The organism is Crocinitomix catalasitica ATCC 23190 (assembly GCF_000621625.1).
GTDB classification, from domain to species: domain Bacteria; phylum Bacteroidota; class Bacteroidia; order Flavobacteriales_D; family Crocinitomicaceae; genus Crocinitomix; species Crocinitomix catalasitica.
On record NZ_JHXV01000022.1, the window covers coordinates 1 to 57,671 of the forward strand.

Below are 57,671 nucleotides of genomic sequence, written 5' to 3' on the forward strand. Positions count from 1 at the left end.
TTGGAATTTGTAGAATTAGGATATGAACCTGCATATTGCCGATTATATGATTATCAAAAAGGTAATGGTGTTGTAAAGGCAGCAATGATCGGTGGAGTTGCTGATTATGGTTATTTATGGACGAACTTACAAACGGGCGAAACAAGTACTAATTCTACATGGGGTGGTTTAAATCCAGGAGAATATCAAATGGTTGCTACAGATGCTAATGGTTGTACTTTGACAGAAACGATCACAGTAGATTCTTTAAATCCAAGAGCTAATTTCGAAATCACATCTGATCAATTTACATCCAACTATAAAGGAACGGCTGAGATTGATGCCCATTTTGTGAACTTGTCAGAGAACTTTGCTAATCCATTTAATCCTTTAGCGGATACAACTTTCTTTTGGAATTTTGACAGCCCTCAAGGTGGTTGGGTTTTAAGTGAAGCCTTAGAAGAAAATTTTGATACAGTTTACCAAGCAAGAGGAGAATCTTATGATATCGATGTTTGTTTAGTAGCCATCAATAAAAATGGTTGTACAGATACTTTATGTAAAAATATCGTGATCTATGAGCCAATTGAATTTAAACATGTGAATATATTTAGTCCAAATGGTGATGGAATGAATGATATTTTTACTTTCCAGTTTCAATCAAAATCAATTAGCGAATTCCATTGTGTTATAGTTGACCGTTGGGGTATTACTAAAACCGAATTGGATCAAATTACAGAAGGTTGGGATGGAACAGACAAAAGCGGTTCTAAATGTACTGATGGTGTTTATTTCTATACTTACGAAGCAATTACTGACGATGGTACAGAATTAGTCGGTCAAGGTACTGTTCAAATTGTTGGTAGTAAATAGTCCAACTAAGTTAAAAGGGACTTCAACTCTCATTTTAGTGGCGCTCAACACTGCACTCAGTTTATAGTTTAGGCATATTGGTTGCTAAATTATTCATTGGGTTCAATGTGCTGAGCGCTGCTGGAATAAGTTGAAAACAATAGTTAGATTCCTTTACGTCCTTTAGGAGTCATATAATCTTCGATTCTCGTTCGTCTTATGAGGTTAAATCGACTAGGATTTGATATCTTACTGCCAAGTTTTTCCTTTACTTGCTGCAATATTTTCTCGCGCATGCGTCTTCTTGTAAAGGAGGATAGTTATTTAATATAGTTGCATTTGGGCTGTTTTTACGAGAATCGAATTCAATTTGCTAAACCAAAGGAAAATTGAAAATGACTGACCTATTTTATTTCTAAATCGATTTATACTGTGCTATTTTCACTTTATAGATCGTTAATTTCGTATTTGTAGTGAAATTAGCATTTCAATTTAACTCCCAAAAAGGCAACCCTTTAACTTCTTGAATCGTTTCTTTTTTACCCACTCATGTTTTTAAGTGATGGCAATTTTAATGAAATTAAAACATTTGAATATGAAACGCATTTTGATCCTAACATTACTTTGTGTAAGTATTAATTTTAGTGGTTTCGGTCAAGAAAAAGCCGAACCTCAACCATTTCCATTAATGGATTATAAAATCTCTTTTTATGAAGTTCAAATGAATGCTGGAACAGCGGAGATAACCGAACTAGACGGGAGTAAAATTAGCGGCGTTCAGCCAAAAATTATACTTGACGAATCAACTGATTCTTTTACAATAGATTTTACAGATTGTAGTGAAGGTAAGTACTTAATCACTGGAAAAAGAGATGCTTTAGAGCTCGAATATATTGTGGAGAGATAATTAAAAATTATTGGTATGAAAACTTTTTTAAACATTCTATTTACACTGTTATTAATAATTCCATTTAACCTTTTTGGTCAAACAGTAAACACAACTCCCGTTAACTTGGTAGGTTCATCTGATCCTATTCCAGGTCCAGGTGGATTTATTCTTCATCCTTATACACCATCACCCTTAACAGGTACTTATCATGGTGGTGTTTTTTATGGTGGAACAAAAGAAACTTGGGGATATGAAATTTCTGATTTGACAATTGGTGATGAGTATGTTTTGACTGTATATTATATGTATGATGTCGTTCAGTTAACCCCAATGTATGATCGTGTTGGAAATTTATCATTGCAAAGTGGTGCCCCACTAGATGTTACTTTAATTCCATATGTGCCAGAGCCTGATTGGAGAACTTGGTATACGATGACTGTTAGATTTACTGCAGTAGCGACAACGGATAGAATAGATATAGAAACTGATGGAACAACAGATAATTCGTTATGGTTGTTCACGGATATGGCAATTGATGGTAGTGGTGAATGTGACGATTTAGTAACAACAGTTTCTTCAGATGAAATTTGTATTGGTGAAGAAATTACCTTAACCGCAACTTCAGTAAATGGCGGAACAGTAACTTGGGATGGAGGGTTAGTTGATGGGGTTCCTTTTGAACCGCTTGCGCCCGGTACTTTTACATTTAGTACAACAAGTGATAATGCTGATGATTGTGATTTTAGTGTAGATATTACAGTGCACGACTTGCCAGCTGTTACGGCAAATGCTGATAATACTACCATTTGTATTGGTGATAATGTCACATTAACTGGTGGCGGAGCTGATGCGTATGTTTGGGATTTAGGTGTGGTTGATGGGGTCGCTTTTGCACCTGCTTCAACTGAAACCTACTCTGTGACAGGTACCGATATTAATGGTTGTGTAAATACAGATGACATTCTTGTTGATGTCGTAGATTTGCCAATAATTGATGCAGGTGTTGATGTTGCTGTATGTGACGGAGAACCTGTTACACTTGTCGGTGATGGAGCTGGTATTGGTGGTACGTATGTTTGGGATGGTGGAATTTTAGATGATGATGAATTTGTGCCGGCTACTACAACTGTTTATACGGTAATAGGAACAGATGCGAATGGATGTGAAAACACAGATGATGTAACGGTAACAGTTAATCCTTTACCTATTATTGATGCTGGACCAAATGCAGCGATTTGTATAGGAGAATCTTATACCTTGGCTGGTACAGGTTTTGATATAAGTGATGTGATTGTTTGGGATAGAGGGGTGATTAATGGTATTCCTTTTGATCCAACTACAACTGAGACCTATACTTTTACAGTTACAACAGCTGAAGGATGTACAAGTTCGGACAACGTGACCATTACAGTAAACCCATTGCCAGTTGTAGATTTTTCTGCAGATGAAACAGTAGGATGTGATCCGTTCACTGTTCAATTTACATCTGCAACATCTGATGAGTCTTTGTATTCTTGGAGCTTTGGAGATGGTGATGCTGCAGTTGGTGCTTCAGTTTTACATACTTATAATGGTGTAGGACTGTACGATGTTAAACTAACTGTTACCTCTACTGATGGTTGCGTAGATTCGGATATTTACAATGACTATATCAATGTAATTCCTCAACCAGTTGCGCATTTTACTTTTGTGCCAGAGGATGAGAGCGAATTTAATTATTCATATATTTTTCATAATGAATCAACAGATGCAACTAATTATTCATGGAGCTTTGGTGACGGAGCAACATTAGACGGCGAAGAGCATCCAACACATACTTATCCGCAAGCTGCAAATGGGAATTACCATATTACACTTACTGCAACGAATGACATTGGTTGTGTAAGTACTTTTGAAGATAGAATTTCTATCAAAAAAGAACTGATATTTTTCATTCCAAATGCATTTACGCCTGACGGAGATACATACAATGAAACCTTCAAACCAATATTTACTTTAGGTCTTGATATTTACGATTATCACATGACGATTTTTAACCGTTGGGGAGAAATAGTATTCGAATCATTCGATGCCAATAAAGGTTGGGACGGATCTTACGGAAGTCAAGGTTTAGTGCATGACGGTTCTTATGTATGGATTATCGAATTTGGTGAAGTGATGAGTGATAAAAAACATATCGAACGTGGAACAGTAACAATTCTGCAATAGTCAGTTTTTATGATTCATTTCTGAAGAAAAGTATGGGTATGCAACTAATAGCCAATTCAATTCGTTATTTTCTTGCTGATAATTTTGTCTTTATAATAAGACGGCAGATTTTTTTTAAAAAAAAGTATTAAATATGAAACGCATTTTGGTCTTCTTATTACTTTGTATAAGTTTTAGTGGTTTCGGCCAAGAAAAAGCCGAACCACAACCTTTTCCTTTAATAGATTATAAAATCTCTTTCTACGAGGTGCAAATGAATGCTGAAACCGTTGCAGTTACAGCACTAGACGGGGCCAAAATCGCAGGTGTTCAACCGAAAATTATACTTGACGAAGCAAATAATTCTTTCACAATTGATTTCACGGAATGCAAGGAAGGTAAATATTTAATTACCGGCAAAAGGGATGCATTAAAACTCGAATATACTGTGGATCGATAACCTTAAATAATTGCAATGAAAACGCTCTTACATTCCCTTTATACTTTATTATTATTAATTCCCTTTGGCCTTTTAGGTCAAACAGTGAATACCACTCCGGTTAATTTAGTGGGCTCTTCAGATCCAATACCTGGTCCAGGTGGATTTATTGATCATCCGTTTACTCCTTCACCTTTGACAGGAACATATCACGGTGGTGTCGTATATGGCGGTGGAGTTGGAGTACAAGAGACTTGGGGTTATGAAATTTCAGATTTAACCATAGGGGAAGAATATGTTTTAACCGTTTATTATATGTTCGATCGCGTGTTCGGAACACCCTTATATGATCGTTTTGCCAATTTGTCTATGTTAAGTGGAGCTGCACTTGATTTTACTTTAATCCCATATGTACCAGAGCCTGATTGGAGAAATTGGTATACCATGACTGTGAGATTTACAGCTTTAGATGTTACGGATAGAATAGATATTCAAACAGCTGGTGTGAGTGATAATTCATTATGGCTCTTTACTGATATGGCCATCGATGGTGCTGGAGATTGTGACAATTTACTTGTTGATGTATCTGCTCGAGAAATTTGTATTGGTGAGGAAATTACGCTTACAGCGACTTCTGTCAATGACGGTATTATTACTTGGGATGGGGGATTGATTAACGGAGAAGCTTTTGAACCGCTGGCAGCTGGTACTTTTACATTTAATACTACAAGTGATCATGCAGATGACTGTGATTATAGTATAGAAATTATTGTTCACGACCTGCCTGATGTTTCTGCAAGTGCCGATAATACAACAATTTGTATTGGTGATGATGTCACATTAAATGGAGGTGGAGCAGATACATATGTATGGGATTTTGGTGTTCTTGATGGGGTTGCTTTTGCACCTGTTACAACTGAAACCTATACGGTTATTGGTACGGATATAAATGGTTGTGTCAATACAAACAATATTCTTGTCGATGTTGTTGCTTTACCAATTATTGATGCAGGTATAGCATTAGCTGTTTGTGAAGGAGAACCGGTTACACTGAACGGAACTGGAGCAGGCGTCGGAGGAACTTACGATTGGGATGGTGGAATTGCTGATGGTATTGCATTTACACCACTAGCAACAACTGTTTATACAGTGACGGGTACAGACGAAAATGGATGTGAAAATTCTGACAATGTAACAGTTACAGTAAATCCATTACCTGTTATTGATGCCGGACCAAATGATGCCATTTGTATTGGTGAGTCTTATACTTTAGTCGGAACTGGTTTCGGAATTAGTGATGTGATTGCTTGGGACAGCGGTGTCATTAATGGCGTGTCATTCGAACCAACCACAACAGAGACTTATTATTTCACTGCTACTTCGGCTGAAGGTTGTACGAGCGTAGATGAGGTTACAATCACAGTTAACCCTTTGCCAATTATTGATTTTTATGCTGATGATACAGTTGGATGTGAGCCGTTCACCGTTCGTTTTACTAACGCTATTACAGACGAAACTTTATATGCATGGGATTTTGGTGATGGTGAGGTTGGTGTTGGTGCTTCGGTTGAACATACATACAGCGAAGTTGGTCTGTTTGATGTTAGATTGACAGTTACTTCTACTGAAGGTTGTGTCAATTCTGATACCTATGCCAATTATATTGAAGTTGTGCCTGTTCCTGTTGCTCATTTTACTTTTATTCCTGTTGATGAAACTGAATTTAATTATTCATATAATTTTCACAATAGCTCTACTGATGCAACGAATTATTCTTGGGCATTTGGAGATGGATCAATTTTAGAAGGCGAAGAACATCCAACACATACTTATCCGCAAGTTGCAAATGGCAATTATCATATCGTCTTAACAGCAATTAATGATTTTGGATGTATAAGTACTTACAGAGAGAACCTTTCTATTACAAAAGAATTGATTTATTATATTCCCAATGCGTTCACACCTGATGGAGATACGTTTAATGAAACATTCAAACCGATCTTCACCCGTGGTCTTGATATATACGATTATCACATGACTGTTTTTAACCGTTGGGGCGAAATGGTTTTCGAATCTTACGACGCTGCTAAAGGGTGGGACGGTTCTTATGGAAATCAAGGTTTGGTTGATGATGGTACTTATGTTTGGATGATCAAATTTGGCGAAGGAATGAGTGATAAAAAACATATCGAAGAAGGTACCGTAACGATTCTAAAATAAAGTAGTCCACTCAATTCTATTTCATGTGTATGTTGACTGGTATCTTAAGTTGACCAGTGTAAGTTCATTTTAAGTTGTTTACAAAATAAATCAATTTTGAAAATCGATGTCTTGTGCGCTCTATTATCAGTTTTTACAATAAAATTTCACATTCTTTTAACATAAAATAAGCAACACCCCAGCTTATTGCGGCGTCTCATCGCTAAACACGTATTTAATTTTTTAATACAATGGGGAATAAGATTATTATCTGGCTGATCTTTTTGTTTGGATTCATTTCTAATACATCTGCACAAGAAGCAATCAATCTTAAAAATACAAAAACTGCAATTGAATATAACTTGGATCAAAATCAAATAAAAGTTTTGGCGAGTGAAGTTGATTTAATGACTTTAAAATTAGTAGCTAACGAAGATACGCCTAAAACCCAACCCGATGTTTTAATGCCAACATCTCATGCTTTAGTATATGCAATTGTTGATTTTTCAAATTGTTTAAAAGGTAAATATTCCTTCCAAGTATATAAAGGAGAAGAGAAAATAAACTTTACAATCATATTACAAAAACAAGACTGATGAATACTTTGAAATCAAATAGAATTATTCATTGCTTTATCCTTGCAGTACTTTTATTTTCTAATAAAAATATTGCTTTTGGACAAACGCATATTGTTCCAATTTCTGCTACAACTACTGCAGGAGAATTTGGTGGTAGTACAGGAATTACAAATATATTTAACGAAGCGACTGCTTTTTCTGATCCGTTAACTGATGTCTTAGCTAATATTTGTAGTGTTGGTATACCTATTCCTTATATTTCTGGTAGTGGTATAACTACTGGAACATTAACAGTAGGTATTCCTACTTCCTCTATTGATGCATTGCATATATGGAATGGTTGGTCAACAGCTTGTGAATTAAATCATTCTTTAAACAATATTACATTAGAGTTTTTCTCGGGTGGTTTGTCTGTCGGCTCAGAAGTGTTAACAGTGCCTATGCCGGATGGTTCAGGTTTTGGGTTTGTAGTTCCTTTTGCAAGTACTTATTCGGGTATTGATGAAGTTACAATTGTAGTGAATTCTTTACATGGTGGAAATGAAATCGGAATAATAGAATTAGGATTTAGAGCAGGAATTAGTTGTGACGATTTAACAACAACAGTTTCTTCAGATGAAATTTGTTTAGGTGAAGAAATTACTTTGAGAGCAACCTCAATAAATGGTGGAACAATAACATGGGATGGTGGAATCGTTGACGGAGTTCCTTTCGAACCATTGACTGCCGGAATTCATACTTTTAATGCAACAAGTGACAACGTTGATGACTGTTCATTTAGTGTAGATATTACTGTACACGACTTGCCAATTGTTACCGCAAGCGCTGATAATACTGCAATTTGTATAGGTGATGATGTAACATTAACCGGTGGCGGAGCTGATGCGTATGTTTGGGACATGGGTGTTGTGGACGGGGTTGCTTTTGCACCTGCTGCTACCGCAACTTATACTGTTACAGGTACCGATATTAATGGTTGTGTAAATACAGATGACGTGCTTGTAGATGTAATTGCTTTACCAATAATTGATGCTGGTTTAGATATTGCTGTTTGTGATGGTGAACCCGTTATTTTAAATGGTGCTGGAGCAGGTGTAGGTGGAACGTATGCTTGGGATGGAGGAATTACAGATGGAACGGCTTTCACACCAGTAGCGACAAATCTCTATACAGTTACTGGAACAGATGCGAATGGATGTGAGAATACAGATGATGTAACCGTTACTGTTAATCCTTTACCTGTTATTGATGCTGGACCAAATGAAGCGATTTGTATAGGAGAATCTTATACTTTGGCTGGAACAGGTTTTGATATTAGTGATGTGATTGTTTGGGATAGAGGGGTGATTAATGGTATTCCTTTTGATCCAACTACAACTGAGACTTATACTTTTACTGTCACTACTGCTGAAGGATGTATGAGTACAGACAATGTTACTATCACAGTTAATCCATTGCCAGTTGTAGATTTTTCTGCAGATGATACAGTAGGATGTGATCCGTTCACTGTTCAATTTACATCTGCAACATCTGGCGAATCCTTATATTCTTGGAGCTTTGGTGATGGCGATGCTGCAGTTGGTGCTTCAGTTTTACACACTTATAACGGTGTTGGACTGTACGATGTAAAATTGACTGTTACCTCTACTGACGGTTGTGTAGATTCGGATAATTACAATGATTATATCAATGTAATTCCTCAACCAGTTGCGCACTTTACTTTTATGCCAGAGGATGAAAGCGAATTTAATTATTCATATATTTTTCATAATGAATCAACAGATGCAACAAATTATTCATGGAGTTTTGGTGATGGTGCAACATTAGACGGCGAAGAACATCCAACACATACTTATCCGCAGACTGCGAACGGAAATTACCATATCACACTTATAGCAACAAATGATATCGGTTGTGAAAGTATATTTGAGGATAATATTTCCATCAAAAAAGAACTGATATTTTTCATTCCAAACGCATTTACGCCTGACGGAGACACCTTCAATGAAACCTTCAAACCAATATTCACATTAGGGCTTGATGTTTATGATTATCACATGACGATTTTTAACCGTTGGGGAGAAAAAGTATTCGAATCATTCAATGCCAGCAAAGGTTGGGACGGATCATATGGTAATCAAGGTATCGTTGATGATGGATCTTATGTTTGGGTTATCGAATTTGGAGAAGTGATGAGTGATAAAAAACACATCGAACGTGGAACAGTAACCATTCTGCAATAGTCAATTTTTATTAGTACCGAATCCAGCACTAAACTCATTTAAAATAATTGATTCAGGAACGGATATAGACGGCACTATTAAATTGAAATTATTCAGTTCTGATGGTAAATTAGTATATTCGGATAATAACTATATAAATAGTAGTGCCATTCAAATAAGTTTTTTAGAAAGAGGTATTTATTTGGTGCACATAGAAAGCGAAGAGAAAAGACAAATAAACAAACTAATAAAGCAGTAATTTATAACCTCATTAAAGTTGAAATTTAATGAGAAATAGACTTTTAATATTACAATTTATATTATGTTCATTTGCTTTCTCCCAAGAAATCTGCAACAACGGCATTGATGATGATGGTGATTTATTAATTGACTTAAATGATGAGGATTGCGATTGTTTGGAATTGGATGGTTATGCAAGTTTAATTCCGAACCCTTCTTTTGAAGACACGTTATGTTGTGAAGATTTTCCAACTTTTCGTTGTGCGGAATCTTGGACAGAGGCCAATTGGGGTACTTCTGATTTTTATCATTTTTGCGATTTAAGATTGGGAGGAGGAATTCCACCAATATTTCCAATACCTGGAGGTGGAAGTGGGTATGTCGGTTTTGTCTCTCGACCAAGCTTCTGTGAAACGATTGGCACTTGTTTATATAGTCCCATGATAGCTGGCAGATCCTTTACTTTAAATTTTTACACCGCTTGGAATGAAGGTGAGGATTTTTTAGAATTGCATTTGTACGGCACACCTGAATGTGATGATTTACCATGGGATGGTGGGGATTGTCCTGTAGGTTTTGGTGATTGGCAAGATATAGCTGATGTTGAAATTAATTATATAATGTACGGTTCTTGGCAAGAGGTAAGCCTTACTTTTACGCCCGAAGTTGACATATATGCGATTGCTCTGGCAAAAAGATGCGGTTCAGAAGTAATTGATGGAGTCACTTACCCAGACGGCTATTATTTTTTTGACGGTCTCACCCTCATCGACACCGATCACTTCACAGACATTTCCCAAACAGGTGATTGGTGTGACGGCAACCTACTACTCACCGCAATCATTGACACCCTTGGCGGCGAATGGCAATGGTATAAAGATGGCATTGCATTGGTGGGCGAAACCAGCGAAACTGTAAGCGCCAGTGATTATGGTTTGGGCATTTATACCGCACAATATACCATAGGTGAACGCTGTTTAAGATTGGTAGAAACCATCCATTTCCCTGATGTGCTAGATGCTGATTTTAGTTTTGAAAATATTTGTTTGGGTGAAGCAATTGATTTTGAAAATAATTCTACTTGGTCTGAAGATGATGATCCCACTTGGGAATGGGATTTTGGAGATGGTGAATCTTCTGAAGATGAAAATCCCAGTCATGTTTATGATGAAGCAAGAACATACAACGTTACCCTAATTGGGCACAGTGAAATTTCTTGTAATGATACCACAACTCACGAAGTGATTGTTTATGACATTCCAAATGCCAATATTGAATTTATTGCTGGTGGTGCATCCTCTGAAGAAGGAAGTACGGGCGGTTGTATTATCAATCCTGTTCAGTTTAATGATATTTCAACGGTCATTCCTCCTAGTGAAATTATTAGTTGGAATTGGAATTTTGGAGATGGCGGAACGTCAACAGACGAAAATCCAACACATACTTATGGTGCTATTGGAACTTATACAATAACGTTAACTGTAACAGGAACAGGAGGTTGTTCGGCAACCACCACCAAAACCATCACCATGACCAATGGCATTCCTTTGGATATTATTTATAACGAACCTACTTGTTTTGGTTTTGCAGATGGGTCGATTATTATTAATGTTGAAGGTGGTGGTGAAGGTTTAATCTTTGAAATTACAGATGCTGACGGTATTGTGAAGAATGTTGACAATAGCAATGCAGCCAATAGCCTTGGCGCAGGAACCTATACCTACACAGTTACAGACGATAGCGAATGTTCGGGTAGTGGCACCATCACCTTAAACGAACCTGGTGAAATAGACATTGATTTAGCGTTAGTCGATCCGCTTTGTTATGGAGACAAAACAGGTTATGCAATAGTTGATGAAGTCTTTAATGCAACTGGTGATTTAGGTCTAATCAACTTCAATTGGAGTCCCGCTGGTTTAAGTGGCATCGCTGAAGATTCTGCTGGTGGGCTAGGTGCTGGAGAACATATTGTGAATGTAATTGACGCGAATGGTTGTTCAAATTCATTTAGTTTTATTATCGATCAACCCGATTCTTTACGTTTTGTAGAATTCGAATTTGAACCTGCTTATTGTCGTTTATACAATTACCAAAAAGGAAATGGCGTAGTGAAAGCAGCGATGGCGGGCGGCATTCCAGATTATGATTATTTATGGACCAATTTATCCACAGGCGAGACAAGTACGAACTCTACTTGGGGCGGTCTGAATCCCGGTCAATATGAAATGGTAGCCACGGATGAAAACGGCTGTACTTTAACCCAAATTCTAACGGTTGATTCATTGAATCCAAAAGCTGATTTCGAAATCACCTCACCACAATTCACGAGCAACTACAAAGGCACAGCGAACGTGGAAACCCACTATACCAATACCTCACAGCACTTTGCAAATCCCAACAACCCTTTATCCGACACTACTTTTTTCTGGAATTTTGACGACCCATTTGGTGATTGGATCCTCAGTGAGTCCCTTGAAGAAACCTTCGATACCACCTATAAAATTCGTGGTGAATCATACGAAATCACAACCTGTTTAGTCGCACTCAATAAAAATGGTTGCACCGATACGTTATGCAAAACGTTAATCATTTACGAACCTATCGTCTTCGATCATGTCAATATTTTCAGTCCCAACAACGATGGCATCAACGACCAATTCACCTTCGAGTTCAAAACAAAATCAATCTCTGAATTCCACTGTATAATTATTGACCGCTGGGGCCAAGTCAAAACCGAACTCAATCACATCACCGACGCTTGGGACGGCACCAACATGAACGGAACTCCATGCCCCGACGGAGTATACTTTTATACCTACGAAGCTATAAGTGATGATGGCACAGAGCTAGTTGGTCAAGGAACAGTTCAAATAGTTAAATAGTCAATAGCCAATAGTCTTGAGTCTTTAGAGTTTAAAAATTGTCTTCCTTTTTCTTTGTGCCCTTTGTTAAAATCTTGGCGCACTTAGTGGTTAAATAAAATAATCCCCAAGTAAAAAACGAATAGCGATTTGACGAAGTTAACCGCAAAGTACACGGAGACCAACTTCGCAGAAGCTACACTGGTTAAAAAAGACACAGAGTTCACAAAGCGTTTATTGCTATCAAACGCTTCCCACAGTTCTACGTAGATTTGTTTAGTTTTAAGAAAAATCAAGTCCCGAAGGGACGACATACAATAGCGGAGGAAGATATTCCTTCGATATTCACAATAAGTAAGTTTTAAAACCCTGAAAGGGTGACATAATTTATTTGAAAGGTACAAGAGGGATCATGTATAATCAAAACATAATCGGTTGAGGGTAGCTATCAGTTCGAAGTCACAAGTAACCATCCAAAAAACCTTTTTTCTTTCCATCCCAACAAGTCCTGAAGGGACGATATACAATAGCGGAGGAAGCATTCCTTCGATAATTAGGTTGCCATAGGAAAGTTTAAAACCCCGCAGGGGTGAAATAATTTATTTGAAAAGTACAAGAATGGGATCATGTAAAATTTAAACATAACCGGTTGCGGACAGCTATCAGTTCGAAGTCACAAGTAACCTTCCAAAAAACCTTTTTTCTTTCCATCCAAACAAGTCCTGAAGGGACGAAATAAAATAGCGGAGGAAGCATTCCTTCGATAATTAGGTTGCCATAGGAAAGTTCAAAACCCCGAAGGGGTGACATAATTTATTTGAAAAGTACAAGAATGGGATCATGTAAAATTTAAACATAATCGGTTGAGGGTAGCTATCAGTTCGAAGTCACAAATAACCATCCAAAAAACCTTTTTTCTTTCCATCCAACCAAGTCCTGAAGGGACGATATAAAATAGCGAAGGAAGCATTCCTTCGATAATAAGATTACATTAAGTAAGTTTAAAACCCCGCAGGGGTGAAATAATTTTTGAGTGTAAATTTGAATTTTAGATAATAATTTAGAGGTGTTAAAAATGTAGCTCTTTCTTTGTTTCTTATGAATAGAAAATGCAGGTTTACCAAAAAAGTACCGTAATATTAATACTTAACTTGAATTCTCTGTGCCCTTTGCGCCTTTTTTAACCAACGAAACTTTTGCATAGTTGGACTTTGTGCCCTAAAAGTAAGTAACAAAATATTTATTTTAATCTCTTAAATGTACTTGTTTATTTAAATTATGCATTAGAAATGCAAGCTAAGAACACACTCCTTACGCCAAAGCTAAATGAGTGTGAGAGCTTGTATTCCAATAAATTAATCCCACAATAGATTATTTTAATAATTTTTGCGTTTATCATAATACATGAAGTGTTGTGGTAAATATTTCTTTCTTGTTTGCATACTTAGTTTAGGTTCATTCAAAACTACAAGTCAAGTGGTTTATGTTGAACTTGAGCCTTATGTTGGTCTACATTTAGATAAAGAAATTAGAAATCCTGAATTTAGCAGTCTCGCTAAAGGTTTGTCATATATATATGGTGTCAATTCGTATTTAAATATCACAGATTATTTTGGGTTAAAAGGTGGTTTAGCGATAAGAAAAGAGCCACTTTACTCAAATATGGTTGGTCAATTAGCTGCCAATATCACATTTGCTCAATTTCAAGAAAGGACGATCTTATTATCTATTGAATTTGGAATGGAATTTAATGAATACAAAGATTTTCGAACGCCACTCTATTTGGGAATCGACCAATACATTGCAAGAGGAGTTTCGTGTGCTTATCGGATTAGATTACCTAGTTTCTACGACACCCATAAAATAAAGCGTTCGAATTATAATGTTTATGGTGTAGAAATTGGTTTAAAAATTGCATTTCCGCAAGTGATTAAAACAAAAACGGTAAAAGGGCATAGCCATCCATTTATTTTGAGATGATAAAATAGTATATTAGACAACCTTATAGAAATACAGGTGTATGTAGTATAAACTATTTTAAATGAAGCAATTATTCCTAATTTTTACATTGTTAACAACACTTGTTTATGCACAGCCGCCCATACAATGGGAAAACGCATTGGGTGGTACGCGTGCAGAAGGTGGTTTTGCAATAAGTCAATCTGACGATGGTGGTTATTTCACTGTTGGTTATACTTCTTCAACTGATGGAGATGTAATTTCAGGCGGAGGACCAATGGTTTTTTGGATTGTAAAAGTTGATGCGGACGGTTTTTTAGTTTGGGAAACCTCTGTTGGTGGTGCAGGTACTGATGTGGCATTAGATGTTGATGCTACTACAGATGGTGGGTGCATTGTTGTTGGGCATACAAATTCTACAGGCGGAGATGTTTCAATGGCTTTCGGATCAGCTGACGTGTGGGTTATAAAATTGAGTAGCACAGGAATTGTTGAATGGGAAAAATCATTTGGCGGGGTTGATTCTGATACTGGTCGAAGTGTTCAGCAAACTGCAGACGGGGGCTATATTTTAGGTGGTTTTACAAGTTCATCAAATATTGATGGACATCGCGGAGCTTCTGATTGTTGGGTCATAAAACTAGCACCTGATGGAACTATGGAATGGGATGGCGTTTATGGAGGTACAGGTGGTGAAGAAATTTTTGCAATTCAGCAAACAAGTGATAATGGTTATGTATTTGCCGGAATATCGGGAATGCCCAATGGGGATGTGACAAGAACATTAGGGCCTTCGGATTGTTGGGTTGTGAGACTAGATGAATTTGGTGCAATTATATGGGAAAAGGCATATGGTGGAAATATGGGTGAGTTTGCATATGATATTAAACAAACTGCGGATAATGGTTTCATTGTGGCGGGTTCAACTGCATCATCAAACGGTGATGTTACAGATTATAAAGGAGGTTATTTAGATGCTTGGGTCTTTAAAATTAATGCCTCTGGTACTATAACATGGCAAAAAACACTTGGAGGTAGTAATGTTGAATTATTATATGGTGTAGCGTTAACAGAAGATGGTGGATATATTGTGACAGGTTATACTGAGTCGGATGACGGTGATGTTAGTTTTAATCATGGAATAAATGATGTATGGGTTGTGAAGTTGACGGCGGAAGGTGATATTGATTGGGAAAAAACGTTAGGAGGTTCTATTTACGATGTAGGTTACGATGTAATTCAAGCTGATGATGGAGGATATGTTATCACGGGTTATTCTCAATCTTTAGATGGTGATGTAAGTGGAGGTTTTGGAGGACAAGATCTTTGGGTTGTAAAATTACACCCTGAAGAAAAAGAAGATCCGGTTGTTGTCGTAGAACCTGAAGATCCTGTAGTAACTGTAATTCCTATTCCGAATGCTTATTTGATTCCGAATGTTTTTACGCCGAATGGTGACGGTGTTAATGATGTCTACCAGTTGAATGTTCAAAATTCTAAACAAATAGACCTTGTGATAATCAATAGATGGGGGAATACCGTATTTAAGGAAAAAGGCTTAAATCCAATATGGGATGGTAGCATTCGTGGTGAAAATTGTACTGATGGCACCTATTTTTTAAAGTACCAAATCATTTTTGAAAATGACGAAAAAGTAGCAGGTCAATCAATTGTTCAAGTACAGCGATAAGAATAAAAACTACAAGTAGTATAACATGAAATTTTTGCTAAAACAGCAACTGTTTTTGATCTTTTGCATTCGTTATTATCTCAGCAGTGAACCCGAATGTTTTTTCAGTATTCTGTCTGTTCAGAACATCATCAGTTTTTCCAAATGCCAGTGATTTTCCTTCTTTAATTAGTAGTATTTGATGTGCTTATTTTAAGACTAGATTTAAATCATGTAGAACTCCTATTACAATTAAGTTTTTATGCAATAAAATCTCTTTTAAGCGATTCATTAATAATAATTGATATTGGATCAAGAAAGTTTAATGGCTCGTCTAAGAGAATAATTTTAAGCTGGTCGTCTTGAGGTATAATTTGAGCTACGATGTGCGCAAAATGAACCTGTTGTTTTTCACCACCACTTAAAGATAAAAAATTACGGTCCTTGAATTTTGAAATAGCAAACAGTAGAACCATTCCTGATTGCTTTCGGGATGTTTTAGAGTGATATGTGTGTTCTATGTTTGTGTTTTAATGCTAAAAATCTAAAAACGTGTTCAACTCATTTGATGGCCGACCCTGTAGGGGTCGTACATTGCTAAACTATGAATATGTCAACATGTTTTGACCCTGTAGGGGTCACATATAGTCGAGTGTTCAAATCGCAGAAATATAATCGGTTAGGGATAGCAGTGGATATCCTTTTTTTGTCCGTCTTAAGCGGGCAAAAAAAGATAAGAACGAATAGCCCGCCCGAAGGGAACCGCCAAAAAACAAAGAACTCTTTTTTGGGCATCAGTTTTCGTACATGCTTTAAAAACAAAAAAAGGCCACCACAATTGTGATGACCTTTTTAGAATATTTGAGTTAAAATATTATTTAATAATAGTCACAAATCCTGTATGTTTTTGACGTCTGTCAGAGTTCTGTTCTTTAAAGTCTATTGCCCAAGTATAAACACCGTCGGATGCGATACCTTGTTCGGCATAAGTTCCATTCCAACCAACATTAGAATCGTATGATTCAAATACCACTTCACCGTATCTATTAAAGATCATCATGTGGTAATCGTAAGGATCAAAACCTGAATAGAAAACTGGTTTAAATATATCGTTAAAGTTGTTTCCATCTGGAGTAAATGAATTCGGAATATAGAACAATACGATGTCTTTTACTTCCATAATTTTTCTCAAACTATCTTTACATCCTAATTCGTTATAAGCCATTAAGGTTACATCAAATCTTCCTGGTTCCGATGGGAATTCATGAATTGGATTCTCTTCAGTAGAAATATCTGCACCATCACCAAAATTCCATTCATACCTTACACTGTTTAAAGATGAATTATAGAATGTAACCATTGGATCGTCAGTATAGACTTCACTTGTTGGAGACATAACGAATTCAGCAACCGGTAAATTTGGTATCGTCACAACAAAGATTGATGCATCTGATGCACAAGGCGCTATACCATCAACTGTATATGAGAATCTATAATCTCCTGCAGACAATTCGTTGGCATTAAATTCACCAGTACCTGGGTTGAATTGATCACTTGCTGTTAATTCAGTCCAGAATCCACCGGCATCATGTCCGCTCAATAATTCGTTTAAGTCAACTATTGATAACGGATCGTTACAAGTCTCAATACTTCCGTCAATACCAGCATCTGGTAATTCGTTCATGGTAACAGTAATCACTGCTGTATCTGCTGGACAAGGATCTCCTCCAACTTTGTAATAGAAAACATATTCTCCACCTAAAACACCAGCTGGAATAAACTCTCCAGATACACGATTAAAAGATCCAGAATAGGTTATTTCTTCCCATCTACCATCAGGATCGGCATCAACTAATAAATCATTTAAATTAGTCGTTGGACTGCCAACATCACAAAGTGTAATTGAATTGTCAAGACCTGCATCAGTAACGATTGTTTCTATTGTTAATAATGTTGTATCAAAACAATTAGAGCGAGGGTCTACTACAAGGAGATAAACACTATCCCCTTCGCTAATTTCCATACTACCATATGGATCTACATCATCAAAAGTAAGTGGTGATGTATTGTGATAAGTCCATGTTGTTCCCCATACTTCTGCCGTATCATTTACAACTAAATCGCTTAATAGAACAGGGTCGGTACAATGAATACCTTCTAGATATTCTAATTCAGGAGATTGTTGGGTAATAATGACATAGTCATTTTTAATACCAGTACCTCCGCCAAAACATTCACCTAATGTTAAATAAACAGAGATATTTCTTACACCAGCTTCTGTTCCTGGCAGCACGGTAAAATAAGCTTCTTCACTTAATAATTCACCTTCTTCAAGCCAAGCTAAATTGTATTCTGAAATTACTTCTCCAGGGGCTTCAACCCATAACATTGAAGGTTCGTAAGTACATCTGTAAATTGTATCAGCCACGTCATCATCTTCATAGATTACGCCATCATATTCGTCAAAAACAACTGTGTCCGTGCATGATTCTGCAATTTCTGGTCCGCCTTCGTATGTGAAGTGAATTAAATTCATTAATGCTTCATTTACTTGAGATCCATTCAGTACAACAACTATTTCAAAAGTAGTCGTTGCACCTGCGGGAATAACGTCGTCTTTATGGCAAATACCTATTGCGTCATCTGAAAGTCCGTTGTTAGAATATAAAGTAGTGTCATAAACATCTCTTCCATTCCATAAATCTGAACCAGAATCAACATAAAAACCGCCATGAGCAACACGGAATTCACTTCCCAATCCGCCTAATCCTAAATAAGATTCCCAATCATGTGTATCCGTTGCAGAAACAAGTGCTTTAGGACAAGATGGTCTTGGTTGATACTCAATTGTATTGAGTGTTGCAAATCCCCAAGAAATATCTTGGTTATTATCTGGATCAAGAGATTTGAAAAAGTATACATCATTTTTATCAGCCGCAGTTGTATTTGTCAACGCTACTTGTACTGTATAATAATGATCGGTAGTATCTAATTTATAAGTCATGTGAATATCAATGCCAGCAACCGATCCATCCCAATCCATAAATTTACATTTACCGATTGTTTGGTAGTTTGATAAACCATCACTAGAAATAAAAGATCCCATAGCGGCACTGTTTGTGTATGTAACACCGTCTACTTCAATACCAAATCTATTTTCTGGAGAACCAGGCATAAAAAAGTCACCATCATAATTCGTCCAACCATCGTCTTGTGGATTTGCTAGAAATCCCATTCTAAAACCACCTCGTACGTGGTTGGCAAAACTTGGTAAGGTAGTTGATCCTTCAAAGCCATTACTATTGATTCCAATCTCTACACCTGGAGACATTAAAAATCCGTTTGCGCCTTCTATTTGTGCATAAGAATTGCTAAAAGAGAAGCAATAAGCAAGCACAACAAAGGTTAATTTTGTCCATTTCATAATCGTAATTTAGGGTAAATATTTATTCCTATTGTCTATAGATACTAGACTTTAGGTAATGAGTTTGTAAGATAATTCTGTATGCGTTCAATAGAAGGAGAATCCCCTAAGCTGGCATGGTGAATTTGAATAATGATAAAGTTTTCATCTAAATGTACCTCATTTGTTATAAGGTTTCCAGTTAAGTGTTTTTTGAATTTAAGTAAAGCTTCCGCTTCATTTTCAAAACTTAAATGTGAGATGTCGACTTTATAGTAATCTGATAAGGGTTCGTCTGGATTTAATGTACAAATTAAATTTTCCGAAATTGTCGCTGTTGGAATTCCTTCAGTTGGCATTGTTTGCCCAAAACTGATGTAAGAAAAGCAACAAAAAAACAATAAGATCTTTACATGTGTTTTCATAATGAGTAAGTTAGTTTATTTGGTATTTCATGAACACATATTCCAATTATAGACCTCTTAATAAATTGTTATACAGGTGTATAAGTCGAATACTTCTTGTGTTGCTTAAAAGACGAGCTTACTTTAAATGAGTTGCTTTTTTTGTGAACTTATTTGTAGAATACGCAAGAAGGTGAGTTGTAATAAGTTGATATATAGCAATGTATTGTTTTTAGTATAAGGTGGATATGTGCGTGTTCTGCCTTATTTTAACAAAGTTACAGTGCCTTCAGTATAAATTTTTTCATCACTAATAGAAGAGCCGAATTCAATTTTCCATATGTAGATACCACTCTCAACGATACCTAAATTGCCATATGTACCGTTCCATCCGTATGCACTATTGAAGCTTTCAAAAATCATTTCGCCCCAACGGTTGTAGATTGTCATATGGAAATCGTAAGGATCATAACCTGATGTGAATACAGGTGTAAAATATTCATTATATGTATCTCCATCAGGTGTAAACGCGTTGGGAATAAAATAAATGAGTGCCTCGTCTATTATTACTTCTTTCAAAATTGAATCTTTACAACCCAAATAATTTTCTGCAATTAGTTGTACTTGATAATTCAGTCGACCGTTTGATGTATTGTAAATATTTTCTGGATGTTCAAGATTAGAAATACCACCATCATCAAAAGTCCAATTATAAGACTCACTGAATGAAGATGAATTGAAGAAATGTACATTTGTAAATCCACCACTATTTTCTCCAACTTCATAAGAGAAATCAGCAATTGGTTTATCAATAACATTGATATAATCGTTGTAGCTGGTTGTATTTTCACAGCCTGCTGCAGAAGTAATGGTAAGCGTTATATCAAATGTGCCGGTTCGATCATATATATGCGTTGGATTTTCGACAATACTTGTAGCGCCATCACCGAAATTCCACAAGTACGAATCTGAGGAAATATCATTTTCAAAATTAACGGTAAAAGGTGCGCAGCCAATAAACTCATCTGCCGCGAAAGATACTTCTGGCAACGGATGAACGAGAATATTCATTTCATCTGTATTGACACAGCCATTTTCATCTGTGCCAGTTACGGTATAATTTTTTGTAATTGTTGGTGAAAACATAACACCATCAATAACGCCATCCGACCAAGTGTAAGTGGTGCCAATTCCGCCACCAGAACCGTTTATAACAATACCTTCTTCAATACAAATCTCTTGGTCTGGTCCCGCATCAATGCTAGGCAGTTCATTTATCGTTACTATCACATCGTCAGTTGCGATACAGCCGTTGGCATCAGTTCCAGTAACGGTATAAGTATTGGTGACAGTAGGGTCGAATGGAATGCCATCTTCAACATCATCTGACCAATTATATATGCCACCTATTCCTGCGCCATCACCTGATAGTGTTACAGAAAAACCAATGCATATTGTTTGATCGTCACCAGCATTTATTAAAGGTAGATCGTTCACGGTGACTAGTATATCGTCTGTACCTTCACAACCATTAATATCTGTTCCAATTACCGTATATGTAGTTGTAGTCACTGGGATAAATTCTTCTTCATTAATTACGCCATCCGACCATTCGTAAACGCCGTCAATTCCAGCACCATCGCCAGATAGTATAATTTCATCTCCAATACATATGGCAAAATCTTCACCAGCATCTACAGGAACAGTTTCGATAATTGTAACAAGGACATCATCCGTATTTACACAACCAAATTCGCTCGTTCCTGTTACAGTATATGTAGCTGTTGCGGCAGGTATGAAAGGAATACCATCAGTAATTCCGTCGGACCATTCGTAGGTTTCAGCCCCAGTCCCCGTTAAGGTAATCTCATCTCCAGCACAGATTGTAATGTCTTCACCAGCATTAACTTCAGGTAAGTCATGCACTATAATTTCTGTTGAATATGGACAATCATCTTCAAAATCGCTTGTTGCATTATATGTAAAAGTGCCGGCTGCTTCTGGTGTAAAAGCTACTCCATTTTCAATGTCATCCTCCCAAGTAATAGAACCGCCATTAATAGAAGATACCGAAAGAGTAATTTCTTCCCCAATACAAATTTCAGTGACTGGAATATCTGCGACAAGTTCGTCAACACAACCAGCAGCTTGCAAAGCAGGAATAGAAATATGTGCAGCATGTCTACTGCCATCGTCACCAATTCCAGGATCGAATAAAATGGTATTTACACCGATAACTAAATCGTAAGTAATAGGATGCCATTCTCCATCCCAAGGAATCGGAACATCGACGGAAGCGCCGTTTACTAAAACGTTAATAGTTGGTCCAGGTTCGGCTCCTACTGGTCCCATTCCAGAAATGTTTTGGCCAAAACCAGCAAAATAAATAGTGAGGACTCTTGGTTCAAGCACAGTAAAAGAAGTCTCTATGGCTTCAGAACTCATGGCAGACATGAAAGTTGTTACACCAGGTGTAGGTTCTGGAACCGGACTTGCTGAGCCAAATTCGTCATAATGTGTATAACTAATCCAATCGTCTAAATCAGAAATATCGGTAGAGCCAGATAAGGTTGTCCATCCAATAGGAGCGCATCCAAAACAAGGGACGCCAGTTGTTGGATAAGGGAAAACCCAATCTTGTGAAAAGGCATTTTGATTGATTGCTGTTAACGTAATAAAAAGTACAAGAAAAATTCCTTTTTGTGCATTCCTCATCTTATGGATATAGATTATAATCTGTAAATACAGACAATAAGTTTGTCCAAAAGTAGTATTTTCACTGCGTTATTCTAAGGAATGATGATTATGATATCCTATGTTAATTGTTAATAATCCAACAATTTAGACCGGAAAATCGTTAGAAAATTAACAATTTATTTGTTTTAGGATTCACTAAGCTGTTGTTCCTTGGCAGCTAGATCCAGCACCAGCAGTACAACCAAAACAATGCTGATTGACGCTAATTTCACGCTTGCTTAATTTATCAATATCAAAAGTTGAAATATGTGATCCATTTGCTGCAGGAATTTTAATATCAAGCATTTGATTAAAATCACAATCAAACATATGTCCATCCCAATCAATACTTATTGTATTTCTGCACATCAAACCATCAATAGCTGAAGGGTTAAAAGCATTGACAAGCTTCACCATATAATCAACAAAATTCTCTGACTTTACTAAATAATCTAAGAATCTACTGATAGGTAAATTTGTAATTGCCAGGAGGCTATTAAATTCAATGTCCCAAGACTTACTCAATTCTTTTTTGAAATCACTTTCCAATTCCATTTGATTGCCTGGTAAAAATGCCCCTGCAGGATTGTATACAAGATCTAAAATTAATCCTGTTCCCGGTTTACCGTAACCGACAGCATTAAGCATTTTTAAAGCTTTAATAGATTTGTCAAAAACACCGTTTCCACGTTGCTTATCTGTTTTCTCAGATTTATAATAGGGAAGAGAACTCACAACACGAACATCATGTTCTTTAAAAAATTCGGGAAGATCGTTATACTTTTTATTCGCAACGATAATAGTTAGATTACACCGTACAATTATTTCTTGGGCACCTGCTTTTTTAAGCTCAGTAACAAACCATCTAAAATCTGGATTCATTTCTGGTGCACCACCGGTCAGATCGATTGTTTTAAAATTATGTTTACGCACCAAGTCAACACAAATTTGCATATTGTCTCTGGTCATAATCTCTTTTCTGTCCGGACCTGCATCAACATGACAATGGGCACATGTTTGATTACACATATAACCCAAATTAATTTGGAATATCTCAAGATTTGTTGGTTTTAAGGGAAATTGATTGTTTTCCTTTAAATGCGCAGTAAAGCTTGAATTTCCCGAATCATAAAATAATGGCCCATTAAGAAGATCTAATTGAGCGTCAGTTTCTGATAAGGTATGTGCTTGTGCTTTAAGTGATTTAATCATATTACATTGAAAGTTTTTTGGCTTTATTCATCATTTGTACTCCATGTACGAGAGAAGCGCCACCTCGGATTGCACTGGCAACATGAACAGCTTCCATCATTTCAGCTTCGGAGCATCCTTTTCCTAATGTTTCTTGCGTATATGCGTCAATACAATATGGACATTGAACAGTATGCGAAACCGCTAATGCGATTAGCGCTTTCTCCCTTTCGGTTAAAGCACCTGCCTTAAAAACTTCTCCATAATAATCAAAGAATTTCTTAGCTAAATTCGGTTCGAAATCAGCGATGTTTCCAAACTTTCCTAAATCTGCGGGATCGTAATATGTCTTTTCCATAATTAACTTTTTGTTTTGATCGATTAAATTATATTTTCCTTACAAAAATCTTTTATACAATAAAAAAGTAGGTAAACTTTACCTACTTTTTATGTATTCAAAAATATAAATTTATTGTTGATTTTTAGTCTTCTATTCTTGGCTTATAATGGTAACCGTGCTTTGACCGCTAAATTTTTCACCATTGTCTGCTTCTCCTTCGTATTTATAAAAATAAACACCATCAGTACAAGGTTTTCCTTTTTTAGTTTTTCCGTCCCAAGTATCAGTAATATCATCGAATTCTGCAATTGTGATTCCCCATCTATCAATTACAACACAATAAAAGTTTTTAACTGCATCAGACCTGTAAACAAATGTAAATTCGTCATTACTGCCATCACCATTTGGGGTAAATACATTGACATTTTCAAAAACCATTGGATCGTAGACAACAATGTTTTTACATAAGGTGTCTTGACAACCGTTCTTGTTCATAGCAATCAAACAAACTTCATAAATTCCACCGTCTGCATATGTTGTATCATAAGTTTGACCTAAACTATGAGAGATAATCCAAGGATTAAAATCGTGATTAAAATTCCATAAAAAAGTAGTGTCAGCCAATGGGTTATTCGGATTGGCAAAATTACTAGACTCGTTAGTGAAATGGACAGTTACAGGAGCTGTACCTTCATAATCAGTTGTGAATTCGAGTGATGTAGGTGTAAAGGCTGCTCGTGGATTTAAAGAATCTAAAACGATACTTCTTATCAATTGACAACCGTTGGCATCCGTAACAGTTAATTGGTAAGTCCCTGGATTTCTTCCGCCCCAAGTTGAATTATTAGTTGTTTCTAAATTGCCTAAATTCTCCCATTCGTAAGTAAAATCGGGTGTACCACCAGCTGCAGCACCTTTAACGACACCGTTTCCTCTTTGGTAGTTATACAATCTACAATATGCAGGTTCTGTTGTAAATTCAACCATTCGAATTGAATCGGGTTGTGTAATTCTAAAATCGATGTCTCTTGAACATCCATTTTCATCTGTAATTTGTACGATATAAACACCAGCACCCATATTGAATGAGCTATCTGCAAATAATCCTCCAATACCAGCCGGATTTGGATTCCATGTATAACTAATGCGGTCATAATCTCCTTGCGCATTTAATACAGGATCAACCACGACAGTACCCGTTTCATCACCATAACATTTAGGATGTGTAAGCGTAAGTTGAGCATTAATTTGAGGCGGATCGAGTAATTCTACAAATCCACTACTTTCACAACCGTCACCTAAACTCACAGTATAATAATAGATTCCAGAGGTCAGAGAATTTGCAGTATTTGTACCTTCTAGACTTTTACGGATGCCTTCTTCGTCTGTTATAATAATGGTTGCATCTTCACCTCCTCCAATAATATCTATTGTAACGGAACCATCAGAGAAACCAAAACATGTTGGTCGATTAAAAATAACATCAATTGGCGCTTCACCAATAACAATATCTTCGGTTGTAGTGGCGATAGAACCACAAAGGTCGTCACCTGCATTTAGTGTTATAGTATAAACGCCTGCACCGGTATATACATGACTAAAAGTTGAATCCGTATAAGTGTTTCCATCACCCATATCCCAGAAATAAGGAACGCCACCTGTTCCTGTGCTTGATACGGTAACTGTTTGCGTAGCACAATCTATTTCATAAATGAAATTTGCAGTTGGATCGATTGCCGCACCAACTACTATTGTAATGTAAGTTGTGTCTGAAGTTAAACAACCTTCAGGATCGTATGAAATTAATTGCACTTCATAAGTACCTGGATCAACAAATGTGTGCGTAGGTTCAAAAGTATCTTCTGTTGGTGAACCATCATCAAAATTCCATTGATAACTAACACCAGCACTTTCATTCATAAAATCTACTGTGAAAGGCGCACATCCATTGGTTGATGGACTCGCTTCAGCATCTGCTTTAACATGTGCTATTCCGAAGTCAATTTTAAAGATACCAACATCCCAGCCTGGAGCTGTAGTTGCGTGAGCACCAGGTGTTGTTGTGAAAAGACCAATAACACAAACCGCTTGATAAACGATTCCAGTTGACGGGTCAAAACGACTGGTACCACCATCGACATGATCGGCAGTATAAAGTGTTGAAAAAGTCAAGTCTGTTGCATCGGGTTCAAGAACACCCAAATAAAAACCGCCAGTATCATATAAATGATCGTCTGTTAAAGGCAGTGCGCCTCGCGCAGAATGACCTGAGAAATAAATGTATCCACAATCATCAACCATAAAGGCTATAGGAATGAAATTCGCGCCACCAGCACCAATTACTGTTGCCAATTCTAGACTTGCTAAAGTCGGATCTAATCGGGCAATGAATTGGTGACTATCATCGTTCGAATAAACACCGTCAGTTACTGGTGAGGTGCCTCCTTTACTTAAGCCATAAATATAAATGGAACCGTTGACATCAATATCTACAAAATAAGCAAAATCAATATTGTCTGTACCCCAATACGAACTGTATTCAACAGCTGTCCCATCAGCGATTAGTTTTAAAACAAAAGCATCACTCCCGCCTCCTTGGTATGTCGATTGATAACCAGTTGCTGCAATAAATTCGTTTTGTGTTCCGCCTGAAACATATACATCTCCATCGTTGTCTAATCTTAATCCTAAACCAACATCCTGCATTGTACCGCCTAAATATGTTGACCATAATAAATTGCTTAAATCAGGATTTAGAGAAAAGACAACGGCATCAACACTGCCGCCAAATGTAGATTGATAAGCGCCTCCAGTTACTGGAAAATCAGCTGAATTTGAACATGATGTAACATAACAATTGCCAAGGTCATCAATAATTATCTCTCCTCGGTAATCATCTCCGTAGTGCCCCGTTAAAGGGTTTCTACCGTCAATATTTGCGCCGCCAATATAAGTTGAACCAATAATGTCTGATCCGTCATTATTTAAATGTGTTACAATAATATCAACATCTGCTCCAGTGGGTCCATCCGAACCATATGCATCGTCGCTAACAGGAAAATCGATTGAATTACTTGAACCAAATACATATAATTCATTGTTATCATTGACCACCATACTATGTGGATATTCAGAACCTGCTCCACCTAAATGTGTTGCATAAATTAAAGTAGTACCATCACCAGATATTTTACTAATTGCAATGTCAGTGCTGCCACCGCCATTACTTGTTTGAAAAGCCCCAACAGTAGCAGGGTATCCTGAACCAAAATTAATGGCACCGGTATACATGTCTTCGTTTTTATCGAATGTGGCACAATGCCCATAATTTGTTCCTGTCGATCCTGATAAGGTTGCACCGACTAATTCTGGATCAATGACCAATTCTTTTGTTTTGTCATAACCTGCTGGTAAAATAAAGCTGATAACAGATTCATTCAATTGAAAATGACATTCAACTTGTATTTCTTTGCCGTCAATTATTTGATAAGCATAAGGTGCAAATTCGGTAAATTCACCAATACTTGTTCGAATTTTAATGTTTCCATCTTCTAATCGTATACCATCATCTCCGTTGTACAACATTTTTATACTGGAAGGATCAATATTTGGTTGAACAATAAAATCATATTTTAAATTGCTGCCATTACTGTATACCATTAAATCAATTCCATTATACAGCCCTAAATAATTCACTTGATCGAATAGAGGTACGTGACTTGCCCATTTAGATTTATCTTGGCCTATAAAATAATTATGGTATCCAGGTAATTTATTTACGCCTTCTGTAATTGTGATAGGTGTATTTCCAATGAATTTCATGTTCCATGCATGACCTCTGAAGTTAAATGATTCAACATCAGCATTGCCGTCATGTTTAGAATGATGAAATGCTTCGAGATCGTCATTGTGCATTTGCGTAAATGTGATTCCATCTTTTTCAAGGAATAAAGCGCCATTGCCAAAACCCGTTTTAAAGAGCACTTTATTGTTCCATTGACCTTGGTTGGAAATATAAGCTAAACCTTTCGGATTTTTTATGGGGCTTTGTGCCCAACTTACTTGTGTTGAAATAAAAAGGATGCAAAATATCTGGATTAAAAACTTCATAAGATTGAGTTAAGTTAGGTATAGACGTTAAATAACAGCATATTGTTGCACAATAGGTTGAGACTAAACTATTCGAATTTAATAAAAAATATCCTTAGCGACTTCAAATGTATTGGCATGTGCATCAATGATATCCTTAATATTTGTGGAATAACCGCCACCCATGCTTACTGCCACTGGAATATTTTTTGATTTACACCAATTAAATATTTTTTCATCCCGTCTTTTAGATCCGTTTTTCGTAAGCCCTAATCTTCCAAGTTTATCTGTTGCTAGAATGTCAACACCACTCAAATAAAGAACGATATCGGGTCGTATATTGTCAATTAATGTTGGAATAATCTCCATGGCATGTAAATATGCATCGTCTTCAATTCCGTCTTCTACAGGCAGGTCGTAATCAGACTTTTCTTTTTTTAATGGATAATTGTGTTCGCCATGCATACTAAAAGTAAAGACAGCATTATTATTAGCAAAAATATTAGCTGTCCCATTTCCTTGATGTACGTCAAGATCAATGATCATTACTTGATTGACTAATTTCTCAAATAGCAATTCGTTTGCGGTTATTGCAAAATCGTTGAACATACAAAAACCTTCTCCTCTTTCAGCAAAAGCATGATGCGTTCCTCCAGCGATATTTAACGAAACACCTTCGTTAAGAGCGAATTTTGCACAGGCTAATGTACCGCTTGCAATATGTCGTCCACGTTCAACTAAACTTTCATGGAAAGGGAAGCCTAAAGCGCGAATTTCATGTCTACTTAATGTGCCATTTTTGAGTTTGTTCCAATATTCTGGAGTATGTGTCCGTATGATTTGTGTTTCTGTCAATGCAATAGGATGAAAGAAGTCATCCTCAGTTACAATTCCATTGTGTAATAATTGAGCTGGAAGTAAGTCGTATTTATCCATTGGGAAACGGTGACCTTCAGGAAGTTTATTATAGGTGTAAACAGGACTGTATGCTATTTTCATATTACTCAATCCTAATTAGCAATTTGATTTTCAATCGCTTCATTTCTTCTTAGTTTCTTCCTACCCATAAATGCAATGATAAATGCTGTTAATGGCAATAAACTAATTAAATAATAAACTTCATATCCCATAAAAGTATATAATAAGGCACCAATTACAGGGAAAACTGCCATTGCAAACGAGTTGATAGATTCACTTATGCCCATTACTTCACCTTGTTTATTCGGATTAGCATGAATGGCAATAAGGCCGTTAAATGTTGGGAAACACAATGACAATCCTAAGTTCATTATATAATAAAACGAAATGTACAAGTATAAATTATCGGTAAGGGTGATACAAAAGAGCCCAATTACTGCGAAAAGCAATCCAATTAGTAAGGTGTTGAATTCGCCAAACTTTTTAATGAACCTTCTTGAAACAACAGCTTGATTAAAGGCGAGAAAAATTCCAACAACCAACATAAAGATGCCCAATTCCTTTTCGTTGAACTTAAATAAATCAATAATGAACAAGGCAATGGTTGAAATGTAGAAAGCCATCATGACTGAGAAAAAGAATTTTATCAAAAACAATAATTTGATAATTGGTTTGGGTTGAACGGATCTAATTCGACGTGTGATTAATATGCTCGCAAATATATTTTGTTTTTTCTTCTTGGCTCTTTTCTCTTTTGGAATAGATTCTTTTAACCATTTAAAAAGCGAGAACATCGTGATGGAAGAAATAATAATGGCTGCAATTATCGTTCCCGCAAAACCTATTGGTGTTGACGCTGTTAGTCCTCCAATTCCAGGACCAATTATCAAACCTAAACCTGCAATTCCACCTAAATAACCGAAAATATATGATTTTTCATCTCTGGTAGTTATATCAGCTACATAAGCATTGGTTACAGATACATTTCCTCCAGTTAATCCATCCAAGGCTCGTGACAATCCAATGATAATTAAAGCAAATGAAACACCGTAAACAGTAAAGTCTGGAATAGATAAGGCTATCAAAAAGATCACCCAACTCAATAATGTACCAGCTTGGCTGATTAAAAGAATGGGTTTTCTCCCTAAAATATCAGATTTAGCACCTAAATATGGTGCGCCTAAAAATTGAAATGCTGAATATAAAGTAAGTAATAAGCCATATACCCACTCAGGTGCGCCGTATTTTTCAACCACAAACGGAAGAATTGGCATTAAAATACTAACGCCTAAAACATTTACAAATGTTAAGAGGTAGGCAGGAATTAACTTTTTGTTCATTCTGGTACAAAGATAAACAATGCGACCTTAATTAATTCAACTATACCTTTTATATCTCGGTCAAAAAGTGTGTAAGAGCTGGTATCGTTGAAATTGGTGACGAACAAAAACTTGAGGTGCAAATGAAGAGTGTTCCTTTGTCTGCGGTTCCATAATAAAGTTCATTGTCTGCAGTCATTTTTCCCTTGATTAAGTTTTCAACTGTGATATATGAGAGCGTAGACAATAAGAATTGCTTGGTATAAGTATTACTCATCTTTTTTAATTCAATTGATTCGTCTATTATATGCAAAGCATGATACGGATCTTGGAAAATTAAAGTATGCGCCATTAATGCAGCAGATAATGTCGGTGCAGAATTTTCAATTCCTTTGTTTTCTATTTTTTCGAATAAAGACTTGGCGATCCTATTCCAATTTTTATCGGCTAAAACAGTTGCCAATTGCTCAATTGAACTGATATATTTAAGATTGTCTAAGCCAATAATAGGTGCTGGTAATGCAAGATTTCCTATCGCTGATACTCTTCCATTTTCTGTCTTAAAATTCGATTCAATTTTTTGTGCTAATGCTGCGCTCTTATCTAGATAAATAGATTTCTCAGTAATCCGAAAAGCCATTAATAATGCGTCCAGGAAATGACTGTTATCGGCAAAGGAAAATATCTTGTTATTATTTATTTCTCTTTTAAATAATCCGTCTTTTGATCTAAAATTATTTAAAATATAGGCAATCATTTCCTCTGATTTATTCAAATATTGATCGTCATTTGTTGCAATGTGTAGGTATAGCAAAGCCTTAATCATTGCTGAGTTTTCTTTTAAAAAGATTGACTTATCTACGGACGGAATTCCTTTCGCTAATCTGTCTGTTTCATTTAATTGATAATAATCCGCCGCATGTTCACCAGGGTTTAAGTCTGCATTCTGACTATTAAAGTACAACGCATTTTCACTGGCGAGAAAACGTTCACAATATGCTTGAACTCGAATAGCTGCGTTTAACGCGGTTGTATCTCCGGTTATGCCATAATAATGCGCGTACAATTCGATATAAAAAGCTTGAACACGCAATAATTTTTCGAAATGTGGATTCGTCCATTCATTTTTGGTTGAATATTGATAAACGCCACTCCATGTTTGATCTATGAGGTGGTATGAGTTTTTAACCGTGATGTCTAACCATTTTTTTATCAAACTATCTTGATGGTACTTGGCAAATCCATAATTGATTCCATCATAATCTAATAATTTATGGTTCCAGTTATAACCTCCTTTTTCATAATCTAAATTCGATTTAAAATTCTCGCTTAATTTTTCAACTGTAGGATCGCTTAAATTAGTTTTTGCTGGCTCATTTTTTAAAACAACAGGATTGGCAACTACCGACTTTAAAGCCTTAACGAATTTTGATTTTTCTTGGTATCCTTTCAGTTTTAATATTTCTTCACCTTTTTCATTAAAAACAATTAATGCTGGCCATCCCCATTTTTTATATTTAGCGTATAAGTCTGGTCTTTCATCTTGATCGGCTTTTGCAAGCACAAAATTATTGCCAATATAGTTTTTTACATTTTGATCGGCAAAAGTACTATCGTCCATAACATGGCACCAATGACACCAGTTGGCGCCAATATCTAAAAGCACAAATTTCTTATTCGCTGTGGTTTTGGTGAAAATATCTTGATCGAAAGCTTGCCAGTTAAGTGACTCAATTTCGGGAATGTTAGTCTTGCTAGTTTCGTTTGTGCAGCCAAATAAAATGATTCCAATGATTAAACAGCAGTAAAAAATATTATTTTTAGTCATTTATCTCTTTTTAAATAGATACGTTAAATAATGGTATTCAGATTTAAAGGAAGGACATATTTCTTTGACAATGTACTTGAATTAACCGAATAAATTGATTGACTTATATTTGGAGTTGTATATAATTCGAATATTTCTAAAAAAGAAGATTTAATTAAACCTTAAATTTTTTTAAATTGCACTTATGAGAAAGATTTATTTGGCGTTGCTTTTGTTTGTTGTCAATGGATTGATGGCGCAACCGTATGGAGGAAGACCAGCTGTGCATATTGAGGATAGAGCTGCAGGGTGTTCTCCTGCCTCGGCTGCCACTTATTTAGAGTTTAACAATGTAAAGGCATTGATTCTGTCCGGGGGGAATTTATGGCAAATTCCAGGTCAAAATAATTCTCAATACGAAGTGCCGAAGGGGTCTGGAATTATGGCCTTGTTTACTTCAGCCTTATGGTTAGGTGGAATTGATGTTAACGGTCAATTAAAAATAGCAGCTGTTAGATATAGAGACGGACAAGATTATTGGACCGGTCCTCTAACAGAAGATGGTGATGCCGAAATAGTGCCTGCAACTTGTAAAGAATACGATAGACATTATGTGGTTACACAAGATGAGGTGCGTCTCTTTGATGCTTGGTTTAGCGCTGGTTTGAAGGATGCAGAAGAAGGTACCAATACACAATCAGAAAATTTTCCAGAATATTCTATTCCAGAATCTATATTATCGTGGCCTGCTCATGGAGATACTGGATTAGGTCAAAATTATTATTTAGCTCCTTTTTACGATAGAAATGGGGATGGTACTTATGAACCAGAAGATGGAGATTATCCTTGGTATGATATAAATAAGGAATTGGACTGCCGTGTTGATAGAACAGTAACATTATATGGTGATCAAACCGTTTGGTGGGTGATGAACGATAAAGGAAACATTCATACAGAAACAGGTGCCGAACCTCTTGGAATGGAGATTCGTTGTCAGGCTTTTGCATTTGCAACTAATGATGAGGTGAACAATATGACATTTTACAATTACGAATTGGTGAATCGTTCGACACAAACTTTGTATGATACTTATTTTGGAGTTTTTGTTGATGGTGCATTAGGAGGACCTTTTGATGATTTTGTTGGTTGTGATGTCAGTAGGGGTTTGGGATATACGTATAATGGACGCGCAACCGATCCGGATGAAGGGGGATATTTAGGTTATGGTGAAAATCCTCCGGCAGCGGGGATAGATTTTTTTGAAGGACCTTATCAAGATAATGATTTTATAGATAATCCTCTAGTCGAAAATTTCTTCGAAGCGTCTACAAATAAAGGTGTGCCTTATGAAGGATTAGGAATTGGTTATGGTGATGGAATAGTTGATAATGAACGTTTAGGAATGAGCCGTTTTTTATACTATAATAATCTAGGAGGCGGTGGATTGACTGCCACGACAGATCCTCAAACAGGTCAAGATTACTATAATTATTTGAGTGGATATTGGAAAGACGGTACTAGATTCGTTTATGGTGGAAATGGTCATCCATCTGATCCAGATGCGAATGGAACAGTTATATCAAATTATATGTTCCCTGCAGATACCGATCCTATAGGTTGGGGTACCGGTGGTATTCCACAGCCATTATGGACGGAACAAAGTGCTGGAAATGTTCCTTATGATCGTAGGTTTGCACAGTCTTCCGGGCCATTCATTTTGCAACCTGGGGCAGTCAATAATATTACAACAGGTATTGTTTGGGCAAGAGCTGTTTCGGGTGATCCGTTTCAATCAGTTGTAGCCCTTCAAAAAGCAGATGATAAAGCACAGGCTTTGTTTGATAATTGTTTTAAAGTACTTGATGGTCCTCATGCTCCTAATTTATCTATTCAAGAATTGGAGAATGAGTTGATCTTTTCAATCTATAATCCTATTGGGTCAAATAATTTTGATGAAGATTATAAAGAATTGGATCCATTTATTGTGAATGTAGATGATGTAGAAGATTTTGATAGTTATTATTCATTTCAAGGATATCAAGTGTTTCAATTGGTCGATGAAAATATTTCCGCCTCAGAATTGGATGATATTAGTAAAGCAAGGTTGGTGTTTCAAACTGATATAAAAGATGATATTTCTAGGCTGGATAATTACGAATATAATGATGCACTTGGCCTATCTGTTGGCAATATTATGGTTGAAGGCGAGAATGAAGGAATTCGCCACTCATTTAATATAACCGAAGATTTGTTTGCAACAAGTAACCGAGATTTGGTCAATTTTAAACGTTATTATTATATGGTTATTGCTTATGCTTCAAATGAGTATAAAAAGTATAATCCTGATGATCCTTCAAAATTGGACGGACAGAAAAAGCCATATTTTGCGAGTCGAAAAGCTGCCATTGGTGAAGTGATTACTTACGAAGCAATTCCTCATTCACCGAATCCTGAGAATGGAGGAACCATTTCTGCTGTTGATTATGGTTATGAATTGCCAATTACACGAATAGATGGGTGGGGGAATGCAGGAAATTGGCTTGATATTTCTGAGAAATCAGAACAAGAAATACTGGCTCAAGGTAATACAGATGAACTTTCTTATAAATCGGGAGCTGGACCAATTGTTATAAAAGTTATTGACCCGTTAAATGTACCTTCAGGTAATTTTGAGTTGTATTTTACGGAGGATGTTGAAGGTAATCTTGAAGAATCAAATTGGTTTATTGTAAATAACGGAAGTACTGATACTATCTTTTCTAATAATACAATTGCTGCAGGGAATGAACAATTGATTCCTGAATGGGGATTGTCGGTGTGGATTGAACAAAGTACTTATACCAATACTATTTTAGGTTATTATAAATATAGAACTGTTCCAATTGGTGCAGAAATGGTTTTTGCCGATTCGTCTAAAAATTGGTTAACGGGTTATGAAGATACAGATGGATATGATCCGAGTAATTGGATTCGTTCAGGAGATTTTTCTCCAACAGAGGAACAATGCAATGGAACGAATTACTATAATCCCTGTTATTATAATGACAAAGACTTTGATTTAGAACAAGATTTTGAGGATTTATTAAGTGGCATTGTAGCACCATTTAATCTAGTCGGAAATAACTTTATTGGTATGCCGATTGGATATCCAGACGTTACTTATGATCCGGTTACCTTTAGTCCTTCTTCGTGGTTTAGTCCATCAGTCGTTCAAGCAAAGGTTAGTTTAGCAGATATTCATAGTGTAGATATTGTGTACACAAATGATAAATCAAAATGGACACAGTGTCCAGTCATAGAAACTGGCCATATTGCTGCGCAAGCGATTGGTGGTTCATCAATTATGAAATTAAGAACGTCAAATTCGTTAGATATTAATGGAAATCCTCTTGAAACAACCGGTATGAGTTGGTTTCCTGGATATGCAATTGATGTTGAAACAGGAGAGCGTTTAAATATGGCATTTGGAGAGAATTCATGGTACAATGGTGAAAACGGCGCTGATATGAAATGGAATCCTACTTCTCGAATTATGGAGGAGTTAAGTGGTGAGCCTATTATTGGTGGAGGGCATTTAATTTATGTTTTTGGTATTGGGGTTGATGATAGTGATATGCCTGGTTATGATAATGGAAAATGGCTTCATGAGCAATTACAGGTTGAGAATTTTTCTAGATATAGAGACGCATGGAAAAATTGTTTATGGGTCGTGCAACCACTCTTGCGTGAGGGTGAGACTTTATTGTCCTCTGACGTTAGAATGAAATTACGTGTTTCGCATCCATACCAAAAAAGAGAATTTACAGGAATTAATGACGGCATTCCAGCGTATAGATTTTCTACAGATGCTATAAAAACAATCACGAATAATGCTGAGACTGCGATCTCTGCATTAGATCAAATTAAAGTCGTTCCTAATCCTTATTATGCTTATTCTGATTATGAAAATAATCGAATAGATAACCGTGTTAAGATTACGAATTTACCAGAGAAGTGTACGATTAATATATTTAATTTACGAGGCGGATTGATTACAACAATAGAAAAAGATAATAGTTTAACTTTCGCTGATTGGACACTAAAAAATAGAGTAGGTATTCCTATTGCAAGTGGCATATATTTAATTCATGTGAATGTGCCAGGTGTTGGAGAGAAGATTGTTAAATGGTATGGTGTAATGCGTACAATAGATACCTTAAATTTTTAAGGAATGAAGAAACTTGTTTTAACCTTGACCATTCTTTTATTCGCTTTAAATAGTTCTTCTCAATCATACAAAATAGGACTGGATATAGGTGGGAATGTTATGCCTATAGGCGAACGGATTCTTCTGCAAAATTATAATTTGGGATTGAATGGTGGGATTTATGTTGATTATGCTTTGACGGATGAGATTGCCTTGAGTTTAGGTGTTTATTACAGCCAAAAAAAACATTATTTGGAAACTTATGATTCCACTAAATTGTCACTTTTTGGTTTTGAAGATGCGTTGCCAGGGGACGATTTGAATCTTTATCAATATACACGAACGAAAACTGCAACCACGCAGAATTATATTGAGATGCCACTTCTTATTAAATATGAATATAAGATGTTGGAATTCTTTGGAGGTCCTTATTTTGGGTTTATGATCGGCGCCAAAACGGTCGAATCTGTTGAAAGTAATGTGCCTTTATTGCAGACGATTGACATTAATTCGTTCGATGAATCGGGGTTGCTTACAGCTTTTCTACCGCCTAAATATGCTTATGAGATCAATGAATCAAGTAGTGTGAAAAATTTAAAATCGTTTGATTTTGGATTGCGTGTTGGAATGGCAATAAAAAGTGAAATTGGTTTGGGCTTTAGAGGATCATATTCGTTTGGTATGATTGATTACCGAACGAACGATAATCAATCAACCAAACAAAAATATGGGTATACACAATTCAGTATTTTCTACGAATTGCCTTTAAAATAATTTATTAAAAATCGAATTTAATTCCTTGCGCTAATGGCAATTCAGTTGAGTAGTTAATTGTGTTGGTTTGTCTACGCATATAAACTTTCCAAGCATCTGATCCAGACTCACGTCCACCACCAGTTTCTTTTTCTCCACCGAATGCTCCGCCTATTTCAGCACCAGAAGTACCAATGTTAACGTTTGCAATTCCACAATCAGATCCTGAAGCAGATAAGAATTGCTCAGACTCACGAATGTTGTTTGTGAATATTGATGATGATAAACCTTGTTTAACGCCATTTTGAATTTCAATTGCATTATTTACATCACCGCTATACTTAATAAGGTATAACAAAGGTGCAAATGTTTCGTGTTGAACAATCTCATAACTGTTTTCAACTTCTGCAATAGAAGGAGAAACGTAACAACCAGACTCGTAACCTTCGCCTGTTAATTTTTTTCCTTCAACCAATACTTTTCCACCTTCAGCTTTTACTTTTTCAATAGCAGCTAAATATGTATTTACAGAATCAGCATCGATAAGCGGCCCAACATGGTTAGACTCATCTAAAGGATTACCAATTTTTAATTGATTATATGCTTTTACTAAAACATCTTTTACTTGATCATAAATAGATTCGTGAACAATCACTCTTCTAGTTGATGTACATCTTTGACCCGTTGTTCCAACAGCTCCAAAAACAACACCTGGAAGCACTATTTTTAAATCAGCAGATGGGGTAAGAATTACTGCGTTGTTTCCGCCTAATTCTAATAATGATTTACCTAATCTTTTTCCTACTGCTTCACCAACAGATTTACCCATTCTAGTAGATCCTGTTGCAGATACTAAAGGAACTCTTTTGTCATTTGCCATTGCAATACCTAAGTCAGCACCGCCAATTAAAACATTTGATACACCTTCTGGCACATCATTTTCTTTAAAAACTTCGTTTGTAATGTTCTGACAAGCAATTGCTGTTAAAGGTGTTTTTTCAGATGGCTTCCAAACACAAACATCACCACAAATCCAAGCTAAAGCTGTATTCCAAGCCCAAACTGCAACGGGGAAGTTAAATGCAGAAATAATTCCAACTGTTCCTAATGGATGATATTGATCATACATTCTGTGAACTGGACGTTCAGAATGTAAAGTAGATCCATTTAATTGTCTAGATAGACCAACTGCGAAATCGCAAATGTCAATCATCTCTTGAACCTCACCTAAACCTTCTTGATAAGATTTACCCATCTCATAAGAAACTAGTTTTCCTAGTGGCTCTTTATATTCTCTCAATTTTATACCTAACTGTCTTACAATTTCACCTCTTTTTGGTGATGGTACTGTACGCCATGTCTTATATGCTTTTTGACTCGTTGCGATGATTGTTTCGTAATCTTCAAGCGTTGCGCTTTTAACTGATCCAATCAACTCTCCATCAACAGGCGAATAAGAATCGATTTGTTCACCTTTTGTATTAATCCATTGTGCACCAGTAGATGCCCCTTCGTTCATTTTTTTTATTCCTAATTGATCAAGGACTTCTTGAATATTAGTTGCTATAGCTGTGGTTGACATAATTGATTTGTTTTTTTAACAAAAATACGAATATTCGTTTAATCTAGGTCAATTGATTGTTCTCTCTTTTGATTTGAAAAAGAAAAGAATAAGATTATCTTTACGGTAATTCACATAAAGTTTTGCCGCTTTTTGGTTACTTTTTTAATTGTAATTACACCAAGTGGCATATAAAAATATACATTATGAAGAATAGAATTTTTGTTATTGCAGTCAGTCTTATTGTTGGGTTAGGAGTTTTTAGTTTTACTTTTAAAGCTGAAAATGAGCCTTGTAAGTCTTATATTCCTTATAAAGAAGGGGTTAAAATGGTGTATACCAATTACAACCCTAAAGATAAAGTTGAAAGTTCTAGTGAGGTTACAATCAAATCAATTAATGAGGTGGCAGGTAAAGTCACTTTCGAATTACATTCCATTATTAAGGATAAAAAAGGCGAGGTAATCATGGAAAATGACATGGAATCTTATTGTGAAAATGGTGTGTTTCATTTTTCTTTAGATGATATGATGCAACAATTAACTTCTGCTTATAAGGATATGGATGTTAAAATGACGCAGAAGGAAATTCAATTACCTGGAACATTAAGTGAAGGAATGAAATTGGCTGATGGTGAAATGAATATGGTAATTTCGGCAAGTGGCATGAAAGTGATGGATATTTCAGTCACTGTTATGGATAGAACAGTGGAAGGTTTTGAAACAATAGAAACTACTGCAGGTACTTTTAAATGCGCTAAGATTACTTCTAAAAAACAGGTTGATATGGGTTTTATGAAAAGAGATAGTTACAGTACTGATTGGTACGCTTTGGATTTTGGAATGATTAGAAGTGAGTCGTATGATGACAAAAAGAAATTGGAATCTTATACCTTACTAACAGAAATGGACAATTAATTGAATGATAAAAAGGTTTGACTTTACGTCTTATAAGAACATTTTATTTGCGGCTTTAATTCTTAGAATTATCGCCGCATTTTTTTCACAGGGTTATGGAATGCACGATGATCATTTTTTGATTATCGAGGCTGCTGGTTCGTGGGTCGATGGATTTGACTATAATCACTGGTTGCCATGGTCTGAAGGTAATAGAGGTGCTCCGGAAGGGCATAGCTTTACTTATGTAGGTCTTAATTTTATCTTGATATCTATCTTAAAAACAATTGGCATTGCAGATCCTAAAATTCTAATGCTAATGAACCGTTTAGTTCATGCGCTATTCTCTCTATTAATTGTTCATTTCAGTTATAAAATAGCGAACCGTTTAGGCGGTAAAAAAATTGCAGTTCAAGTTGGTTGGGTAATGGCATTATTATGGGTTTTACCTTTTTTATCTGTTCGTAATTTGGTTGAAATTACATGCATACCTTTTATTCTTTGGGGTGTTTGGGTTTTATTAAAGGATGAGAAATGGCAGAATGCCTTATATGCTGGTTTACTGTTAGGACTTGCGGTTTCCTTTAGATATCAAGTTGGCGTCTTTGCGCTAGGAATAGCGATAGTGCTCTTCTTTCAAAAAAAGTATAAACCTTTTATCTGGTATTCAATTGGAGTGTTAATTGTTTTCGGACTTACACAAGGATTGGTAGATTATATTATTTGGGGTACGCCTTTTGCCGAATTTTTGGGCTATACTTTGTATAATATGAATGAAGGCACAGCGTACATTCCGAATAATAATTACGCGATGTACTTTTTAGTGCTAATGGGTCTTTTTCTTATTCCGCTCGGCCTTTTAATAGGTATAGGTTATTTTAATTCGGCGAAGAAGTATGCAATTATTTTTGTGCCAGTTCTTCTTTTTATTCTTTTCCATACATTCTATCCAAGTAAACAAGAGCGTTTTGTTTTACCAGTTTTCCCGCTGTTTTTTATTCTAGGTATACTAGGTATCCAGCCATTATTAGAGAAAGCTAATTGGCAAAAATTCTGGCGTTTTTCTTGGCGTACTTTCTGGGTCCTAAATATTCCAATTTTATTATTTGCTACGTTTACTTATTCAAAAAAGTCACGGGTAGAGTCTATGTATTATTTCTACGATGTTGATTTGGAAGGGAAAAGTATATTGCAGGAAGCTACTGGTGAAACAGGTGTGTCTATGTTGCCAAGATTTTATAGTGGAAATTGGTATTTAAATGCTGTCGCAAGAGGTGATGAATCTCAATCTTTGAAGGTCTATGAAAATAAGGAATACGCCTATATACTTTTTTGTGGTGAACAAGATTTAAGTGCAAGAATTGATGCCTATAAAACCCTTTATCCAGCACTACATTTGGTTAAGGTTTGTGAGCCAAGTGCTATAGATCGTTTATTAAGATGGTTAAATCCGAGGAATACTAACGAGTATATTGAGATTTGGAAGATTTCGTAGGTCTTGAAAATCAATACGTTATTTCAAATTGTTTAAAACTTGTGAGAAACTAAGTGTATTTTAGACGACACGAATCTGTAACTCGAACGTTATTGTAATAGAACTAAAAGTTTTATTGCTATGAGAACGAAGTTAGTTGTTTTATTGTTATTGGTATTTTTTGTTGTTTCAGGCTTTTTAGCTTAACAATAGATATGTTTTTGAGTGATACCCTATATACTCAAGATGTATTAAAGAACCATTTTTCAACAGTGTAGATATTATCTACCTCTGAACGATGTTCTTTTGATTTCTTTCACCAGTTTTGTTTCGGCATCGGTGAACGATCGAATTTCAACAAAATCTCCACCACCTTCTACCGTAATTGATCGCATATGGTCAGTTAGGTATTCTGATGTACTTATCCCTACAACTGAAAAGATAATTCCTTTGTCTTTATAGTTTTGACCAATGATATCCATATAGTCATTACTGCCTCTGTTAAATGCACCGTCCGTTACCATAATCACAATATTATTGCGCTCCGGACTATAAACACGTTTGTTGAGGTTATATCCAACACGTATGGCATCACCTCCAGCAGTCGAGCTATTCGTGCGCAGTTTATTCACTTTGTCAATGATAAACTCCTTGTCTTCTCCCGTTTTTTCAGCCACAATTACAGAAACTGTTGATGAGTATGTAATGACAGATATAAAATCATTCGGACGCAAAATATCAACCAATTCAATCATTGATTGTTTTAATAAGTCAAGTTTACCTGCTGAATTCATCGAGCTTGAAACGTCTAAAATGAAAGTGATATTATTGTATTTAAAATGTCTTTCATCAAAAACTGAATCTGGCAATTCATCTAAAGGAGTAAGCACTACAGGAATAACCGGAGCCTCTTCTTCTTCAATTACTTCCTCAACAACCTCCTCAATCACTTCAGGTTCTTCCCGAACTTCTGTGTCAATAATAATTGATTCTTCTTCCTCTTCCTCAACTTCTTCAATTATTTCTTCTTCAAAAACTTCTTCCTCCTCAATGGGCTCTTCATAAACAATCAATTCCTCTTCAAATTCTTCAACCTCATCTTTACTTAATAATATTTCTACATAATTGCGTTGAAAATTTAAGTAACCTTCTTTGGCGTTATTTCTATACGGATTTCTTTCTGCAACCATATAATAATATCCCATCGGAATTTTTTCATGAACAATGCCGTCACCATTCGTTTTAAATGAATCGTATGAACTGCCGTTTTGCACAAAATATACACGCGCATTTTTAATGGGTTCTCTAGTTAATGAATCAAGCACTTTAACTGTGACAGCAAATTCGTAAGAAACCGGTCCAGTAGGAGTTGAATTAAAATCGGGGCAATCTGTAAAAGGGTTGCTCGAAACTTCTTTGATATTGCCTGTCAATTTAAGAACGGTAGGATCGTTCGAATCACTAAAATATGCGTTTACTTTATAGTTGAATTTACCCTTAATCTTATCGTTAATTTTTAAACGAATAATAATAGAGCTATCAGGCATTAATACTTTGCCAGAGAATTTATAATAGACTTCCCTTGGCTTTTGAACATTCAATAAATATTGTTTTTTGCCTGAATTATTCGTGAAAGTAAAATCAATATACGTTTCAGCGTTGGCGTATAAATCACCAAAATCATAACTTTTTCTGTCCGCAGTAATTTGTGCAACAGCAGTAAAATTAAAAAGTAGGATAAGTAGACAAAGTATAATTCGCATGCAATGGTATAGTTGATTATAAATGATTAGTTACATAAAATATGCCAACTATCAAACATACAAATCTATATAAAGGTTAGCATATATGATTTAAGATAGGTGTTTTTATTGTGGCGTTCTCCGTCCCCTTCATTTCGTCCCGATAGAAATCGGACCGCTCAATGATCGGCGACGGAGTCGGTCTTTACGCTCTAATCTTTTCCCCATTAGAAGTAGGGAAAAGGATATCCGCTGCAATACCTAACGCGGAAAAGAGTTGTAGCGTCTTGAGTCCGTTGTCGTTAGTGCAATTTTTGTTAATCTGAGTTATCTGTGGTAAAAAATATCACGAACCCTCTTCAAATCGCATATCCTCAATACTTCAACAGGAAACAACATCACTCCACCCTCAAGTCTAAAATCTAAGTAATCTACGGTAGACAAAATAAGAAGCTTGAACTACAAATGACGTTTTGAAATGGAATAAGATTTGCTCAGTCTACAATAATTATTATTTTAACTTCTAACCTCAGTCAAACCGCTGATGGTGTTCACTAAATTGCAGAACTAGGCGCACAAAATGTTCCTTCTATTCTTTTAATAGCCAAATAGATAAGTAGTTTCTGGTCGGAATCACAACAATGTTAAAATAGCTTCTTTTGAGCCTGTTTTACTTTTTTTCTTGTCGTCTGAAGCTAAGGCATCTCTTAAATAAAAACAAAATATTTCTCAAAATTTATGCAATTTGTAAAAAAAAGCGTCAGTTTCCGACCAGACACTAAGTAAAAGGAATAAATACTGAATAAGCGTAAAATGGAGTAAAAAGTAAATAACTACTAAATTGCAGAATACGGGTGCGAAAAAGATTTTTTTTAACTCAGTTAAATCTTGTAATTTAGTCAGTTGGGATATTTCAAGTATTTCCAACGGAATATACATGGTAAGCGTGTATACAATAAGTACGCAAGAAGTATTGGGTACCCAAAAAGTAATTGTACAACATTAATAGAAAGCAGAGTTATTCTAAAATCATATTTCAGATTACTTTCACTTTCATAACGGCATAAATGCACACTATTTAAAACATGTTAAAAATCATCTTAAATATTAAATTCTTTGTTTTATTTATGACCTTTCGTGTTTGTATTGCACAGCCTGTGATTAACGAACGGTACACTCTTAATGATGAGTCAAATGCAATTTTCTCTACAGTTCTTGTAATTAATGATAAATACTTTGTAAGCGGTTTTCAGTCCTCACTTGCAGGTTTTAAAGACAACGAAAGCTCTTTATCGTTTATTAATTTTGGCAGTGTTTTAGATTCAATAAAAATTTATAGAAATGATTCTTTAGGTTTAAGTTTTATGAGCCAAACTAAGATGATCATTACTTTAGATAGCAATCTCGCTCATGTCGCTCTTGCTGCTTCTGTAGATTATCCATATTCCTATTTTTTTATAAAAATGAATAAACAAGGTGAGGTTTTAAATATAAATTATTTCCCTGAGTTTTATACAGAAGATTCAAATGAAGGAAAAAACCCTTCTACTCTAATACAAAGTGCAGACAGCACTTATTATGGCATTGTACATGTACAACATTCAGAGAATTACTTGGTGGGCTTCACTTTTTTCAGATTAGATAAATACGGTAATTTAATGGTTAAAAAAAGTTATTATGGTGATGATATTGAAGAGTATAATGCCTTGGCATCAGCTAGTATGGTTCAGCTCAACGCCAATGAATTAATGATTGGTTGCGCCTACCGAAAAGATGCTTTTGAAACAGAGGACCGCAGGCATCATACGCGATTAATGAAAATCGACACCCTTGGTGAATTGATTGAAGAAGTGACGTATTGGGAAGATAGATTAAGTTTTGATTGTAATAGTTTGACAAAGACAACAGAAGGAGGTTTTTTGTATTGTGGTAGAATTGGCGAGTATTTACCAGAAACTGATTCAAGGCAGTATAATGTAAGAATTGTAAAAATAAATGCAGATTATTCGATAGATTGGGAATTCCGATATGGCCTCCCTGTTAGCCTTCCGTACTCTAACCTCACTAAAATATTACCCTTAAATGACAGTGAATTTGTGGCGGTAGGTTTTACACCAGGTGAGGGAGGTATATTAGGTTGTCTACTTAAATTTAATATTGCTGGTGAATTATTATGGCACCGCAAATATATGAAAGTACCACCACTGGGTGATGGAGGAGAACATCAATTGTATGACGTTGAATTAACGCCTGATGGTGGTTTTGTAATGGTTGGGCAAGCCAATGATAGGTTAGGATATACTGATTTACCTGGTCAAAAAGCATGGCTTGTAAAAACAGACGAATATGGTTGTTTAGTACCGGGTTGTGAGGATGATGATTTGGGGATAGATAATCCAGTTAAAACTATACAAAGTAAAATTTATCCTAACCCAGCGCAAAACACCTTATTTTATTACCATCATCAAGATAATTTTGAGCCTGCAACAATAACAATCCATTCAATTAATGGTAAAAAAGTACACGAATGGCAGCTAAACACCAACGACATTACTTGTGAGGTTGATATTTCACATTTTCAGAGTGGGGTCTATGTGTTGAATGCTGTGAATGCAAAAGGCGAGGTTTTGTCAAGTGAGAAGTTTATTGTTGAATAGTTTTGAGTCTCAAGTCCTAAGTCGCTATTACAAATGATGGTTTGAAATGGAATAAGATTTGCCCAGGCAACAATAAATATTAATCTGTTAAAAACACAATCAATAATCAACATTCCTTCATTTGCACTAATTCGAGCATTTTTCATTTAAACTTTTACACCTTACTAAAATAAATACTAACTTAGATTTCCAATTTAAATGACAACATGGGATCGAAATTAGAACTACTAAATCGTAAAAAAGAAGAAGCCTTAAAAGGAGGTGGAGAAGCAAGAATTGAGTCGCAACATAAAAAGCGAAAATTAACTGCGAGAGAAAGATTAAACTTATTGTTAGATAAAGGTTCATTCGAGGAAATAGGCATGTTAACTTCTCATAGGTCAACAAACTTTGGTTTAGATAAGCAACAGTTTTTAGGTGATGGAGTAGTAACTGGTTACGGAACAATACACGGTAGACCGATGTATGTTTTTTCTCAAGATTTTACGGTGTTCGGTGGTTCATTAGCTGAGGTACACGCAAAGAAAATTGTTCGAATTATGGATTTATCATTACAAAATGGAATTCCAATGATTGGTTTAAATGATTCTGGAGGAGCAAGAATTCAAGAAGGGGTTGTTTCACTTGGAGGTTATGCAGATATTTTTTATCGCAATACAATGGCTTCGGGTGTTGTACCACAAATCTCTGCTATAATGGGGCCTTGTGCTGGCGGAGCTGTTTATTCCCCAGCTTTGACAGATTTCATTTATATGGTGCAAGATTCATCTTTTATGTTCGTTACAGGACCGAATGTTGTAAAAACGGTGACACATGAGGAAGTAACATCTGAAGAATTAGGTGGTGCTACTACGCATGCATCTAAATCGGGTGTTGCGCATTTCGCTGTTGAAAATGATTTAAAATGTATCAATGACCTTAAGAAATTGATGACTTATTTACCGCAGAATTGTGAAGAAGCTGCACCGAGTTATCCTTATGAGGCAAAAGATGAAACAAGATTAGATTTAAATTCAATTATTCCAGATAATCCAAATCAACCTTATAATATTAAAGATGTCATTAACCAATTGGTTGATGAAGATTCGTTTTACGAAGTACAAGAAACATACGCAGAAAATATTGTGATCGGATTTGCCTTTTTAGCAGGTAAAAGTATTGGTGTTGTTGCCAATCAACCCGCATTTTTAGCAGGTGTATTAGATAGTAATGCTTCAAACAAGGCCGGTCGCTTTGTTCGTTTTTGTGATTCGTTTAACATTCCATTATTAGTCTTAGAAGATGTTCCTGGATTTTTACCTGGTACTGAGCAAGAGTGGAATGGGATTATTAACAATGGAGCAAAATTATTGTATGCTTTCTGTGAAGCAACCGTTCCGAGAATTACCGTAATTACGCGTAAGGCTTATGGTGGTGCTTATGATGTAATGAATTCTAAACATATTGGTGCTGACATGAACTATGCTTGGCCATCTTCTGAAATTGCTGTAATGGGTGCTAAAGGTGCTGCAGAGATTATTTTCAGAAAAGAAATTCAAGAAGCTGCTGATCCAGCGGCTAAATTATTAGAAAAAGAAGCTGAGTATGCCGAATTGTTCGCGCATCCTTATAACGCAGCTAAACATGGCTTTATTGATGAGGTAATAGAACCATCAGTAACACGAACAAAATTAATTCGTGCATTTGATATGCTAAAAAACAAAGTTTCCCACCTTCCTAAAAAGAAACACGGGAACATTCCTTTGTAAAAAAAAATAATTAAACAGTTATTAAAGGTGTACTTCTAGTACGCCTTTTTTTATGCGATATAATTCATATTCGCGCTATTATTGGTGTATATGGTCGTAAATCACCCAGTTGGGTGAGGGTGTTTCATCCATTCGGGTGAAGAAAAACCATGTTGTTGTTCATAGTTTTGTAGGGTAGTTAAATGGTGAAGGTCATCATTTATTTAAACACTAAATTTTTTATATATGAAAACAATTACATTAATTATCGCCGCAAGTTTAACAATGTTATCTTTTGTAGGTCCAGAACCAACAATTAATCATAAATCTACTCATGTGGAAGAAATAGAAATGTCAAATGCAATTAACAGAGGAAAAAAACAGGTTTTTAAAGTGAGTGTGCAAATTGGACGGAAAAAAAAGGGATGTACAGGGTTCGGTATCTGTAAACTTCAAGTTGCTATAGATTTAAAAGTTGTTGGTGAAATGATCATGGCTCATCCTTATGTTTTGGTGGATGATATTGTAGGTCTCGAATTTATTAAAGATGAAGGAACGATGTCAAAGGAAGTTGTTCAAAGTTTAAATAATGGAAAATTTATTATGGAAGAAGGCTTTCAAACTAAATTAGTGATAAACAAAGAAGATTCTAAAAGGTGGAATATAGAGGAGGGAACTGCCTTGAAAATGGATTGGCCAAAAGGTATTTATAAGGCGACAAAAACCGAAAAAGGTTGGTTGGTAACAAGACCTTAATAAATAACCCTAAAACAGCAGATTTTCTTCATAACTAAAGTCTCCTATCAATACTCGATTAACTGAGGAGCTTGGATTCAATAAAAAAGTCGCATCAACGTTTTGATGCGACTTTTTTGATTTACGAGATTAAGCTTCAGTTATGAATCGAAACCGCGGCAATGTAGCGTTTAGGACATTTTTAGACTTCACCCAAATGGGTGATTTCTTTATTTTTTACCTTTTATAATATTTCTTTTACAATCTGTTTAAACCTTCTATACTTTCGTTTGTCTAATCGTTACCAATTAATTATAAAATGAAAAATATACTCGTATTAATAACCCTTCTAGTTTTTACAACTGGCTTTTCGCAAGTGTCTGGAGAGTTTATTTATAATGTGAAAGAAAATGTTCACAGTAAATTACCACCAGGACCAAGAGGGGATAGAATGAAAGAATTTGTGCCTGAATTTGTAGATGTCAGCACAAGGTTATTGGTCAATATAGAAGCTTCACTTTATTCGAATATCATTGATACGATTCAGCCTGATTTAAGTCAAGAAGATGACCGAATGGCGAGAATGAAAAAAAGATTAGCACCAGCGAATGACATCGTTTTTATGGATATTGAAAATGGTTTAGTTGTTCAGAAAAAAGAATTTATGGATAAGGTTTTTCTGATTAAAGATTCGATTGGATTAAGCAATTGGAAATTAACTGGAGAAATGAAGGAAGTTGGAGGGTTGAATTGTCTGGAAGCTGTTTTTATCCCAAAAGAAGATGATACCACTACAGTAACTGCTTGGTTTGCGCCAGAGATTGCAACAAATGCTGGTCCTGCTGGATTTGGTGGTTTGCCAGGCTTAGTGGTTTATTTAAATATAAATGACGGTCAAACCGTGATAAGTTTGGTGAGCCAAATTATGCGTGAAGTGAAGTCTAAAGAAATTAATATTCCAAATAAAGGTAAGGTAGTAACGCAAGAAGAGTATGATGATCTTGTGAAGAAGAAAATGGAGCAAATGAAAAAACAAATGGAAGGCCGTAGCGGACCAGGAGGCGGACCACCAAGACATTAATCAATTAGCATCTCTTAAAAACATTATACGCAATTCATGAAAAACTTATTATTAATAATCGCATTGTTGTTCTTGTCTGTATCATTCGGGCAATCATCTAAAATTACAGGAGCATTGTACAGTAATGATACAGAATCTATTCCCGGTGCATCTGTTATGTTAATAGGAGCAAAGGATTCAATACTTAAATCGTATGCGATTACGAACTCAATTGGTGAGTTTAGTTTAGCGAATATTAAATCGGGTGATTATATTGTTAAAGCTTCTTTTTTTGGTTTTAAACCGTTCGAACGCAATGTGCAAGTGGCCGGTGACGGACAACCTGTTGATCTCGGTAAAATTATACTCGAAGCTAAAATGCTAAATGAGGTCGTAGTAGAAGGACAATACATTCCAATTGAAATAAAAGGGGATACCATTCAATACGATGCGCGTGCTTTTGAAACGAAAGAACATGATGTCGTTGAGGATTTATTAAAACAATTACCAGGTGTGGTTGTCGCAGAAGACGGTTCAATTGAAGTGCAAGGAAAGAAAGTAGAGAAAATTCTGGTAGATGGAGAAGAGTTTTTTGGAAATGATGCAACGATAACAACAAAGAATTTGCCTGCCAAAGCGGTTGAGAAAGTACAAGTTTATGATAAACAATCTGACATGGCTGAATTTACTGGTGTTGATGATGGATCGGAATCACCAACGATTAATTTGAAGTTAAAAGCAGACCATAAAAAGGGCATGTTTGGTTCTGTTGAAGGTGGATTGGGTGCTGATGTGCCTTACCAAGATTTAGTGAGATACCAATCTAAAGCGAATGTGCATTGGTTTAAAGATAAGATTCAATTTTCTGCAATTGCGATGTCGAATAATGTCAATGAAACTGGATTTAATTATTCTGATTATCAAAATTTCTCTGGTGGTGGAGGTGGCAGAATTGGAGGGAGTGGCTTTCAGTCTTCTGGTCTACCAATTAACAATAGCAGCAATTCGGGATACCAGAATACACATGCGGTTGGTTTGAATTTTAATTATAAACCATCGAAACAAACCATTTTTAATACGTCGTTATTTTTAACAGACTTCATCAAGTCTTACGACAAAACATTAACAAGAGAGACTTATTATACAGATTCCTCTTTGGTAACAGACGAATTGGTCAATCAGCAAAGTAATATTTTAGAAAATAAAGGGACCATTCATTTTGAGCAAAAATTTGATACGACTCAATTTTTAAATATCGATATTAATGGGTCATGGGAAAACACTGATTATAACAATCAAAGTACAGTTGAAAATTATAATGGAATTGGCGCTTTAGGAAGTGTCTTTAATACAGTTTTAGATCAGAATAGTTTTAATTACGACCTGTCAGGTTCTGCAAATTATCGTAAAAAGTTCTTGAAAGCTGGCAGAAATACTGGTGGGGGAATTAGTTATTCAACAAGTAATGACGATGAATCAACAACGTTAGATTATTTGACAACACTTTATTTAGTTGGCCTTTCTAATGATTTCTTAACAAATCAAAGCCAGTTTACAAAGTTAAATTCGAATAATTTATCGGCGAATTGGTTGTGGTCAGAACCCATTTCTAAGAATCAATTAATTCAACTAAAATATACGTTCAGTAATGCAAATTCCTCTAGAAATAAAGAAGTGTTTGATCAAACAGAGATAGAGATTTTTAATCCAGGTTTATCTGCTGTGGGCGACTATACGCAAACTGCACATGACATTGATTTCGATCATAAAGTGATTCTAACGAATCTTAAAACAACAGTTGGGGCAGCATATAAGAACTTGACATTGTCGGGGGAAGACATACTTGTTAATCCTGTAAAATTCGATTATATCTTACCCGCAGCAACAATAAACTGGGATGCGACAAAACAAAGTAATTTAAGGTTGAGCTATAATACTTCTATTACTGCGCCTACATTAGATCAATTGCAACCTTTGCCAAACAATACCAACCCTTCGGAAGTGGTTTTAGGGAACGCTGCATTAGAGCCGGAATACAATCATACAGTTCAAATGCGTTTTAGACGATTCAGTCAATTTAACTTCACTTATTTATTTGCATCTATAACCGGTAATTATGTAAAGGATAATATCACTTATTCGCAAAATATAAATGAGTTTTATGTTAAGGAAATCATTCCTCAGAATTTAGGTGACGAAAAAAGTTTGTCTGCAAATGTTGCTTTCGGAACTTCTTTATATCCTATTAAATCGAAGTTTCACTTATCAGGGAATGCTTCTGTATCGAATGGTTTGGTGAATTTAAACGGGAATCAAGATGAATATACTTCGTATTATTTCCAACCGAACTTTTCTGTAGAGAATATCTCTAAAAAAGTAGTGAGTTTGAAAGCTGGGGTAGCCTATACTTATTCAATCAATAATTATTTAGAGAATGAATCCTTCAACAATACATATAGCAACTTTAACTATTATGGAGATGTTGAATTTAAGATTAAGGATCGATGGGAAATTGGAACAGATTTACAACATTATTTCTACCCAGATTTTGAAACAAATTCGCAGTTGATAAGATGGAATGCAAGTATTGGTGTGAATTTATTGAAGGCTAAAACTTTGCAAGTGTATGTGAAAGGTGTCGATTTATTGAATCAAAATACAGGAATAAGTCAATATTATACGCAGAATATTTATGAGCAATCTGTGACGCAAACTTTGGGTAGATATGTATTGGTTGGATTAAAATATTCGTTCCAAAAAATGGGAGCGAAATAAGATTTAGCTTATCTTGAAGGAAATATTGTATTTATGGGTTGGGTTGAAAAAAATGATAAGTTGGTTAAGACATTCGAAATGGAATCGTTCTCGGATATTATCAATCGTTTAAATGCTTTAGCTGAAGTTGCAAATGAAATGAACCATCATCCGGATTTTGAAGTATTCGGTTACAAGCAAATCAAGTTCGCATTAAGAACACATGACGCGAATTCTATAACGGATACAGACTATCAATTGGCAAAGGAGATTGATGCTATTTTTGAATAGATAATCGTTTGATAAATATAGGTTCTAATAAAAGAGTTCAACGATATTGTTAACATCTTCGTGCACGGTGTAACTGAATGGAATGACGTCAGTGATGCCATCTTTTGTCACTTCCATTAAGATTTCATAATCTCCAGCAGGGAATTGCACAGGACCAGATATTTGATCGAAACAACCAGTGAATGGGATCGGATTCCACCTGCCAAATTCAGCATCAATAAGCGTATGACGTCTTTTATAAATCATTGAATTTGACTCACTAGTACAAGCTGTATTTTTGAAATGATAAGTGACGTCACACATGGGCAGAACTGGAATTTCTATGTGATTTTTTTCAAATTTATCTATTACAAATTCAAAGTAGTCGCCTTCGTAGAAGTAAACTTCTGTTAAGAAAGGAAAGCGCATAATAGTCACCCAATTCGATAAACGTTTTGATTTAAAATTGATATCCGCCTTACCATTTTCTAAACTTCCTTCAGTTATCTCTTTTATTTCTGAACCTGATAATTCAGTATACGAACCTCTGGATTGAAAAATTTCATACTGCGCACCATCAATACCTTCGCCTGTTCTCATATCGTACATAAATACAGTCAGATCAGTTTTACCGCTTATGATTTTCTTTTTACAAGCTGTAATGGTTTGGGTTGAAATCAATAAAAGACAGATTAAAGTTAGATTTTTCACAATTTAAAATTAAACTAAAATTGGGGTTTGCGCAAGTTTTAAGGACGTCAAACCCACTATTCTAAAATTTAGAATACAATTATTCTGAATAAAATTGTTTTTTCGTTTTCAATACTTCTTATGAAAAGAAACTTTCACTAATAGTTGCCGGGCGATTGTATCGTATGGCTTTTAGTAAAAAGCTAGGGATAAGTTGGTGGATTAATTTTGTTTAAACTCCACTAACCACGCGATGCAATCACGCGGGATCCTCAAGGAATAATTTTGGAGGTTTTCTTTTCGGAGCCAAGTAGAGGAATATAGCGTCTTTTGGCAGCTATCTTTTCCTCGAAACTTATTAGTTTAATCTATTTCGCTGCCGCGCGATTGTATCGGGTGGCTTTTAGTTATTCGCTAGGGATAAGTTGGTGGATTAATTTTGTTTAAACTCCACTAACCACGCGATGCAATCACGCGGGATCCTCAAGGAATAATTTTGGAGGTTTTCTTTTCGGAGCCAAGTAGAGGAATATAGCGTCTTTTGGCAGCTATCTTTTCCTCGAAACTTAATACTTTAATCTATTTCGCTGCCGGGCGATTGTATCGCGTGGCTTTTAGTTAATAGCAAGGGATAAATCCGAGAAATAATTTTTATTCAAATTCCCGTAACCACGCGATGCAATCGCGCGGGATCCTCAAGGAATAATGTTTTTTGGAGGTTATCTTTTCGGAACCGAGTAGAGGAATAAAGATTCTTTAGGCTACTATTTTTTACTCGAAACTTATTAGTTTAATCTATTTCGCTGCCGCGCGATTGTATCGGGTGGCTTTTAGTTATTCGCTAGGGATAAGTTGGTGGATTAATTTTGTTTAAACTCCACTAACCACGCGATGCAATCACGCGGGATCCTCAAGGAATAATTTTGGAGGTTTTCTTTTCGGAGCCAAGTAGAGGAATATAGCGTCTTTTGGCAGCTATCTTTTCCTCGAAACTTATTAGTTTAATCTATTTCGCTGCCGCGCGATTGTATCGCGTGGCTTTTAGTTATTAGCAAGGGATAAGTCGACGAATTAATTTTGTTTAAACTCCCATAACCACGCTATGCAATCGCGCGGGATCCTCAAGTAATAATGTTTTTTGGAGGTTTTCTTTTCGGAGCCGAGTAGAGGAAAAGATGACCCATTGTCGAGGTAAGGTGAGTAATTGACCCTGCACCGCCCTGAGCGTCAGTCGAAGGGTAGGGTCACATATTCCCCTCTTGTGAATATCAATATTTAGGAGGACTATAAAAAATCTATTTATAACTCAACCCCACTTCTCGCGTTAGCGATAGCAGTGGATATCCTTTTTGTTCTGTCCGCTATAGCGGTATGGACAAAAAGATAAGAACGAATAGCGCGACCCCGCACCTGCGGGGTAACGCCCAAAAAATTATAATGAATACACTTACCTCGGGTGCATTATAAGAGTCTTTACTCTTTAGTGTTTACTCTTTTTTCTTTAAAAAAAGTTACCTTTTCGTTTTCATTACATCTTAGGGAAAGAAACAAAAATGAATCAAACAAAAATTATAGAACAATTGAAAAGTGGGAAGCAAGAAAGGGCTTTTACACAATTGTACCGTTATTACCCTAAGATTGAAAAGCATATTATAATCAATTCAGGATCTAAAGAAGAGGCTTTGGATATTTTTCAAGAAGGATTAATTGTCTTGTTTAATAAGGCAAAAACAATCACTAAAAATGACAATGTACAGATTGGCGGCTTTTTAATTAATACCTGCAAACTATTATGGAGTAATGAGCTCCGTAAGAAAAATGTACGAAAAGGATCAGGTGATACAGCACTAAAAGATTTAGCTTATCAAGATGAAATAGAAAATCAACTCATAAAAGAAAGTAGATTCAAGATTATTGATGAAGTATTAAAACAACTCGGAGAAAAATGTAAAAACATATTAGCCGCTTTTTATTATAAGCAACTGTCGATGGACGCAATAGCCAAAAAGTTTGGGTATAAATCGGTACAATCTGCCAAAACACAGAAATTCAAATGCATGGAATCTGCACGCGAATTATCAAAGGCAATTGAGAACCAAAATTTAAACCTTAAAAACTAGAACCATGCGACAAGAACTTAAAATAATTGAAGAAATAGAAGCGTATATGATGGATGCATTAAATCCGGAACAAAAGTCTTTATTTGAAGACAAGTTGACGAATAATAGTGAATTAAAAGATCAGTATGACTTTCAAAAAGATTTGGTTGAAGGCATTCAGCGATTAGGTCTTAAAAATGATGCCATTCGCGCTAGGAAAAAGTATGTATTCCAAAAAGTTTTAAAAATTGGAGCTGTTATAATCTTAGTCGCAGCTTTAACTGGATTTGCAATTAGTCAATTCGAATCTGCATCTGAGAATAGTGAAGATCAGTTTGAAAATGTGGCCGTTGAAACTATCAATACAATACATCTTCTGGAGAATGATAGTTTGTTTGCGGAACCCAACACGATGCTCGATCAACAGTTTTTTGATCTCAATACAAAACGTGATACGGTGATTGAAACTGCCGGAGGAGCGGTGATTTTTGTTCCTGCTAATTCGTTTGATACAGATTTGAATGAGGTGAATTTTCTTGTTCAAGAAGCCTTAAAAGTCGAAGATATTTTGCTTGCTGGATTGAGTACAGAAACAATGGAAGGAGACAGTTTAGAAAGTGGCGGAATGCTTTATTTTGATGCTTTTGCTAAGGATAAACGTATTGGTTTACGTAATGATTTGATTGTTGATATTCCTGCATATACTGATAAACCTGAAATGATGTTCTACGATGGCAAGAAGATGGATAATGGTGAAATTAAATGGACCAACCCCAAGCCTTTTGAACGTCCTTTAAAAGCAGTAGATATTTTGACTTTAGATTTTTATCCGCCAAAATATGAACCTAAAATGGACGAATGGGGTTATTTGAATAAGGACTTTAAGGATAGTTTGTATTATTCGTTTGGGGATGAGTTTGGAAATGTGTCTATTCCTGATACCGCAGGACTTCAAGAATTATTGATTGGTACGATTAGTCCTACACTTATGTTTATGCCGTTCCCGCAGGATGATCTTTATCATTCAAAAGTACAAATAGACTCTTCTATTGCAATAAATGAATCCCAACGTTTATGCGGTTTAAACCCGATTCTCGTTAAAACAATTTGGAATAGGACCTTTAACAATACCAATTTAGCGACTAAAGAATTCGAGGCACGGATGCCATTGATTCATGAATCTTGTGATGATGCTATTTTAGAATTGTACATCAAGAATTTAGATAAGAAATTAGCAACAGTCGACTCGATGGCGATGAGACGAACAAGCGGATCATTGCGTCGAAAATTTGCAGCTTTTGCCAAATTGAATCAAGGTAAGGTTGATGTTTCAACAAAGGCGGGGAATAAATTGGCTGATTATTACCGCAAAAAAAGTAAAGAATTCTCGGCATCCATTAAAACGGCACAGAAGGAATTTTGGGATGAACAAAATGATTTAGATCAGAAGTATATTGATCAGAATGCAAAAGCAAATAAAAACTCGAATCAAAGTCGCAAAGATTTGCAGGCAGCAGAAACCAAATTTATTTCGGACAAAGTATACAAAGCTTTGGATATGGATAAAAAAGGAAAACCGAATAATCGTAATATCCAATTGGGCAATCGTGGTTCAAATACTGGAAATGTAGCTTCCGCATTAATAGAACCAGAAGAGCCGGTACATAATTCGGTTATCGTTCCACCGAGCCGACCAATTGTTAGAGCCAATGTGAGTAATTTAGGTTGGTATAATGTTGATTGTTTGATGTCTTTAAGTCAAATGAGAACAACAGCTAAAATTAAAGGGAACAATAGAACGACAACTGTCAGTTTTGCGCCTTGGCAACTGAATATAGCGAATAACGAAGCTTTTGATAAGGTGACGGTCTATATGATTCCGAAACAATTTACTTCTTATGTAAAGTTGTATCAATCCAATAACAACTATAAATATAGTTTGAATAATGATTTAGCGTATGATGTTGTTGTCATAGCTTGGAGTGGTGATAACTTTTATGCAAGCTCGGTAAAAGTAAAGGGAAGCAATCAAACAGTTCAGTTAAAACAAGCTAAGATGAAGGATTGGAAAAAATCAATCGCGAATAATTTTGAGTCTATTACTAATTTTAGTGATGAGATTGACTTTCAAGAATTTGTGCAAACGGATCAAAAGCGGCAGAATACTAATCAAGCCAAACGCGATTTAAAGCGTAAAATCAGGCCTTATATTTTTGATTGTAATTGTGCGGTGGAGCAAGATGATATTGAAATTGTATCTGTTGAGCATTTGTCTAATATTAGGAATCAACGAGCTATACTAGCCAGTGAGGACGAGCCGCGTTTTCCTGGAGGTGAAAGAGAAATGTCTCAATTTGTGGCAAATAATATTAAACTACCAAATATAGATAACTTAACTATTAATAATAGTACAGTTTATGTGAGTTTTTTAGTAACCGAAACGGGAGAACTAAAGAATGTTAATACGATAAGAGGGGTACATCCATTAATTGATGAAGAAGTTATGCGTGTTGTTAAGTCTATGCCGAAATGGACACCCGCACAGCAAGATGGTAAAGCTGTGGCTGTTGAATTTACTCTTCCAGTAAATGTTCGTTATAATTGAATTTAAAATAAAAAAACGGGTTTTGCTAAAGGTTTTGACGGCAAAGAATTTAATATTAAAGGTTTCGTATTTTTTATTCGAAATTTAATAGTTTACTCTATTTCGCTGCCGCGCGATTGTTTCGCGTGGCTTTTTAGTTATTAGCAAGGGATAAGTCCATGAATTATTTTTGTTCAAACAT

The 57,671-nt window shown here is 35.8% G+C and carries 35 protein-coding genes and 1 pseudogene; 23 read left to right on the top strand and 13 right to left on the bottom strand.

Annotated features, from left to right (window positions below; genetic code table 11):
* The 11 genes and pseudogenes from T367_RS24005 to T367_RS22335 form a co-directional block, all read left to right on the top strand.
* A partial coding sequence (locus T367_RS24005; RefSeq protein WP_027420226.1) for a T9SS type B sorting domain-containing protein occupies window positions 1-852 on the top strand: 852 nt, incomplete at its 5' end.
* Window positions 853-1,426: 574 nt separating this feature from the next.
* Window positions 1,427-1,738, top strand: coding sequence for a hypothetical protein (locus T367_RS0112905; protein ID WP_157454226.1), 312 nt, complete (start codon window positions 1,427-1,429; stop codon window positions 1,736-1,738).
* 15 nt (window positions 1,739-1,753) lie between these two features.
* The gene (locus T367_RS0112910) at window positions 1,754-3,928 is read left to right on the top strand and encodes a T9SS C-terminal target domain-containing protein (protein ID WP_027420228.1); all 2,175 of its coding nucleotides are present in this window, start codon (window positions 1,754-1,756) and stop codon (window positions 3,926-3,928) included.
* A 133-nt stretch (window positions 3,929-4,061) separates the two neighbouring features.
* On the top strand, window positions 4,062-4,367 hold the full coding sequence (locus tag T367_RS0112915; RefSeq protein WP_027420229.1) for a hypothetical protein: 306 nt from the start codon (window positions 4,062-4,064) through the stop codon (window positions 4,365-4,367).
* 15 nt (window positions 4,368-4,382) lie between these two features.
* Window positions 4,383-6,566, top strand: a complete 2,184-nt coding sequence (locus T367_RS0112920) for a T9SS C-terminal target domain-containing protein (protein ID WP_027420230.1) — start codon at window positions 4,383-4,385, stop codon at window positions 6,564-6,566.
* A gap of 230 nt (window positions 6,567-6,796) precedes the next feature.
* Window positions 6,797-7,141, top strand: a complete 345-nt coding sequence (locus T367_RS0112925; RefSeq protein ID WP_027420231.1) for a hypothetical protein — start codon at window positions 6,797-6,799, stop codon at window positions 7,139-7,141.
* A complete protein-coding gene (locus T367_RS0112930) occupies window positions 7,141-9,366 on the top strand; it encodes a T9SS C-terminal target domain-containing protein (RefSeq protein WP_027420232.1) in 2,226 nt (741 codons plus the stop codon). Before T367_RS0112925 ends, T367_RS0112930 begins: the two co-directional genes overlap by 1 nt.
* A 28-nt stretch (window positions 9,367-9,394) precedes the next feature.
* Window positions 9,395-9,604, top strand: a pseudogene (locus T367_RS25615) (T9SS type A sorting domain-containing protein); the annotation flags it as partial.
* Between the two features lie 28 nt (window positions 9,605-9,632).
* Window positions 9,633-12,467 (top strand): T9SS C-terminal target domain-containing protein, encoded by a 2,835-nt coding sequence (locus T367_RS25570; RefSeq protein ID WP_027420233.1) that lies wholly within the window; start codon window positions 9,633-9,635, stop codon window positions 12,465-12,467.
* Window positions 12,468-13,850: 1,383 nt separating this feature from the next.
* The gene (locus T367_RS0112940) at window positions 13,851-14,426 is read left to right on the top strand and encodes a hypothetical protein (protein WP_027420234.1); all 576 of its coding nucleotides are present in this window, start codon (window positions 13,851-13,853) and stop codon (window positions 14,424-14,426) included.
* 61 nt (window positions 14,427-14,487) lie between these two features.
* Window positions 14,488-16,095, top strand: a complete 1,608-nt coding sequence (locus T367_RS22335; protein ID WP_051568541.1) for a T9SS type B sorting domain-containing protein — start codon at window positions 14,488-14,490, stop codon at window positions 16,093-16,095.
* Window positions 16,096-16,334: 239 nt separating this feature from the next.
* Here T367_RS22335 and T367_RS24010 read toward each other — a convergent pair whose 3' ends face one another.
* The 10 genes from T367_RS24010 to T367_RS0112995 all read right to left on the bottom strand — a co-directional run bounded on the left by T367_RS24010 (window position 16,335) and on the right by T367_RS0112995 (window position 32,302).
* Window positions 16,335-16,550 carry a hypothetical protein gene (locus T367_RS24010; protein ID WP_027420235.1) on the bottom strand — a complete coding sequence of 72 codons (216 nt, stop codon included), beginning with the start codon at window positions 16,548-16,550 and terminating at the stop codon, window positions 16,335-16,337.
* 398 nt (window positions 16,551-16,948) lie between these two features.
* Complete coding sequence (locus T367_RS0112955) at window positions 16,949-19,498, bottom strand: T9SS C-terminal target domain-containing protein (protein ID WP_027420236.1); 2,550 nt, start codon at window positions 19,496-19,498, stop codon at window positions 16,949-16,951.
* A 44-nt stretch (window positions 19,499-19,542) separates the two neighbouring features.
* Window positions 19,543-19,902 (bottom strand): hypothetical protein, encoded by a 360-nt coding sequence (locus T367_RS0112960; protein ID WP_157454227.1) that lies wholly within the window; start codon window positions 19,900-19,902, stop codon window positions 19,543-19,545.
* Between the two features lie 243 nt (window positions 19,903-20,145).
* Window positions 20,146-22,596, bottom strand: a complete 2,451-nt coding sequence (locus tag T367_RS0112965) for a PKD domain-containing protein (protein ID WP_027420238.1) — start codon at window positions 22,594-22,596, stop codon at window positions 20,146-20,148.
* Between the two features lie 177 nt (window positions 22,597-22,773).
* Complete coding sequence (gene arsS / locus T367_RS0112970) at window positions 22,774-23,829, bottom strand: arsenosugar biosynthesis radical SAM (seleno)protein ArsS (RefSeq protein WP_027420239.1); 1,056 nt, start codon at window positions 23,827-23,829, stop codon at window positions 22,774-22,776.
* A 1-nt stretch (window position 23,830) separates the two neighbouring features.
* A complete protein-coding gene (locus T367_RS0112975) occupies window positions 23,831-24,166 on the bottom strand; it encodes an arsenosugar biosynthesis-associated peroxidase-like protein (RefSeq protein WP_027420240.1) in 336 nt (111 codons plus the stop codon).
* A gap of 132 nt (window positions 24,167-24,298) precedes the next feature.
* Window positions 24,299-28,258: a T9SS C-terminal target domain-containing protein gene (locus tag T367_RS0112980; protein WP_027420241.1), complete on the bottom strand. Its 3,960-nt coding sequence runs from the start codon at window positions 28,256-28,258 to the stop codon at window positions 24,299-24,301.
* Window positions 28,259-28,336: 78 nt separating this feature from the next.
* Window positions 28,337-29,236, bottom strand: coding sequence for a histone deacetylase family protein (locus tag T367_RS0112985; RefSeq protein WP_027420242.1), 900 nt, complete (start codon window positions 29,234-29,236; stop codon window positions 28,337-28,339).
* An 11-nt stretch (window positions 29,237-29,247) separates the two neighbouring features.
* Complete coding sequence (locus tag T367_RS24015; protein ID WP_051568542.1) at window positions 29,248-30,495, bottom strand: MFS transporter; 1,248 nt, start codon at window positions 30,493-30,495, stop codon at window positions 29,248-29,250.
* A gap of 49 nt (window positions 30,496-30,544) precedes the next feature.
* The gene (locus tag T367_RS0112995; protein WP_027420243.1) at window positions 30,545-32,302 is read right to left on the bottom strand and encodes a DUF255 domain-containing protein; all 1,758 of its coding nucleotides are present in this window, start codon (window positions 32,300-32,302) and stop codon (window positions 30,545-30,547) included.
* Window positions 32,303-32,486: 184 nt separating this feature from the next.
* Between T367_RS0112995 and T367_RS0113000 the strand changes: the two genes are divergently transcribed.
* The gene (locus tag T367_RS0113000; RefSeq protein WP_027420244.1) at window positions 32,487-36,488 is read left to right on the top strand and encodes a hypothetical protein; all 4,002 of its coding nucleotides are present in this window, start codon (window positions 32,487-32,489) and stop codon (window positions 36,486-36,488) included.
* A gap of 3 nt (window positions 36,489-36,491) precedes the next feature.
* A complete protein-coding gene (locus T367_RS0113005; protein WP_027420245.1) occupies window positions 36,492-37,241 on the top strand; it encodes a porin family protein in 750 nt (249 codons plus the stop codon).
* Window positions 37,242-37,245: 4 nt separating this feature from the next.
* Here T367_RS0113005 and amaB read toward each other — a convergent pair whose 3' ends face one another.
* The gene (gene amaB / locus T367_RS0113010) at window positions 37,246-38,802 is read right to left on the bottom strand and encodes an L-piperidine-6-carboxylate dehydrogenase (protein ID WP_027420246.1); all 1,557 of its coding nucleotides are present in this window, start codon (window positions 38,800-38,802) and stop codon (window positions 37,246-37,248) included.
* 185 nt (window positions 38,803-38,987) lie between these two features.
* Between amaB and T367_RS0113015 the strand changes: the two genes are divergently transcribed.
* Both T367_RS0113015 and T367_RS0113020 read left to right on the top strand, forming a co-directional pair.
* Window positions 38,988-39,698, top strand: coding sequence for a TapB family protein (locus T367_RS0113015; protein ID WP_027420247.1), 711 nt, complete (start codon window positions 38,988-38,990; stop codon window positions 39,696-39,698).
* Between the two features lie 4 nt (window positions 39,699-39,702).
* Complete coding sequence (locus T367_RS0113020; protein WP_027420248.1) at window positions 39,703-41,172, top strand: glycosyltransferase family 39 protein; 1,470 nt, start codon at window positions 39,703-39,705, stop codon at window positions 41,170-41,172.
* Between the two features lie 260 nt (window positions 41,173-41,432).
* On the opposite strand, the gene T367_RS0113025 is transcribed toward T367_RS0113020, so the two are convergent.
* Window positions 41,433-42,914 carry a VWA domain-containing protein gene (locus tag T367_RS0113025; RefSeq protein WP_027420249.1) on the bottom strand — a complete coding sequence of 494 codons (1,482 nt, stop codon included), beginning with the start codon at window positions 42,912-42,914 and terminating at the stop codon, window positions 41,433-41,435.
* Between the two features lie 1,064 nt (window positions 42,915-43,978).
* Here T367_RS0113025 and T367_RS0113030 point away from each other — a divergent pair.
* From T367_RS0113030 to T367_RS22350, 6 genes are all read left to right on the top strand, one after another.
* Window positions 43,979-45,550: a T9SS type A sorting domain-containing protein gene (locus tag T367_RS0113030; RefSeq protein WP_027420250.1), complete on the top strand. Its 1,572-nt coding sequence runs from the start codon at window positions 43,979-43,981 to the stop codon at window positions 45,548-45,550.
* Between the two features lie 206 nt (window positions 45,551-45,756).
* Window positions 45,757-47,298, top strand: coding sequence for an acyl-CoA carboxylase subunit beta (locus tag T367_RS0113035; protein WP_027420251.1), 1,542 nt, complete (start codon window positions 45,757-45,759; stop codon window positions 47,296-47,298).
* Between the two features lie 225 nt (window positions 47,299-47,523).
* On the top strand, window positions 47,524-48,033 hold the full coding sequence (locus T367_RS0113040; protein WP_027420252.1) for a hypothetical protein: 510 nt from the start codon (window positions 47,524-47,526) through the stop codon (window positions 48,031-48,033).
* A gap of 298 nt (window positions 48,034-48,331) precedes the next feature.
* Window positions 48,332-49,093: a GLPGLI family protein gene (locus T367_RS0113045; protein ID WP_027420253.1), complete on the top strand. Its 762-nt coding sequence runs from the start codon at window positions 48,332-48,334 to the stop codon at window positions 49,091-49,093.
* A 36-nt stretch (window positions 49,094-49,129) separates the two neighbouring features.
* Window positions 49,130-51,847: a TonB-dependent receptor domain-containing protein gene (locus T367_RS0113050; RefSeq protein WP_027420254.1), complete on the top strand. Its 2,718-nt coding sequence runs from the start codon at window positions 49,130-49,132 to the stop codon at window positions 51,845-51,847.
* A 33-nt stretch (window positions 51,848-51,880) separates the two neighbouring features.
* Complete coding sequence (locus T367_RS22350; protein WP_035844007.1) at window positions 51,881-52,117, top strand: 4a-hydroxytetrahydrobiopterin dehydratase; 237 nt, start codon at window positions 51,881-51,883, stop codon at window positions 52,115-52,117.
* A 24-nt stretch (window positions 52,118-52,141) separates the two neighbouring features.
* Here the strand turns inward: T367_RS22350 and T367_RS0113060 are convergent, their stop codons facing one another.
* The gene (locus tag T367_RS0113060) at window positions 52,142-52,807 is read right to left on the bottom strand and encodes a hypothetical protein (RefSeq protein WP_157454228.1); all 666 of its coding nucleotides are present in this window, start codon (window positions 52,805-52,807) and stop codon (window positions 52,142-52,144) included.
* A gap of 1,532 nt (window positions 52,808-54,339) precedes the next feature.
* Here T367_RS0113060 and T367_RS0113065 point away from each other — a divergent pair.
* Window positions 54,340-54,906 carry an RNA polymerase sigma factor gene (locus T367_RS0113065; protein ID WP_027420256.1) on the top strand — a complete coding sequence of 189 codons (567 nt, stop codon included), beginning with the start codon at window positions 54,340-54,342 and terminating at the stop codon, window positions 54,904-54,906.
* A 4-nt stretch (window positions 54,907-54,910) separates the two neighbouring features.
* A complete protein-coding gene (locus T367_RS24020) occupies window positions 54,911-57,490 on the top strand; it encodes an energy transducer TonB (protein WP_051568543.1) in 2,580 nt (859 codons plus the stop codon).
* Window positions 57,491-57,671 lie beyond the last annotated feature (181 nt).

What these genes read in the sequence shown, in the direction of transcription:
- T367_RS0112905 (WP_157454226.1), top strand. Translation starts at nt 1,427, where the DNA reads ATGAAACGCATTTTGATCCTAACATTACTTTGTGTAAGTATTAATTTT.
- T367_RS0112910 (WP_027420228.1), top strand. Translation starts at nt 1,754, where the DNA reads ATGAAAACTTTTTTAAACATTCTATTTACACTGTTATTAATAATTCCA.
- T367_RS0112915 (WP_027420229.1), top strand. Translation starts at nt 4,062, where the DNA reads ATGAAACGCATTTTGGTCTTCTTATTACTTTGTATAAGTTTTAGTGGT.
- T367_RS0112920 (WP_027420230.1), top strand. Translation starts at nt 4,383, where the DNA reads ATGAAAACGCTCTTACATTCCCTTTATACTTTATTATTATTAATTCCC.
- T367_RS0112925 (WP_027420231.1), top strand. Translation starts at nt 6,797, where the DNA reads ATGGGGAATAAGATTATTATCTGGCTGATCTTTTTGTTTGGATTCATT.
- T367_RS0112930 (WP_027420232.1), top strand. Translation starts at nt 7,141, where the DNA reads ATGAATACTTTGAAATCAAATAGAATTATTCATTGCTTTATCCTTGCA.
- T367_RS25570 (WP_027420233.1), top strand. Translation starts at nt 9,633, where the DNA reads ATGAGAAATAGACTTTTAATATTACAATTTATATTATGTTCATTTGCT.
- T367_RS0112940 (WP_027420234.1), top strand. Translation starts at nt 13,851, where the DNA reads ATGAAGTGTTGTGGTAAATATTTCTTTCTTGTTTGCATACTTAGTTTA.
- T367_RS22335 (WP_051568541.1), top strand. Translation starts at nt 14,488, where the DNA reads ATGAAGCAATTATTCCTAATTTTTACATTGTTAACAACACTTGTTTAT.
- T367_RS24010 (WP_027420235.1), bottom strand. Translation starts at nt 16,550, where the DNA reads ATGGTTCTACTGTTTGCTATTTCAAAATTCAAGGACCGTAATTTTTTA.
- T367_RS0112955 (WP_027420236.1), bottom strand. Translation starts at nt 19,498, where the DNA reads ATGAAATGGACAAAATTAACCTTTGTTGTGCTTGCTTATTGCTTCTCT.
- T367_RS0112960 (WP_157454227.1), bottom strand. Translation starts at nt 19,902, where the DNA reads ATGAAAACACATGTAAAGATCTTATTGTTTTTTTGTTGCTTTTCTTAC.
- T367_RS0112965 (WP_027420238.1), bottom strand. Translation starts at nt 22,596, where the DNA reads ATGAGGAATGCACAAAAAGGAATTTTTCTTGTACTTTTTATTACGTTA.
- arsS (WP_027420239.1), bottom strand. Translation starts at nt 23,829, where the DNA reads ATGATTAAATCACTTAAAGCACAAGCACATACCTTATCAGAAACTGAC.
- T367_RS0112975 (WP_027420240.1), bottom strand. Translation starts at nt 24,166, where the DNA reads ATGGAAAAGACATATTACGATCCCGCAGATTTAGGAAAGTTTGGAAAC.
- T367_RS0112980 (WP_027420241.1), bottom strand. Translation starts at nt 28,258, where the DNA reads ATGAAGTTTTTAATCCAGATATTTTGCATCCTTTTTATTTCAACACAA.
- T367_RS0112985 (WP_027420242.1), bottom strand. Translation starts at nt 29,236, where the DNA reads ATGAAAATAGCATACAGTCCTGTTTACACCTATAATAAACTTCCTGAA.
- T367_RS24015 (WP_051568542.1), bottom strand. Translation starts at nt 30,495, where the DNA reads ATGAACAAAAAGTTAATTCCTGCCTACCTCTTAACATTTGTAAATGTT.
- T367_RS0112995 (WP_027420243.1), bottom strand. Translation starts at nt 32,302, where the DNA reads ATGACTAAAAATAATATTTTTTACTGCTGTTTAATCATTGGAATCATT.
- T367_RS0113000 (WP_027420244.1), top strand. Translation starts at nt 32,487, where the DNA reads ATGAGAAAGATTTATTTGGCGTTGCTTTTGTTTGTTGTCAATGGATTG.
- T367_RS0113005 (WP_027420245.1), top strand. Translation starts at nt 36,492, where the DNA reads ATGAAGAAACTTGTTTTAACCTTGACCATTCTTTTATTCGCTTTAAAT.
- amaB (WP_027420246.1), bottom strand. Translation starts at nt 38,802, where the DNA reads ATGTCAACCACAGCTATAGCAACTAATATTCAAGAAGTCCTTGATCAA.
- T367_RS0113015 (WP_027420247.1), top strand. Translation starts at nt 38,988, where the DNA reads ATGAAGAATAGAATTTTTGTTATTGCAGTCAGTCTTATTGTTGGGTTA.
- T367_RS0113020 (WP_027420248.1), top strand. Translation starts at nt 39,703, where the DNA reads ATGATAAAAAGGTTTGACTTTACGTCTTATAAGAACATTTTATTTGCG.
- T367_RS0113025 (WP_027420249.1), bottom strand. Translation starts at nt 42,914, where the DNA reads ATGCGAATTATACTTTGTCTACTTATCCTACTTTTTAATTTTACTGCT.
- T367_RS0113030 (WP_027420250.1), top strand. Translation starts at nt 43,979, where the DNA reads ATGTTAAAAATCATCTTAAATATTAAATTCTTTGTTTTATTTATGACC.
- T367_RS0113035 (WP_027420251.1), top strand. Translation starts at nt 45,757, where the DNA reads ATGGGATCGAAATTAGAACTACTAAATCGTAAAAAAGAAGAAGCCTTA.
- T367_RS0113040 (WP_027420252.1), top strand. Translation starts at nt 47,524, where the DNA reads ATGAAAACAATTACATTAATTATCGCCGCAAGTTTAACAATGTTATCT.
- T367_RS0113045 (WP_027420253.1), top strand. Translation starts at nt 48,332, where the DNA reads ATGAAAAATATACTCGTATTAATAACCCTTCTAGTTTTTACAACTGGC.
- T367_RS0113050 (WP_027420254.1), top strand. Translation starts at nt 49,130, where the DNA reads ATGAAAAACTTATTATTAATAATCGCATTGTTGTTCTTGTCTGTATCA.
- T367_RS22350 (WP_035844007.1), top strand. Translation starts at nt 51,881, where the DNA reads ATGGGTTGGGTTGAAAAAAATGATAAGTTGGTTAAGACATTCGAAATG.
- T367_RS0113065 (WP_027420256.1), top strand. Translation starts at nt 54,340, where the DNA reads ATGAATCAAACAAAAATTATAGAACAATTGAAAAGTGGGAAGCAAGAA.
- T367_RS24020 (WP_051568543.1), top strand. Translation starts at nt 54,911, where the DNA reads ATGCGACAAGAACTTAAAATAATTGAAGAAATAGAAGCGTATATGATG.